This window comes from Phenylobacterium sp., assembly GCF_035944335.1.
Lineage (GTDB): Bacteria > Pseudomonadota > Alphaproteobacteria > Caulobacterales > Caulobacteraceae > Phenylobacterium.
In genome coordinates this window covers 1-42,820 of the sequence record NZ_DASZBG010000046.1, presented here as the reverse complement: position 1 = coordinate 42,820, position 42,820 = coordinate 1, and the positions used below count along the sequence as shown (strand labels likewise).

The following is a 42,820-nucleotide window of genomic DNA, read 5'->3' as shown; positions in this document are numbered from 1 at the left end:
GACCTGCTGGTGGTCGATTGCGCGAGCTTCATCGCAGGTCCCGCGGCGGCGACCGTGCTCGGCGACTTCGGCGCCCGGGTGATCAAGATCGAGCCGCCCGGCATCGGCGACGCCTACCGCAACCTCTTCCGCCTGCGCGGCACGCCCGACGACGTGGACTATTTCTGGGCGCTGGATTCCCGCAACAAGGAGAGCCTGGCGCTCGACCTGCGGCGGCCGGAGGCCCAGGCCGTGCTCAACACCCTGGTCGCCAGGGCCGACGTCTTCATCACCAACATCCCCTTCCCGGCGCGCGCCCGGCTCGGCGTCCGCGCACAAGATCTCATGCCGCTCAATCCCCGCCTGATCTACGCCTCGCTGTCGCCCTACGGCGAGCAGGGGCCGGAGCGGGACCGCACCGGCTTCGACGCCACCGCCTGGTGGGCCCGCTCGGGCATGATGGACATGGTGCGCTCCACGTCCGAGGCGGAACACGCCCTCTCCATGCCTGGCATGGGCGACCACCCGACCGCCATGGCCATGTATGGCGCGATCGTCACCGCCCTCTACCGCCGCCAGCTGACCGGCGAGGGCGGCGAGGTCACCACCTCGCTGCTGGCCAACGGCCTGTGGGCCAACGGCTGCCAGGTGCAGGCCGCGCTCTGCGGCTACGAGCTGATGAGCCGGCCCAAGCGTGGGGCGCGCGGGGCGCTCAACGAGATGTACCGCACCGCCGACGACCGCCATTTCATCATCGCCAGCACCAATCCGGCCCGCGACTGGCCGCTGCTGGCCAAGGCCATGGGCCATGCGGACTGGCTCACCGACCCGCTGTTCGCCACGCCCGAAGCGCGCCTCGCCAACGGCCCGGTCCTGGTGGCCCGCTTCGACGAGATGTTCGCGGCTCAGCCTTTCGACCACTGGGCCAAGGTGCTGTCGGACGGCGACGTCACCTTCGGGATCGTCGGCACCGTCTACGACCACCTCGCCGACGACCAGATCGAGGCCAACGGTCTGTTCCCGGAATTCGCCGACCACTGGCTGCGCACGGTCGACAGCCCCTTCCAGATCGCGGGCGAGACCAAGACGGCGCCACGCATGGCGCCGGGCATCGGCGAACACACCGCCCAACTCCTCGCCGAACTCGGCTGCTCCCCCGCCCAGATCGCCGCCCTGGCCTAGGACTGAGCGCCTCCCACTGTCATCCCGGTTTCGCCGTAGGCGAAGACCGGGACCCCCAATCGCCGGATCGGTGAGTTGGCCCACGGCCGCGCCGAGCCTCCTCCGACGCCATCGACGCTGGGGGTCGCGGTCTTTGCCCTCTCGGCCAAAACCGGGATGACAGCGGAGGGATGGGCTGGCCCCTCCGTGCGGGTCCGTGTCCGTCCGTGGTTCAAAGATTCCTTTTGACTCCCCGCCGCTCTCGTGTTCTACTTTTGTTCTCATGAGGCCCTCCACCGATATCGCGAGCGAACTGGACGAGGGGCTGAAGCGGCTCTTCGACGCCGGCCTCGAACTGGCTCTGCAGGCGCAGGCTAACGCCATGACCGCGGAGCCTGATGAGCAGGCCCGGCTCAGCCTCACCTTCCATCGCCTCTCCCGCGGCGTCCGCCAGACCGCGGCCCTGCGCATGAGGCTCGCCCGCGAGGCCGAGCGCGCGGGGCGTGAACAGACCGCCGAGGTCATCCAGCTCGACCAGCGACGGCTCGAAAAGCGCAAGGCCCACGTCAAGGCCGCCGTCGAATGCCTGATCTGGACCGAGGCCGAGAGCCCCGAAGCCGCCGACCGCCTGGAGGACGATCTCTCAGACCTCCTCGACATCGAAACCCAGGACGCCGACACCTTCGAGCAAGAACCGCTCGAGCTTCAGATCGCCCGCCTCGCCCACTGCATCGGGCTCGATCCCAAGACCGTCATCCCACCCACGCCCGTCATCCCACGGTCGGGCGGTACGCCCGATCCGGGGGACCCAAGCGGGGTCGCAAGTCCTGAACCTCGGCTTGGGTCCCCCGCATCGCCCTGCGGGCGAGCGGAGGATGACGACGGGGATGACGGATACTGGCGCTCCTCGGCCTGACGCGTCCCCCGTGACGAACGCGCCTCGTGCGCCTACATCCCGTTCCATGGCTGAAGCCTTCAACGACCTCGCCCTGCCCGACAGCAAGGCCGCGCGCTACGCGGCCGTGGCCGACGAGATCGCCGCGGTGCTCGAGGGCGAGCCCAACCTGACCGCCAGGATGGCCACCGTCGCTTCCATGCTGGCGGCGAGTTTCGACGACTATTTCTGGACCGGCTTCTACCTGGTCGATCCCGATAAATCCGACGAGCTGGTGGTCGGTCCCTACCAGGGCACGCTCGGCTGCCTGCGCATCGCCTTCGGCCGCGGGGTCTGCGGGACCGCGGCCGCCACGCGGACCACACAGGTGGTCGACGACGTCGAGGCCTTCCCCGGCCATATCGCCTGCGACAGCCGCTCGGTCTCCGAGATCGTGGTCCCGGTGTTCGATCGCACGGGCGCCCTGATCGCGGTTTTCGATGTGGACTCCACGCGCCGCGCGGCGTTCGATGCCCTCGACGCCCAGTGGCTTGAGCATATTCTCAAACAAGCGTTCGGGTGAGTTGGCTTCCGCCACGGCGCCCGACTAGATTGCCGCCCGACGCGCCCAACGGCGCCTGAGGATTCAAAGGGAGTTTGGATATGGCCGAGGCCTATATCGTCGCCGCCGCCCGCACCGCCGGCGGCCGCAAGGGCGGGCGTCTTCGCGAGTGGCATCCGGCCGATCTCGGCGCCGTCGTCCTGAACGAACTCGTCGAGCGCACCGGCATCGATCCGGCGGCCATCGAGGACGTGGTCATGGGCTGCGTCATGCAGGTGGGCGAACAGGCCACCAATATCGCCCGCGGCGCGGTGCTGGCCTCCAACCTGCCGGAAAGCGTCCCGGCCACCAGCGTCGACCGCCAGTGCGGCTCCTCGCAACAGGCCCTGCACTTCGCCGCCCAGGCGGTGATGAGCGGCACCATGGACGTGGTGATCGCCGCCGGCGTCGAGAGCATGACCCGCGTGCCCATGGGCCTCTCGGTCGCGCTGCCGGCCAAGGAGGGCTTCGGGGTGCCGATGAGCCCCAACCAGCAGAAGCGCTACCCCAACATCCAGTTCAGCCAGTTCATGGGCGCCGAGATGATGGCCACCAAGTACGGCCTGACCAAGGATCAGCTCGACGAGTACGGCTACGGCTCGCACCAGAAGGCCATTGCGGCCACGCAAGGCGGCGCCTTCAAGGACGAGATCATCCCCGTCGACGGCAAGGACGGGAAGGACGCCGAGGGCAATGTCGTGCGTCACGACAGCGACGAGGGCATCCGCTACGACTCCAGCCTCGAGGCCATGCGCGGCGTGAAGCTGCTGCGGGAGGGCGGGGCCATCACCGCGGCGACCTCCAGCCAGATCTGTGACGGCGCCTCGGGTGTGATGGTCGTCTCGGAGAAGGCGCTGAAGGAATACGGCCTGACGCCTCTGGCCCGCATCCACCACCTGACGCTGATCGGCCACGACCCGGTGATCATGCTGGAGGCCCCGCTTCCGGCCACCGAGCGCGCGCTGAAGAAGGCCGGCATGACCATCGACGACATCGATCTCTTCGAGGTCAACGAGGCGTTTGCGTCCGTGCCCGTCGCCTGGCTGCAGACCACCGGCGCGGACCCGGCCAAGCTCAACGTCAACGGCGGCGCCATCGCGCTCGGCCACCCGCTGGGCGCGTCGGGCACCAAGCTGATGACGACCCTCATCCACGCGCTCAAGAAGCGCGGCAAGAAGTACGGCCTGCAGACCATGTGCGAAGGCGGCGGCCTGGCCAACGTGACCATCGTCGAGGCGCTCTAGCTCCGGGCATGGCCGGACGCGTCTACGCCATCACCGGCGCGTTCGGTGTCCTGGGCTCGGCGGTCGCCAAGGCCGCCGCCGAGCGCGGCGCGCGCCTGGCGCTGATCGACTTCGCCAAGACGGCGCCGGCCGGCGTCCCCTCCGGCCCCGAGGTCCTGGTGCTCCCCGGCGTCGACCTCACCGACGCCAACCAGGCCAGCGCCGCCATCGACGCCGCGGCGGATCATTTCGGCGGCCTCGACGCCTTGCTCAACATCGCCGGCGGCTTCTCCTTCGAAAAGCTCGAGGGCGGCTTCGGGGAGACGTGGAAGCGGCTGTTCCTGATCAACGTGCAGACCGCCTCCAATGCGAGCCGCGCGGCCATCCCCTATCTGAAGCGCAGCGCCGCCGGCCGCATCGTCAACGTCGGCGCCAATGCGGCGCTGAAGGCCTCGCTCGGCATGGGCCCCTACGCGGCCTCCAAGGCCGGCGTCCACAGCCTGACCCAGGCGCTCGCCGAGGAGCTCAAGCCCGACGGCGTCACCGTCAACGCCGTCCTGCCCTCGATCCTCGACACGCCCACCAACCGCGCCGACATGCCCAAGGCCGACGCCTCGGCCTGGGTGAAGCCCGCCGACCTCGCCGCGGTCATGCTGTTCCTGGCCTCGGAGGAGGCCGGGGCGGTGACCGGCGCCCTGATCCCGGTGACCGGTCGGGTCTAGTTGCGGTCCGCGAACGGCTCGTCGAGGCTGGGCTGCGGTTCGGTGAACCAGGCCGCGCCGGTCTCCGTCACATGGAAGTGGTCCTCCAGGCGGATGCCGAACCGGTCGGGGATGACGATCATCGGCTCGTCCGAGAAGCACATGCCGGGCTGCAGCGGGGTCTTGTCGCCGCGCACCAGATAGGGCGCCTCGTGGATCGAAAGCCCGATGCCGTGGCCGGTGCGATGCGGCAGGCCCGGCAGCTCGTAGTCGGGCCCGAAGCCCGCCGCGGCGAGCACCGCGCGCGCGACCGCGTCGATGTCTTCACAGGCCACGCCCGGCTTCACGGCGGCGAAGGCGGCGGCCTGGGCGCGGTGCTCCACGTCCCAGACGCGGCGTTGCTCAGGGCTGGGCTCGCCGAACACATAGGTGCGGGTGATGTCGGAGTTGTAGCCCTGCACCTTGCAGCCGGTGTCGATCAGCACGATGTCGCCGGCCGCCAGCCGCTGCTCGCCGGGCAGGCCGTGCGGATAGGCGCTCGCCACGCCGAACTGCACCGCGCAGAACGACGAGCCGTCATCGGCGCCCAGCGCGCGGTGCGCCTGGTCGATGAACCGCCGCACCTCCGTGGTGGTGATCCCGTCGCTGAGGATGCGGGCGGCGCGCCGGTGGACCTCCAGGGTCATGGCCTTGGCCTGGCTCATCAGGGCGAGCTCGGCCGGCGACTTGATCATCCGGCAGCCGTCGATGACCGGCGCGCCATTGACCAGCGTCATATCCGGCGTCGCCGCGCGCAAGCCGTCGAAGGCGAAGAAGGGCAGGGCGGGGTCGATGGCCAGCGACGCCGCGCCCATCTCGCCCAGCACCTGGGCGGCCAGCGCATAGGGGCTCTCGTGCTCTTCCCAGAGCGCGATCTCGGCCTCTATGCCGAGCGAGGCCTGCAGCGAGCCCAGCTCGAAGCGCGGGCAGAGCATCACCGGCTCCCCCGTCCGCGGCAGGACCATGGCCACCAGCCGCTCGGTGGCGTTCCAGCCGACGCCGGCGAAATAGCGCAGCGACGGGCCCGCGCCCACGATCAGGGCCTCGGCGCCGATCTCGCCCATCAGCGTCCGCGCCTTGGCGGCGCGCTCCGCGCGTTCCTCCCGGCCGATGGGCGGCGCCGGGTTCGGCCACGGCGCAAGCTCCGCGAGCTCCGCCTCAGCGCTCGATCCGCCAATGCTGCGCGCCATGGACGATCTCCTCTCCCCGGCCAGCGTTGCAGGAGGCTATAGAACGGCCATGCCGGGAAGCCAGGACTTCGCCGCCGATCCGCGCAACGCGGACCTGCTCATCTATCTCAACGGCGCGCTCGTGCCGCGGGCCGAGGCCAAGGTCTCGATCTTCGACGCCGGCTTCGTGCTGGGCGACGGGGTCTGGGAGGGGCTGCGGCTGCACAGGGGGCGGCTGCTGTTCCTCGAGGCGCACCTCGACCGCCTGTACGCCGGCCTCGAGGCGATCGCGCTGGATATCGGCCTGACCCGCCAGGCGCTGACCGCCGAGATCGGCCGCCTCCTCGTCGCCAACCGCATGGAGCACGGCGCGCACCTGCGGCTGATGGTGACGCGCGGCGAGAAGGCGGCGGTCAACCAGGATCCGCGCAACTGGCTGGGCAAGCCCACCCTGGTGATCACCGCCGAGTACAAGGAGCCGTCGCCGGCCATCGCCACGCGCGGCCTGGCGCTCGCCACCTCGAACATCCGCTGCACGCCGAAGGAGATGTTCGACATGCGGCTGAACTCGCACAGCCGCCTGTCGCTGATCATCGCCCTCTTGGACGCCATCCGTGCCGGCGGCGACGAAGCGGTGATGCTGGACGCCCGCGGCTTCGTCTCCAGCTGCAACGCCACCAACCTGTTCTGGGTCAAGGACGGCGCGGTCTTCAGCTCCACCGGCGGGCACTGCTTCAATGGCGTGACGCGGGCCAATGTCATCGCGCTCTGCCGCGACAACGACGTCCCATTGACCCTGGGCGACTTCCCCATCGAGGCGCTGCGCGGCGCCGACGAGGCCTTCGTCACCGGCACCTTCGGCGGCCTGACGCCGGTGCGCGAGGTGGACGGCCACGCGCTTCCGGCCGCCCTGCCGGGCCCGGTCACCAGCCGGCTGCGAGCGCTCTACGAAGCCCTAAAGGACGCCGACGCCGCATGAGCGTCCGCATCGCCATGTGGTCGGGCCCGCGCAACATCTCGACGGCCATGATGCGATCGTTCGAGAACCGGCCCGATTGCGTGGTCGTCGACGAGCCGTTCTACGCCGCCTACCTGGCCGCGACGGGCCTCGACCATCCGATGCGCGAGGCGGTCCTGGCCTCGCAGCCCACCGACTGGCGCGCCGTCGCCGAGGCCCTGGTCACAGACCAGCCAGCCCCGGTCGTCTACCAGAAGCACATGACCCACCACATGGCGCCGGGCTTCGGGCTGGACTGGCTATCGGCCTGCCGCAGCGCCTTCCTGATCCGCGATCCGGCCGCGGTGCTGGCCTCCTATGTGAAGCGGCGCGCGGAGGTCTCGCTGGAGGACATCGGCGTCGTGCGCCAGCGCGAGCTGTTCGACCGTGAGGCGCAGCGCCTGGGCCATGCGCCGCCGGTGATCGAGGCCGCCGACGTCCTGGCGGGTCCCGAGCGCGCGTTGGCGGCGCTCTGCCGGGCGCTCGGCATATCCTTCAGCGCCGCGATGCTCGACTGGCCCGCGGGACGGCGCGCCAGCGACGGCGTCTGGGCGCCGGCCTGGTACGACGCCGTGGAACGCTCCACCGGCTTCGCCCAGCCGGAACGACCGCCCGAGCCCTTGCCGGCCGACCTGGCGCGGATCGCCGAGGCCGCCCGCCCGCATTACGAGGCGCTGGCGCGCTTCAAGCTCAGCGCTTCGGCGTGAGCGCGATCACCGTCTCGGCGTCGGCCTCCACGGCGAGGCGGCTGTAGCGCAGCGGCACGTACTGGCCGGCCGCCCACAGGGCGAAGAGGTCGCGATAGTGCGGGCTCGCCGGGTCGCCGGACTGGCCCGGCGTGTTGATGATCATCGAATTGTCCCAGGCGCCCACGTCCAGCACCATCCTGACCGAGGCGCCGGCGATCTGGGTGAAGTCCCTGGGGCTGTAGGTCGTGGCCCGCGGCGTCGAGGCCGAGCCCGGCACGGGCAGCGGGCCCACGTGCATCGCCTGCGCCGTCTCGTGATCGGCCAGGGCGCCGGCCGCGGGGAAGAAGTCCGCCTTGTGCAGCCGCCCCCAGGTCCAGGTCGTCATATCGGGACCCAGGCGCTGCGTCAGCTCCACGGTGGCGGCCTTCAGGCTGCTGAGCAGGATGAGGTCGCGCCACCGCCCAGGCTCCGGACTTTCGAGGTAGCTGATCACCGCCTCGAGGTGACCGGCGCCGACCAGCCCACGGGCCTTCTGTGGTGTGGCGACGGCAACGGCCGCCTGGCCCAGATCACGAGCCACCCAGACCTCGTAGATGGCCGCGGCGGTGCTATCGGTTCCCTCGTCTGAGTTCCACGCCTTCAGGAGCGCGAGGGCCCGCGCCACGTCCGGATCTGACGAGGCGAGGGGCTTCAATAGCCTCACCAACCGCCGTGACTGGGCGCTGACGGTGTCGGTCTGCAAGGCCATGGAGTCGGCCAGCGTCGCCTTTGGGGTCTTCGCCAGCACTTCCTCGATCCGCGTGATCCGCGACGGGTCGGTCCATTCGAAGGAGATCTTCCGCTGCTCGTTCGGATAGCCCTTGGGCAGGTTCATGGCGTTGGCGGTGGCGAAGAAGCCCTTGGTCGGGTTCTTCACCGAGGGCAGCAGGGCCTCGGGCATGAAGCCCGCCCACTCGTAGCGACCGTCGCCGGGGACCGGCATCAGCCCGTCCCAGTTGGGCCGGACCGGCGCCATCCCGGCCGCCGCCCAGCCGACCTCGCCAGCGCGGTCGGCGAACGCCAGGTTGAGCGGCGGCGCGCCCCAGGCCTCGCGACCCTTGGTGAAGTCGCCCCAGGCCTTGGCCCGCCAGAACCGCGAGCTCTGGAAATAGCCCGCGGCGCCCGGCTCGTTCCAGACGGTGCGCAGGGCGAAGGCCCGATGCTTGCCGGCGTCTTCCGCCAGCACCGGCCCATGGCGGGTGAAGTGCAGTTCGACCTGGCGCGGCGCCTCGCCCCTCACCTCTATGGTCTCGCGGACCACGGTCATGGGCTCGAAGCCGCCGTTGTAGCGATAGGCTGCGGCCCCAGAACCTTCTCGCGTCTCGTAGACGTAGAGGTCCTCCTGATCGATCGGGAAGATAGTGATGCCAAAGCCCATGTCGGCGTTGTGGCCCAGCGCCACACCCGGCAGCGCCGGCTCGCCCGCGCCTTCGATGGAGAAGCCCGGGGCCTCCATGTGCACGATGTAGCGCAGCGAGGGGACGCCCACCGGCCGATGCGGGTCGTTGGCCAGAATCGGCCGGCCGCTCGCTGTGCGCGAGGGCGCGATCACCCAGTTGTTGGAGCCCTCCGCCGACGTCTCGTCGATGCGCCGGGCGAGCTGGCCGCGCGGATCGGCGACCGCGGCGGCGCGGCCGGCCTTCAGCTGTTCGAAGCTCACCGGCTCGGTGCCCAAGATGTAGTCCTTCAAGACGTCGGCCGGCACGTCGCAGGGATCGAGGCCGGCCGGAACCACGAGCTTGTGCGGACCGGGATCCAGCTTGCGGCGCAGCTTGTCCGCCTCGACGCCTCCGGCGCAGACCACCTGGGCGCGGGCGACTTCGGAGGTGACATTGGAGACCAGCGCGTGGCTGCGGATGCGGATCACGTCCTCGGCCGCCCAGGTCTCCGGCTGGCTGGCGCTAAGCTTGAACTCGGGCGGCAGCGGCTTGGTCCCGGCCCGGACCTCGGCGACATAGGCGTTGACGCCCGCGGCGAAGGCCTCGACCTCGTCCTTGGCGCCCGGCGCATAGGCGGCCCACTCGCGGGCCATATCGCCGCGATAGAGCAACAGGCGCGCGGCCCGGTCCTGGGCCACATAGGTCGGGCCGAAGCTGGCCGAGAGGCGTCCAAGCCCGCGCTTGCGCCACAGGTCGATCTGCCAGAGACGATCGCGGCCGGCGTTGTAGCCCTGCAGGAAGAAGGCGTCGCGGACGCTGGCGGCATAGATGTGCGGCACGCCCCAGCGGTCGATGACGATCTGGGCCGGCGCGGCGAGCCCGGCCACCGGCCAGCTTTCATGCCGCACCGCCGCCGAGGCGGGCTGTGCGGCCGCCGCACCGGCCAGCACCGCCGCCCAGCCCACCGCCCCAAGGATTGTCCGCCGCATCCGCCGTCCCTCACGCCTGCGCGGAGTTTGACAGCGGATCGCGCCCGCCGTCCACGGCGGGGCTTGCCCTTCCGCATGGTCGCCGCCTTAGACTGGGCGCCTCAAGACAGGGGACCTTCTCATGATCGGTTACGTCACCCTCGGGTCGAACGACCCGGAACGCGCCAAGACCTTCTACGACCAGGTGCTCGCCCCGCTGGGCGGCCGGCGGGTGTTCGCCAACGACCGGCTGCAGTTCTGGTCCAGCGCGAATGGCGGGCTGTTCGCGGTCGGCCAGCCCTACGACGGCGAAGCCGCCAGCGTCGGCAACGGCTCGATGTTCGGCCTGCCGGCTCCGTCGCACGAGGTGGTCGGCCAGGTGCATGCCGCGGCGCTCGCGGCCGGCGGGACCTGCGAGGGTGAGCCGGGCGCGCGGACCGACACCTTCTACGGGGCCTATTTCCGCGACCTCGACGGCAACAAGATCTGCGTCTTCAAGCTGGGCTGAGCCGATGATCGGCTACACCACGCTCGGCGTGAACGACCTCGAGCGGGCGCGGGCGTTCTACGATGCGGTGCTGGCCCCGCTCGGCGGCCGCCGCACCCTGACCTATGAGCGCTCGCAGTATTACGGCTCGCGCGGGGGCGCGATGCTCGGCCTCACCTTGCCGTTCGACCGCGCCGTGGCGACGCCCGGCAATGGGACCATGGTCGCCCTGGCGGCCGCCTCGCACGAGGAGATCGACCGGACCCACGCCGTGGCCCTGGCCAACGGCGCGACCTGCGAAGGCCCGCCCGGCGACCGCGGCGACGGCTTCTACGGCGCCTATTTCCGCGACCTCGACGGCAACAAGCTCTGCGTCTTCAAGATCGAACGATGAGCGAGGTCGAACTGCGCAAGCCGGACCTCGTGATACTCCCGGCCTACAAGGCTGCGCTGGAACGCGGCTGGTCGCCGGACAATGTCCGGGGCCTGGCCGCCGCCGAGGAGGAACTGGCGAAGATCGCGCAGGACCCGGCGGCTTTCGTGGCGGCCATGGATGACCCCCACGCCAAGGGCGGCGACGTCGTCCTGCCCGACGGCGACAAGGTCCCGCGCCTGCCAGGCTACCGCCGCTGGATATGGGACGGTGAGTTCTGCGGCTCGATCGGCTTCCGTTGGAAGCCGGGTACGTCCGAGCTCCCCGGCTATGTTCTGGGCCACATCGGCTACGCGGTCGTGCCGTGGAAGGAGGGCCGCGGCTGCGCGACGGGGGCGCTGCGTCTTTTGCTCCTCGACGCCCGGGCGCGCGGCCTCGAATGGGTGGAGCTCACCACCACACCCGACAACATCCCTTCGCAACGGGTGATCCAGTCGAACGGCGGGGTCCAGGTCGGGCGCTTCGAGAAGAGCCCGCACTACGGCGGCGGTCCGGCGCTCCGCTGGCGCATCGCGCTCACTTAGCCGGCGCCACGCGCCAGATGATCCCGCCCACGTCGTCGGCGACCAGGAGCGCGCCGTCCTTGGCCACCGCCACGCCGACCGGGCGGCCTTGCACCAGGCCCTTGTCGTTCAGGAAGCCGGAGAGGAAGACCTGCGCCGGCATCTGCGGCTTGCCATTGGCGAAGGGCACGAAGACCACGCGGTAGCCGTTCAGCGGCTTGCGGTTCCAGGAGCCGTGCTGCCCCACGAAGGCGCCGCCCCGGTACTGCGCCGGGAAGCTGGCGCCCTGGTAGAACACCAGGCCGAGCGAGGCGGTGTGCGGCCCGAGCGCATAGTCTGGCGGGATCGCCTTGGCGACCAGGTCGGGCCGCTGCGGCTGGGCCCGGTCGTCCACGTGCTGGCCGTAGTAGCTGTAGGGCCAGCCGTAGAAGCCGCCGTCCTTGACGCTGGTCATGTAGTCGGGCGGCAGGTCCGCGCCGATCTCGTCGCGCTCGTTGACCGCGGTCCACAGCGCCCCGGTCACCGGCTCGAAGTCCATGCCCACCGGATTGCGCAGGCCAGTGGCGAAGCTGCGCACCTTGCCCGAGGCGATGTCGTACTCCCAGATCGCCGCGCGACCCTGTTCGGCCGCCATGCCGTTGTCGCCGACGTTCGAATTGGAGCCGATGGAGGCATAGAGCTTGGTCCCGTCGCGGCTCGCCACGACGTTCTTGGTCCAGTGGTGGTTGATCGGACCGCCCGGCAGGTCGAAGACCTTCTCGCCCGGCCCCTGAACCGTGGTCGCGCCGGCGGCGTAGGGGTATTTCACCACGCCGTTATCGTTGGCGACATAGAGGGTATTGCCGACCAGGGTCATGCCGAACGGGCGGGTCAGGCCCTGGGCGAACAGGGTCTTGGTCTCGGCCACGCCGTCGCCGTTCGCATCGCGCAGCAGGTAGATCTTGTTGGGGCTGGCCGGCGAGGCGCCCACCCGCTTCATCATGATCTTGGCGGCGAAGGCCTCGAAGCCCTTCATGGTGTGGTCGGCCGCGCTCGGCTGCGAGGCGCTCTCGGAGACCAGCACGTCGCCGTTCGGCAGGACGTAGAGCCAGCGCGGATGGTCGAGGCCCTCGGCCATGCGGGTCACGGTGAAGCCCGCGGGCGCCTTGGGCGCCGCGCCGGCCGGCCAGCCCACCGCCTTGGGCGTATCGAACATCGGCAGCAGGAAAGGCTTGGTGAGCGCCGGCAGCTGCGGATTGGGCCCGAAGCCGACCAGGGGATCGGAGGAGCCCTTGGGCTGGCCGCAGCCGGCGAGCGCCAGAGCCGCGGCGGCGGCGAGGAGGGGAGCGCGCATTGGGGGATCTCCGTGGTCGGGCGGGGCCGGACCATAACCCCGCTTTGCGCCAGGCCAAACCTGACGTCGCGGCGCCGTTGCCAAACCCCGGCGGACGCGGTTGGCTGCCGGTAAGGGAGCGAAACCATGGACCTGACGCTGACGCCGGAGATGGCCGCGTTCCGCGACGAGGTGCGGGCGTTCCTGGCGGCGCACGCGGACGACTATGCGGCCGGCGCCCCGAAGGACGTGAAGGCCTGGCAGAAGCTGCTGATCGAGCACGGCTATGCCGCCCGCACGATCCCGCGCGAATACGGCGGCTATGGCGCCGAGCCGGACATTCTCAAGGGCCGGATCATCGCCGAGGAATTCATCCGCGCCGGCGCGCCGCGCGGCATCGCCAACCAGGGCGTCTCCATGCTGGTCCCGACCCTGCTGGAGGTGGGCTCCGAGGACCAGAAGCGCCAATGGATCGGCCCGACCCTGCGGGGCGAGGTGATCTGGTGCCAGGGCTACTCCGAGCCGGGCGCGGGCTCGGACCTCGCCAGCCTGCAGACCAAGGCCGTCGAGGACGGCGACGATTTCCTGATCTCCGGGTCGAAGATCTGGACGAGCACGGCCCACGTGGCCGACATGATCTTCTGCCTGGTGCGCACCGAGCCTGAGGCCGCCAAGCACGAGGGCATCAGCTACGTCCTGTTCTCGATGAAGACGCCGGGCATCGAGGTTCGGCCGCTGAAGACCATGACCGGCCAGGCGGAGTTCAACGAGGTGTTCTTCACCGACGTCCGCGTGCCCAAAGCCAATGTGGTCGGCGGCCGGGGGCGGGGCTGGTTCGTGGCCAACACCACGCTCAAGCACGAGCGCGGCATGCTGGGCGATCCGAACGCCACGGAGGCGCGGCTCAACTCGCTGGTCGAGGTGATGAAGACCGAGACCGTCGGGGGCGAGCGGATCATCGACAATCCGCTCTTCCGCGATCGGCTGATGGCCCTGCAGGCCCGGGTGTTCGCCATGAAGTTCAACGGGCTGCGGCTGCTCACCGCCGCCCAGACCGGGGAGGGCGCGGGGCTGGCCGGCCTGATCGTCAAGCTGCAGGGCTGCGAGCTCAACCACCAGATCGCGGCGCTGGCGATCGACGCGCTGGGCGAACTCGGCATCCTCTACCACGAGGGCCAGCACCTGCGGGCCAAGGGCAATTGGCAGCGCAGCTATATGTTCGACCTCGGCCTGATCATCGGCGGCGGCACGGCGCAGATCCAGAAGAACATCATTGCCGAACGCGGCCTTGGCCTGCCGCGCGAACCCAGCCCGGCGAAGGCTTGAGGCCATGCGGTTCGCCCTCTCCGAAGACCAGCGGATGCTGCAGGACAGCCTCGCCAAGGCGCTGGTCGACGTCAGCCCGCTCGACCGCGTGCGGCGCTTTGCGGCTGACCCCGCCGACACCGCCGCCGACGTCTGGCAGGCGCTGGCCGAGTTCGGACTGCCGGGCATTGTCGTGCCGGAAGCCTACGGCGGTCTCGGCCTCTCGATGCTGGAGGCCGCCCTGGCGTCCGAGGCGCTGGGCGCGGCGGTGGCGCCCGTGGCCTTCCTCGGCTCGGTGCTGGCGCCGCTCGCCCTGGTGCGCGCGGGGTCGGAGGCCCAGCGGGCCGAGTGGCTGCCGAAGCTCGCCTCGGGCGAGGTGCTGGCCGCGGCCGCCATAGGCGAGCCGATCGCCGGCGCGCGCGACGGCGCGGGGCTGGTCGCCAAGGCCGGCAAGCTCACCGGCCGGGCGCTGTTCGTACCTGGCGGCCTGGCGGCGGGTCTGATCGTGGCCGCCGACGCCAAGGGCGGGCTGCACCTGGTGCGCGGCGACGCGCCCGGCCTCACCCGCGCCGTCATGCCGACCATCGACGACACGCGACGCCTGGCCGAGCTGACCTTCGCCGACACCCCGGCCGAGCCGTTGACCTCCAACGACGCGCTCGCCGCCCTGCGCGACGCCGGCTGGGTGATCCTAGCGGCCGACACCCTGGGCGCCTCGCAGGCCATGCTCGACAAGGCGGTCGCCTACGCCAAGGAGCGGCGACAGTTCGGCCGGGTGATCGGCTCGTTCCAGGCGGTGAAGCACCTGTGCGCCGAGATGGCGGCCGAGCTCGAGCCGGCCCGCGCGCTGGTCTGGTATGCCGCCTACGCCTTCGACCACGCGCCGGAGGAGGCCTCGCTGGTCGCCGCCCACGCCAAGGCGCACTTGAGCGAGATCGGCCGTTTCATCGCCCGCACCTCGACCGAGGTGCACGGCGGCATGGGCATCACGGATCTGCTGGGCCTGCACTTCTGGTTCAAGCGCATCGGCCAGAACCGCCAGCTGTTGGGCGGCCCGGAAAAGGTCCGCGAGATCGCCGCGCGCGTGCAGGGGTTGATCGGGGCCTAGGCGTGGACCGGGGGGACCCGCTGGGCCCAGGGCCGGGCCGCCTCCAGCTCATAGGCGAGCTCGAACAGCAGGCGCTCCTGGCCGGCGCGGGCTGAGATCATGGTCCCGACGGGCAGGCCGGCTTCGGTCCAGTAGAGCGGCACGCTCATGGACGGGGCGCCGGCGATGTTGTGCAGCGGGGTGTAGCCCACATACTCCCTGAGCCGCGCCACCAGGGTGTCGAAGGGCACGCTCGGTCCGACCTCGCCCAGCAGGGGCGGGGGCGTCGAGAGCACCGGGGAGAGCACCACGTCGAACTGGTGGGCCGGGAACCAGGTGTCGTAGGCCAGCGCGTCGGCCTGCAGGCGCTGCAGGGTCGGCGGCAGGGTCTCCGGCGGCGTCTTGCGGAACATCTCGACCATGCCGAGGCTGAAGGGCTCCATCAGGGTCTCGTCGGCCGGCCTGCCGGCGAGGCGCGCGACCTCCGCGGCGTCCTGGGCCGCGCCGTTGGCCCACAGCAGCAGGAAGTCGTCGATGAACTGGGCGCCGTCGTCGGGCCAGTGGGCCTGTTCGATGTGGTGGCCCAGACTCTCGAGCAGCTTGGCGGCGCTCTCCGTCGCCGCGGCCACCTCGGGCGAGGGCGCGTGGCCGAGGCCGTTCTCGATGAGATAGCCGATGCGCAGCCGTCGCTTCGCCGGGCCGGTGACCAGCCCGACCGGTGGGTAGGCCGCGCCGGGGGCCGCGTCCTCGGTGAGCGCGAACAGGGCCGCGGAGTCGCGCACGCTGCGCGACACGACGTGGCGCACGCTGATGTTGGTGATGCGGGTCTCGAACCGCGTGCCGATCATCCGCCCGCGCGAGGGCTTCAGCCCGAATAGGCCGCAGCTGGAGGCCGGGATGCGGATCGAGCCTCCGCCGTCGCTGGCCTGGGCGACCGGCACGATCCCAGCAGCCACCGCCGCGGCCGACCCGCCGGACGAGCCGCCGGACGAGCGCCCCAGGTCCCAGGGATTGTGCGTCGCCCCGGTGGCCAGGGGCTCGGTGGTCGGCAGGTAGCCGAACTCCGGCGTCGCCGACTTGCCGAGGACGACCAGGCCCGCGCGGTCGAAGGCCGAGATGTAGGCGTCCTGGCTGGCGGCCGGGCCTCGCAGCTCGCCCGATCGCGACCCCGACCGGGTCGGCAGGCCGGCATAGTCGTAGAGGTCCTTGATCAGGAACGGCACGCCGCCGAACGGCCCGGCCGGCGCGCCGGTCCGGGACAGGCTCTGGGCCTTGGCCAGCGCCCGGTCGAAGTCGGAATTGACCATGAAGTTGAGCGCCGGCTGCAGGGCCTCTGCGCGGGCGATCGCGGCGCCGACGGCTTCAGCCGCACTCAGCTCGCCGCGCTTGATCATGGCGGCGGTCTCCGTGGCGTCCGGCCAGGGCGAGGCGGGCGCGGCGGCAGGCGGCTTCGGCGCGGCGTGCGCGGCCCCGGCGGCGGCGAGCGCCAGCGGTGCGGCGGCGACACCGCGGCGGGTGATGTTCAGCATGGACCCCCTCAAGACCCCGACTCTCGGCGCCAGCTTGGCGCTCTATCGCCATACAGCGCAATGCGTTCGGCGGATGCCGGGCAGGGCGTCGGAGGGTTCAGCCGCGGGCGGCGTGCTCGGGTTTCCCCTTGCGCTTGGTGTGGGCCATCTTCTCCAGCTCCTTCTCGCTCATCGAGGAGGCCATGGATTTCGAAGCGCCCTTGAGCTTCGACTTGGGCGTGTCGCCGCGCTTGGCGGAAAGGGCCGCGCCGGCGGCTTTCTGCTGGGCCTTGGACTTGGCGGGCATCGGATATCTCCCGGTTGATGCGCCGACCAACTCGCGAAGCCGCGGCCCGGTTCACGCCGCCCGTTGTCAGGTCTCCGCGCCGGTGATGGGATGGGCGCCGGCAATGGGGGCGAGCATGGGATCGAGCGGTGTGGGACGGCGCGGCCTGCTGACGGCGGCGGGGATGAGCGGCCTGTTGTCGGCGGCGCCCGGGACAGCGCTCGCCAAACAGGGCGGCAGCGCGGGCGCCTCGCGGCTCGCCACCCCGCCCGAAGCCATCGTCGAAACCCGCTCGGGCAAGGTGCGCGGCGCGGTGCGCGACGGCGTGTTCACCTGGAAGGGCATCCCCTATGGGCGCGACGCCGGTGGCGCGGCGCGTTTCCTGCCGCCGCAGCCGGCGGCGGGCTGGACCGGCGTGCGATCGGCGCTGTCCTACGGCCCGGTGTGCCCGCAGGTGGAGCGGACGGGGTGGAAGAGCGACGAGACCGCCTTCATCTACGACTGGGACGACGGCTTCGCGGGTGAGGACTGCCTGCGCCTGAACGTCTGGTCGGGCGGCGTGACCGGCCCGGCGCGGCCGGTGATGGTCTGGATCCACGGCGGCGGCTACGAGGCGGGCTCCTCGCAGGAGCTGCCGGCCTATGACGGGGCGCGGCTGGCGCGGCGCGGCGTGGTGTTCGTCTCGGTGAACCACCGGCTCGGACCCTTCGGCTTCCTCGACCTCTCCGGCCTCGGCGATCCCCGCTACGCCGCCTCGGGCAATGCCGGCATGCTCGATCTCGTCGCGGCGCTGCAGTGGGTGCGGGACAACATCGCGGCCTTCGGCGGCGATCCGGGCAACGTCACCATCTTCGGCCAGTCGGGCGGCGGGGCTAAGGTCTCCAACCTGATGGGCATGCCCCTCGCCAAGGGGCTGTTCCATAAGGCGATCGTGGAGAGCGGCTCGCTGCTGAAGATCGCAACGCCGGAGCGCTCGCGTCGCATGTCGGCCGCGCTCTTGAGGCGCCTCGACCTGGGACCGGGCGATCTTTCAAAGCTTTCGGACGTCTCGGCCGCGGCGCTGATCCGAGCGGGCGAGGCGGCCAAGCTCGACATGCCCAAGCCGCCGGCCGGCGAGATCAATCTGTTATGGGGCCCGACGGTCGACGGCCAGGCGATCCCGGTGCAGCCCTGGGGGACCGAGGCGCCGGCGCAGTCGGCGCAGGTGCCGCTGCTGGTCGGCTCCAACCTCAACGAATATTCGCCGAGCCTCGGCAATCCGGCGCTCGAGGACCTGACCGAGGATCGCGCCAAGGCGATGGCCAAGTCGATCGGCGGCGCCTCCGACGACGCCTGGGCCGCGATGCGCAGGGTCCATCCGGACCTCAAGCCCGTGGAGGTGCTCTCACGCCTGGTCTCCAACCAGTTCCGCTATCCCTGCTACCAGCAGGCGCGGACCAAGGGCCGGCAGGCGGGCGCGGGGACCTGGCTCTACCGGTTCGACTATAACCCCGCGACCGTACTCGACGGGCGGGTGCGGGCCTTCCATTGCGCCGAGATGGCCTATGCCCTCGACAACGTGGACCGCTGCCTGAACGCCACCGGCGGGACGGCGGAAGCCCGAACCCTGGCCGCGAAGATGTCGGGCGCCTGGCTCGCCTTCGCCCACACCGGCAATCCGAACCATGCGGGCCTGCCGCACTGGCCGGCCGTCACGGAGGCGCCGGAAACGCCGAACATGGCCTTCGACAAGGTCTGCCGGGTGGAGATGCTGCCGGCGCCGTAGACCTTGGCGGCTAGGGCGCCGGCGCCGCCGGTTTGTCGGTCAGATAGACCTGCCGCCAGAATGAGAAGCTGTTGAAGTCTCCGTGCTTCAGCGGATGACAGATCACCGGCGGGTCCTCGCCGGCCGCGGAGGTGGGGTCGCACTCGGCGTTGAACATCCGCTGCTCTTCCGGGCTGGAATTCTTCAGGTTGTTCTGAGCCGGAAAGACCCGGAAGGTCATGCGCTCCAGCAGGCCGTCGCGCCAGGTTGGCAGCGTCGCCTCGACGTTCTTCCATTTGCCGAGGGTGCGGTCGTCGCCGCTTTTCGGCAGGTTGAACATCTCGTCGATCCATTCGAGCAGGCTGCCCTGCGGCAGGGCGCCATAACCCTCGCGCTCCCGCGACTCGTTCAGCGGATGCAGGCTGAGGCTGTAGAAGGCGAGCCGTGTGCGCGAGGGATCGGAATCGATCGCCAGCGTGATCATCCGCTTGAAGTCGCGCACCGTATCGGCGGCGGCCATGTAGACGATCTTCGACCATGGGAAGCCGGGATAGCGCGAGATCAGCTCGTCGCCGACGATCGCCCCCATGGAATGGCCGTAGTACTCGATGGTCACCGGAACCTGGACCTCGCCGAGGCCATCGACCTTGACGGTGATCATGGCGAGCGTCGGATCGTCGTCGTCGACATGGGCGAGGTAGGGCGTCAGGTCGTTGAAGAACAGGGTGAAGCCGCCGTGCGGGCAGGTGAGCGGCTCGTCGATACGCTGCAGGTCCGATCCGTCGTGGCAGCTCTTCTCCCCGTTGTTCGGGTCGGCGGGATTGACCGGGGTGCTTTCGTTGTCGAAGGCGATGCGCGTCCTTCGCACCATGTTGTCCCAGGCCTGGGCGCCGACTTGCGAGACGGTGGCGGTGGCGGCCACCCGCGGCAGGAAGAAGATCGAGTAGAGGAAGGTTTCCTTCGCCCGCCGGTTGTTGAATCCGCCGTTCAGCAGCGCCTTCTCATAGTTGCCCGGCCGGGCCTGGACGATGGGTCGGAACTCCGGGAAGACGATGTTGGAACAGACGTGTCCACGATGGTGGCCGGCGTCGAAATAGCCGCAGTCCTGCAGGACGTCCTCGTAGTTCAGGTAGTAGAGGTCGAAGTCCTTATCGAGGACGCTTTCCTTGTAGCGGATGACCTGCTGGAGGTAGTTCTCAGGCGCGGTGGCGATGCTGGACCCGATGTCGGAGATAAGCCGCGTGGGGATCGAGATCCATTGGTTGAAGCCGCTGTTCGGATCGACCGAGCCGCGGCGCACGCAGCACAGCCGATCCCCATAGGAGACCAGGAAGTCGCTGTTCCAGATCAGGAACAGCGGCACGTAGCCGTCGCGTATCATCACCGGCGCCAGGCCCTCGGCGCCGAACACGGCCTTCTCCTGCGAGACCAGGCCGCCGTGGGCATAGATGAGGACCTTCACCGGCGTCTTGCGCAGGGCCGCCTCGAGGTCTTCCCTGGACGCTCCCGGCCGCGCGCCCGCCGCCTCGGCGATCAGCTCCCGCGCCTTGGTCTCGACGCGCCGCTTCAGGTTTTCGACGGCCGCCGTGCGGATCGCGGCCTGTTGCGCCGCGGTGATGGTCGGCGGACTGAGACGCGCATCAGGGATCAGCCGCCTGCCTTTGAGCCGGTAGATGTCCCGCACCTGGCCGTTGTCGCGCACCGCGATCGACATGCCGGAAATGTCGCAACGCCGCCCGTCGTAGATGTCGGCGATGTTCGGGATCGCGATGATCTTATCCGCTGACGGCGGCGCTTGCGGGGTGGACGGCCTGGCCTCGCCCGCGTCGCACTGGCGGAGTGGCCCATCGTCCTTGGGGTATCCGGCGGCCGCGACGGGGGGCGCGTGAATCCCCAGCAGAACGACCGCGGCGACGGCGGCGGCCAAGTGACGTTGGCGCATCGGAAACCTCGTTCGGGTTGGCAAGGCGAAACGGAACGAACGCAGGCACAACTGACCGAACTCTCCCCAGCCGGGAGGATGGATCAGTCAGCTCTTATAGGTTGATTCTGGCCTGTCGTCAGACGCCGGGCGGCGCTTGAGCCAGGTCGAGCTTTCGGGGCGACGCTGGACGGCTTAGATGCTGGCCCACCGATCCCTGGGGGACATCCATGAAGACCCGCGCCGCTGTCGCGTTCGCCGCCAAGACGCCGCTGGAGCTCGTCGAGCTCGACCTCGAGGGGCCGCGCGCCGGCGAGGTGCTGGTGGAGATCAAGGCGACGGGGATCTGCCACACCGACGCCTACACCCTGGACGGCCTCGACTCGGAGGGCCTCTTCCCCTCGATCCTCGGCCACGAGGGCGCCGGCGTGGTGGTCGAGGTGGGGCCGGGCGTGACCAGCGTGAAGCCCGGCGACCACGTGATCCCGCTCTACACGCCGGAGTGCCGGCAGTGCAAAAGCTGCCTCTCGCGCAAGACCAACCTGTGCACCGCGATCCGCGCCACTCAGGGCAAGGGGCTGATGCCCGACGGCACGAGCCGGTTCTCCTACAAGGGCGCGACGATCTTCCACTACATGGGCTGTTCGACCTTCTCGAACTACACGGTCTTGCCCGAGATCGCGGTGGCGAAGATCCGGTCCGACGCCCCCTTCGACAAGGCCTGCTACATCGGCTGCGGGGTGACCACGGGCGTGGGCGCGGTGGTCAATACGGCCGGCGTCGAGGCCGGGGCCAACGTCATCGTCTTCGGCCTGGGCGGCATCGGGCTGAACGTGGTGCAGGGCGCCAAGCTGGTCGGCGCGGCGATAATCATAGGCGTCGACATCAATCCGGCGCGGGAGGACTGGGGCCGCCGGTTCGGCATGACCCACTTCGTCAATCCGAAGGCGATCGAGGGCGACCTGGTGCAGCACCTGACCGCGCTCACCGACGGCGGGGCGGACTACACCTTCGACTGCACCGGCAACACCGCGGTCATGCGCCAGGCGCTGGAGGCCTGCCACCGCGGCTGGGGTGAGAGCATCATCATCGGCGTGGCCGAGGCCGGCAAGGAGATCGCCACCCGGCCGTTCCAGCTGGTCACCGGGCGGGTCTGGAAGGGTACGGCGTTCGGCGGCGCGCGCGGCCGCACCGACGTGCCGAAGATCGTCGACTGGTACATGGAGGGCGCGATCGAGATCGACCCGATGATCACCCACACCCTGCCGCTCGAGCGGATCAACGACGCCTTCGACCTGATGCGCTCGGGCGAGAGCATCCGCAGCGTGGTGGTCTACTAGCCGAGCGCCGTGACCAGCCGCCGCCCGGCCTCGTCGCGGGCGCAGGCGAGGTCGGCGCCCAGCGGATCGTGCGCGATCATCTGCGCGACGAGGGTCGGGTCCTCCACCGCCGCCACGAACCGCTCGCCGGCCGGCGTGCGGCCGATCACGACGCCGGTGGGCGCCTCGCGGCCATAGTCGATGGTGTAGGTCTCGACGGCGCCGGTGAGAGCGTCGTCCGGCGCTCTGGGCGGGGTCGGCCAGGCGTCGATTTCGGCCTGCAGGGCGGTGCTGTCGAAGCCGCGCCAGTTGCTGGCCTTAGTCGAATAGACGCCCACCGAATATTTCGAGAGGAAGCCGCCGTTGGCGCCGACGAAGCCATAGGCGCCGGGCTGGGCCCGCAAGCTGCGCGCCATGCTGGCGATGGCGTGCATGGAGTAGTTGTTGCCGGCCCCGCCGAAGAACGGCAGGCCGCCGGTGACGGTGAGCGGGCGGGGATCGTCCGGCGCGACGCCGAGCTCATCCCGGACATCGGACACCGCGACGGGGAAGCAGGAGTAGAGGTCGAAGAGGGCGACCTCGGCGGCGGCGATCCCGGCCAACTCCAGCGCGCGCCGCCCGGCCACGCCCGCGGCCGGATAGGCGGCGAGGTCGGCGCGATCGAGCGGCATCCGCTCGGCGACATCGCCGCCGCCGTGCAGATAGACCCAGCGGTCCTGGGGTACGCCGAACGCCTTGGCCTGGGCGACCGAGGCGATCAGCACCGCCGCGCCCTGGTTCGCCTGGTCGCGGGCCACCATGCGGCGGGGATAAGGATCGGCGACCAGCCGGTTGCGCGCGGTGACGGTGGCCAGCTCCTCGGCCGAGAACAGCTCGCGGCTCATGGCGTGCGGATTGCGGTGCGCGACCTCGGTGAAGGGGGCGAACAGCCGGCCCATTTCGAGGGCGTATGCGGCGCGGCCCAGGCCCCGCCTGGCGCGGCGGGCGTTCTCGTAGAGCGCGTAGATCTGGATCGGGGTGCGGGCGCCGTGGGCCGCCAGCTCCGGCTCCGAGAGCCGCGGTCCGAAGCCGCGGTCCTCCAGCTCGCCGCCGACGCTTTCGGCCCAGTCGCGGGTCTCGCCGCGGGTGAGCAGGTGGCGGACCGTTGAGATCGCCTCCGAGCCGCAGATCATGGCCAGGCCGGGTTCGCCACGGCCGATGGCGTTGGCCAGCTCGTTGATCAGATGCTGCGGGCCCTGGCCGCCCACCGGCTCCAGGACGGCCCGGGCCGGATCGGCGCCGATACGCCGGGCCACCGCGCGCGGGAAGTTGTCCGCGCGGCCGAACGGCGGGACGGCGCGCGGTCCGGAGACCTCGAACTGCCGGATCGCGGCGATCAACTCGATGGCCGCCGCCAGGCCCGCCCGCCCGCCGGCGTCCTCGAGGGCTGCCTTCGCCGCCCGCGCCGCCAGCTCCACCGGCGACAGGGCCTGATAGTCCGCCGCGTCGATCCGCTCCGACGCCTCGCCAACCCCGATGATGACCGGCGTATTGTCCGTCACGCTGAACTCCTCGAACCTCTGCGAGCCGCAGGGACCCTAGTGCCCTGACGCAGCGGCGGCCTAGCCCGCGATTTTGCGTATCGCGCCGTCTCGCCGACCTCGTCGGGGTGACGCAACCTCCGCCTCACCGCCTCTCCGTGGCCCCGATGACGGAGTGGAAGTTACGTGAGTTCGTGAGCCCGAATAGCGCACTCGCCTTCGCGGAGATTTCGGGTCGCGCTTTTCCGGATGATCTGGACCCTCCGAGGCTCTCAAGGACGATTTCGCCGCGGAGCGGTCCGCTGCCTTTGGGTAGCGATCCTTGACGGCCTCGGAGGAGTCAGCCTCGTTCTCACGCGCGCCGCCGGTTTCGATCCCGGTGCGCGCGCTCGCGACCTAGGCGCGCGGCGGGGCTGTGGAGTGACGGACCTTGAGCTGCGTCGGCAGCGTGACGGTCTCCACCTGGTCGTCGCCGCTCAGCCGGCGGTGCAGCAGCTGCATGGCGGTGCGCCCCATGTCGTCCGAGGGTTGGCTGACGGTGGTCAGGGACGGGCTCGTGAAGGCCGCGAACTCGATATCGTCGAAGCCCGCGACGGAGATGTCTCCCGGCACGCTCAGGCCAAGCGCGTTCAGGCGCTGGATCGCTCCGATGGCCATTTCGTCGTTGAAGCAGAACAGCGCCGTCGGCCGCGGCGAGATGTTGAGAACCTCGTCCACCGCGTCGCCCCCCGACTTCATGGTGAACTCGCCGGCCACCACCAGGCGCTCGTCGAACTGGATTCCCGCGGCGCGCAGCTGCAGGCGGTAGCCGAACATCCGGTCCCGCGAGTGGGGGCTTTCCTCCGGACCGGTCAAGACCGCAATGCGCCTGTGACCCAGCGACAGCAGGTGTTCGGTCATCAACCGCGAGGCGCCGACGTCGTCGACGCCGACGGTGGAGCAGGGCGCCACGTCCAGGCAGGCGCAGGCGTTGACCACGGCGGCCTCGGGATTCGCCTTGAGGATCAGATCGAACACCCGCGCATGCAGGCGCGAGCTCAACACGATCACCCCGTCGACCTGGCGGGCGGCCAGGAGGCCGATGTACTGGGCCTCCACCTCCTCGTCGTTCTGGGTGTCGCCGAGCAGCACGGAATAGCCGAGCTCGCGGGCAACCTTCTCGATGCCCCGGATGGACCGCGACAGCACCGGATTGGCGATATTGGTGACCAGCACGATAATCAGGCGCGACTGTTGCGAGCGCAGACTGCGGGCCAGCAGGTTGGGGCTGTAGCCAAGCTCGGCGGCCACGCGCACGACGCGCTCGCGCGTCGCCTTGGCCACCCGCTCGGGCACGGTCAGGGCGCGCGAAACCGTCGCCACCGACACCCCCGCCGCCACAGAGACGTCCCGGATGCTCACCATGCCAACCGCATTAGTCCAGCTTCACCCGCGCGCATAGGCTGGCGCGCCCGGTCTGCGTTCAATCAAAGGCCCAGGCGAGGCCCGCCGCGGCCGTCCAGGAGAATGTGTCGCCCCCGAGCCCTTCTCCGCTCAAGGGGTCGTAATATTCGCAAAAGCCGTTCCGCTGGATGAGCCGGCGCGTGTCGGCGCGCAGTCGGCGGGCGAGTTCGCCGCAGCCATGTCGCGCCAGGCCGTCGCCCAGCATCCAGTTGACGATCGCCCACACCGGTCCGCGCCAGTAGCGGCGCTGATCGAACTCGGGGCTGTCCGGCGCCATGGTGGGCGCTCCGAACGCGCAGAGATCGACCCACCTCTGCAGCTCGTCGGCGAGGCGCTGCGCGCGGCCCGGGTCGTCCAGGCCGCCCCACAGCGGCAGGAAGGACGCGTGGGAGGCGATCTTCAAGCTTTGCCCGCTCACCAGGTCGAGGGAATAGTAGGCGCCGGCCTCCTCGTCCCACAGCCGCTCGAGGCCCTTGCGCCGCCGCGCCGCCCGCTCGGAGAGCCGCTGTTGCTCGGCGGGCGTCCCGAACCGTTCCGCCAGGGCCAGCAGGTCGCGCTCGTCGCGTTGCAAGATCGCGTTCAGGCCCACGTCGGCGACCTTGAACGGCGTCTGCGCCCACATGCGCGCGTCGTCCCAGCCCAGGCCGCGGTAGAGTTCGACCAGGTAGATGTAGCGCTCGTACTCCCACTGGCGGGGCCGCATGGCGGCGTCCACCAGGGCGACGTCGCGCCGATGGAAGACGGTCGTGGTCGCCGGAGTGGCTTCCAGCGGGCGGTCCCAGACCGGCGAATTGTCGGCCCCCGATTCCCATGGATGCAGCACGCCCACGAGGCCGCTCGCCTCCGGGTCCCGTGCGCGATCCCACCAGTCGTGCAGGGCGAGGATCTTGGGATAGAGCGCCGCCGCGCGGGCCCGCGAGGCCCTGTCGTCACCGGCGCGGGCGAGGATGAAGCGAGCGGCGGTGGCGGTGATCGGCGGCTGGCTGATGCCGGAGGTCCGTGGCACGTGGTCGGCGCCCCAGACGTCGGGCCCGGGATAGTAGCTGTCCACCACCTGGTGGAACACGATGTGCGGCAGGAACCCGTTGGTCCATTGGCCCGTGTAGAGGCTGTCCAGCTCATCCCAGGCGCGCTGGACGTCGAAGGTCGCGACGCCCATGGCGCAGAACGCCGAGTCCCAGTTCCACTGGAATGGATAGAGGTTGTCGGTGGGCACGGTGTAGCCGCCGCGATTGTTGGTTCGCAGGATCTGGATGGCGCGGCCCCGCAAGGCGGCGAGATCCGCGTCCTCCGTCGCTTCGTCCACCCGCATTGGCGGCCAGCTCCCCCGCAACCTTTGGTGCAATCGGTTACATGTCACAGACTGGCCGAGGCAGCAAGTTGGCCAAAAAACGCCGAAATCCGGGGGATTGCGTCCATCTCGATTCCAAAATATGTAATCGTTTACCGTCACCGATCGTCGGATAGTACGATCTGGAGAGCGGATGAAACGCGCTGCATAGGCGCGAGGGGAGGACTGGGATGGGCAAGTCTAAGCTCTTCATGGGCGTCGCTACGGTGGCGCTGGCTATTGCGGCGGTGGGGGCGGGATCCGCCGCGGCCCAGACGGCCCCGGCGAAGCCGGCTGGAGCGACCGTCGAAGAACTCATCGTCACCGGGACCAGCACCGCGCGCACCGCGCTCTCCACCCCGATGGTGGCCACCCGGGTCGACAACGAGCGCCTGGAACTGCTGCAGTCGAGCAGCGCAGCCGACATCCTGACCACGGTGCCGATGCTCAAGGCGGAGGGCGGCGGCGGCGAAGTGGCGGCCAACATCTTCGTCGCGGGCCTGCCCTCCGGCGGCCAGTACCAATTCACGCCCTATGAGTTCAATGGCATCCCAGCGATCGGAAGCATCGGCCTGAACTCATCGGCGCCCGACGTCTACTACCGGACCGATCTGGGGGTGGATCACCTGGAGTTCGTGCATGGCGGGGTGTCCAACCTGTTCGGCGGCGGCTCGGTGGGTGGCCTGATCAACTTCATCGACCGCACCGGGACGGACACGACGCGGGGCGAGGCGAAGCTCGAACTGGGCGAGATCGGACGGGTGCGCGGCGACTTCGCCGCCGCCGGTCCGCTCAACAAGGATGCGGGGCTCTACTACGCGCTCTCCGGCTACTATCGCTATGACGAGGGCCCCCTGAAGTCGGGCATGCCGAGCGACGGCTACCAGATCCGCGGCAACATCAAGAAGGAGTTCGACGGGGGTTATTTGACCGTCTTCGGTCAATACATCGACGACAGGGTGCAGTTCTTCGCCGACTACCCGCTGACCGGCGACACGCACAAGCGGCCGAATGGCAACGACGGCAAGCCGATTTTCACCACCATGACCTCGGCGCTTGAGGACATCTCCTATCTGACGCCGAACGGCGTCTACCACACGGCGGTGGGTGACGGCGCCGCCTCCAAGGGAGGCCAGGTCGGTTTCGAGTTCCGCAAGGACTTCGGCGACGGCTGGGGCGCCAGCGCCCGCGGCAACGTCGGCCACTACGAGACCTCGTTCGCCCTCTTCGCTGGCGGCGACAACGTCCAGAACCTGCCGACCACCCAGGCCGCCTTCCTGACCGCCTATGGCTACAACCCCGCGCTCAACACGGCGGTCTTCACCTACGCCAACAGCGGCAGGGCCGTGCCCGCGACCAATCTGCTCTGGGCCGATCGGGTCATCGACCGTTTCCGGCCGCTGACCACCGCTTCGGGCGAGGTGAACCTGACCAAGGAGCTGCAGGCCGGCGCCTGGGATCACCACTTCACCCTGGGCGCCTTCGCCGCGCGCACGGCGGCTTCGGACGTCAACTACGGCTACTCTTTCCTGGGTGATTTCGCGAATGCGCCGCAGCTGATCAATGCGGTCGTGACCAACAATGCGACGGGGGCGCAGACCATCGTCTCGCGCAACGGCCTGCTGGACGCCGGGTTGCAGTACACGAACAACTACGCCGAGGCGAAACGCTACGCCTTCTACGCCGCCGACCAGACGTCGATCGGACGGTGGGAGCTGGACCTCGGCGGACGCGTGGAGACCCTGGACGGCCATGTGCGCCGCGAGGGTTCCAAGCTCTTCACCGCCGACACCACGCCGAACCTGTCGCCGCTGATCGCCAATGTGTTGGGGGGTAACGGGACCTTCCTGGACGGCACGGTCAGCACCACCGGCTGGGCGCTGGCCGGCAGCGCGCTTTATCACGTCTCCGACAACCTCAGCGTTTTCGCGAATGCCTCCCGCGGCTTCTTCATGCCGCAGCTCAACAGCGTGCAGATCAACGCCGCCGGGGTTCAGACCTATCGGCCCGAGATCATCAAGCAGGTGGAGGGCGGCTTCAAATACGCCAGCGGACCGCTGTCGGGTTCGCTCGCGGTGTTCTACTCGACCCTCACCAACCGGCAAAACGTCCAGCTGCTGAACGGGCCGCCCGGCGGCGGGATCGTCGAGGTGGTCAACCAGGTCGCCACCCGCACCTACGGCTTCGAAGGTGACGTCCGCTATCGGATCCTTGATGGCCTCACCTTCGAGGGCAACGTCACTTACGACCACGACCGCTACACCAAGTACACGCCGGTGGCGGCCTGCACGGCCTGCACGGGCCACGAGTTGGTGCGCCAGCCACCCTGGATGGCCAACGCCGGGTTCTATTACAACAGCGACGTCATCGACGCGGCCTTCTACGACACCTACACGGGGCGGACCTTCTCGTCGGACCTCAACAACATCGAGCTGCCGGCCTTCAACGTATTCCGGATCGAGGCGGGCTACACGATGACGGTGCGGGGCGGCGACAAGCTGCGCGCCGGCGTCAGCGTCTATAACCTCTTCGACAGCCAGGCCGTCACGGAGGGGTCGCCGCGCCTCGGCACCCTGCAGAACGCGGGCCAGGCCTTCTTCGTCGGACGGACCGTCCTGCCGCGTCGGGTGACCGTCCAGCTCTCCTACAAGTTCTAGACCGGCGCTCGCGCCGAGCCTCCCCGCCCCGGAGCCGCGCGTGCATTCGAAGGAGAGAATTGAGCCAGCGGCGTCCGGTCCGGGCCGCTGGCTATTTTTTGGCTGCGGCTTCCTCGACGTCGTCCAGCGCCTGAGCCCGCAGGCGCATCCCGGTCGGGCTGTCGCCGAGGAAGCGGCGGACCAGCTTGTTGAAGTACTGCGGGTCGTCGACCCCCACCCGCCTGGCCACCGTGCCGACCGGCAGGTTCGTGGCCTCCAGGAGGAAACGAGCGTGCGCCATGCGCCGCTGCAGGGTGTAGCGCGGGACGGTCATCCCGAACCGGCGACGAAACGCCTGGGACACGAAGTGCTGCGATCGGCCAACGTCGCGCGCCAACCGGCCGGCGGTGAGCGGCTCGGCGAACCGGGCGTCCACCAGGGCCGCGACGCGATCGGCCACCGTGTCGGCCGGATCCCGGCGGTCGGCGGCGCGGTCCACGCACCAGAGCAGCAGGTCCTGGAAGGCGACGGAGGCGGCGGCCCGCGCCACGGGATCGCCCGCCCGCGCCTGGCGCCCGGCGATGGCGGCGAGACGTTCGGCGGCGTAGCCCGCGCCGGCCCCCAGGCGCAGGTGCAGCGGTACGGCGATCTGCTGGCCTTGCGCTTCCACGGGATGGAAATGGACGCACCAGTGGCGACCAGGCTGCGGCAGGTCATAGGCGCTGCGGAGTCCGGCCGGGGTCACCGTCAGGTCTCCGGGCGCCAGCTCAAGCTCGAGATCGCCGAGCTGCATGCGTCCGGCATAGGCGTGCAGGTGAAGGGCGTGGGTCTGACCCAGGTAGCGGGTGGCGAAGTCGCGGTCGGCCAACGGGAATTGACCGGCGAGCTTCAGCCGCGGCGGCGTCGTGGCGGGCCAGGCGAGGGTGGGATCCATCTGCGAATTTCTACCACGGCAGGTGATGGTGTCCAATTGTCATCAGGCAAGACCGGCCTAGGCTCGAGACCGAACCGGCCCACGCCCGTGCGGAGACAAGACCCATGACCCTGACGGTCCAACAGAAAGATTTCTACCAGCAGAACGGCTATTTGCATGTGCCGGGCCTGCTGACGCCGCAGGAGGCCGCCGCCTATCGGGCGGAGTGCCACGCGCTCGCGGCGCGGATCGGCGAGAACGACGCCACCTGGGCGAGCGTCAAGGGAGCAGAGGCGCAACTGACCCACTGCCACGACGTGCAGTTCCGCTCGGCGGCCTTCACCCGGCTGCTGGTGGACGATCGGCTGACCGACGTCTGTCGCGCGATCATCGGGCCCAACGTGCAGCTGCACCACACCAAGATGTTCATCAAGCCGCCGGCGAAGGGCTCCCCCTTTCCGATGCACCAGGACTATCCGTACTTCCCCCACGAACGGCACTCGATGATCGCCGCGATTCTCCACTTCGACGACGCGCCGGAGGAGAAGGGTTGCCTACGGGTGGTCCCGGGAAGCCACAAGCTCGGGCCGCTGCCGGCGGAGGGGGAGGACCACCACCTGCCGGCCTATCCGCTGGCCGACGGAACCCCGGTCCCGGCCAAGGCCGGCGATGCGATCTTCATGTCCTATCTCCTGGTGCACGGCTCGGGCCCAAACCGATCCGAGACGCCGAGGACCACCATCCTGGTGCAGCTGCGTGACCCTGAGGACCGGCCGCTGCGCGAGGGTCACGGCTCACGCGGGCAGGGCATGATGCTGGCCGGCGTCGACCCGCGGCGCGAGGCCTTCGAGTTCGCCTGGGAGCGCAAGTCCGCCTGATGGTGCTCGCCGCGGCCCTTATGGCGCAGGCCCTCGCCGCCGCGGCGGCGAACGACTGCGCGACGCTCACGGGTCGGGAACTGGCAGGGGGGAGCCGGGTGGTCTCGGCCGAACGCATCGCGGTGACGGGGACCGCTGCCGTCTGCCGGACGGTGCTGGAATCCAGCGCCGGTCGCGGGTCGCGGATCGAGACCGAGCTCTGGCTGCCGCTCACGGGCTGGAGCGGACGCTTCGTGCAGCTGGGCACGGGCGGCTTTGCCGGAACCATTCCCACCGAGGGCTTGGCGGCCGAGGTGCGTCGCGGCAATGCCGTGGCGGTGACGGATGCGGGCCACCGCGGGCGGGACGGGTTCGACGCCGCCTGGGCCAGAGGCCATCCCGAGGCCGTCCTCGACTATGGCTTCCGGGCGGTCCCCATCGCGGCGGCGGCCGCCAAGGCGGCGACCGCGGCCTTCTATGGAGCCGCACCCCGCCACAGCTATTTCGTCGGCTGCTCGAACGGCGGACGCCAGGCGCTGATGGCGGCCCAAAGGAATCCCGAAACGTGGGACGGCGTCCTGGCCGGATCGCCCGCCTTGCGCTGGAGCGAGCAGCTCAGTCGGTTCGGGGAAATCCAGCGCGCTCTGCGGGGCGCGCCGGCGGCGATGATCCCGCGGGACAAGCTGCCGGCGATCCAGGCCGCGGCCCGGTCGGGCGCGCTGCGGGCCGACCGGCTCGGTCTCAACAGGGCGCAGGCGCAGGCTGTGCGCCTGATCCTGCGCGACTTCGACGCCCGCTGGGCCGCGGCCCCCGGCGGCTGGGATCAATGGATCGTCAACCCCGATCGCAATGCCCCGTCGCAGTTGACTTTCGCCGAGCAGTTCTTCGGCGCCATGGTCGACGACCGGCCGGATTGGCGCGTCGAGGACCTGACCGAGCGGGACCTGGAGCATGCCCGAAGGCTTGCCCCGGTGCTGGACGCCACAAATCCGGACCTCAGCGCCTTCCGCCGCCGGGGCGGCAAGCTGATCATCTACGCGGGCGCGGCGGACCCGGTGATCTCGCCAAAGACGGTCATCGGCTATTTCGAGAGCCTGCCGGTGCGGGACAATGTGCGGCTGTTCGTCATCCCGGGCATGCTTCATTGCCAGGGTGGCCCGGAGCCAAACGCCTTTGGGCAGGCGCCGGTGGCGCCGGCCCTCGCCGAGGATCCCGACCACGATGTACGACGGGCCCTCGAGGCCTGGGTGGAGCATGGCCGCGCGCCGGAACATCTGGTCACGGCGAAATACACGCGCGACGATCCGCGCCAGGGCGTGGCGGCGACACAGGTCGTGCGGGCCTATCGCGCCGGCGGACCGGAGGGGGAACGACGATGACGGCGACCACCGCGCCGCACGGCCGACTGGCCCTCGGGTCGGCCTATCCGTGGCTGGCCTTGGGCCTGCTCTGGTGCTGCGCCCTGCTGAATTCCGCGGACCGCTCCATACTGGTCGCGGTGATGCCGCAGATCCGCGACGAGTTCCACTTGAGTCCGACGCTGCTCGCCCTGATCACCTCGGTGTTCTTCTGGGTCTATGCGGTGGCGGCCTTCATCACCAGCCGCCTGGGCGACCGCGCCCGCCGCTCTCGGGTGATCATGTGGGGGCTGGCCTTCTGGAGCATCGCGACCGGACTGGTCTCCCTCTCCGCCGGCTTCGCCATGCTGATCGGGCTGCGGGCCATGGTGGCGGTGGGCGAGGCGACCTACTACCCCAGCGCCACGGCGCTGATCAGCGACTGGCACCCGAACCGCACGCGCGGCCGGGCGCTGTCGCTTCACCAGACCGGCGTCTTCGCAGGCGCCGGCCTCGGCTCTCTGGCGGCGGGTCTGATCGCCGACCGGATGGGCTGGCGCGCGCCGTTCCTGATCTTCGCCGTCGCCGGCGGGGTGATGGCGCTGGTGCTGATGCGCCTGCTGAAGGACGCGCCCGCGCACGAAGCCCAGGCCGCGGCGGCGCCCGCGGCGGGATCGGGCCCGCTCTCGACCGTGCTCGCCACCCGCTCGGCCCTGGCGCTGTGCGCGGTCTTCTTCCTGGGCAATGCGGCGTCGAACGGCGTGACCGTCTGGGCGCCGACCTTCGTGCACGACAAGCTGCACATCAACCTGGCGCAGTCGGCGTTGTGGGGCTCGGCCACCATCAACATCGCCGGGTTCGTGTTCGTGCCCCTGGGCGGCATGCTGGCGGACGCGCTGTCGATCCGCAGCAAGATCGGGCGGTTCTACACCCTGGCCATTGGCCTGGGCTTGGCGGGCCTCCTGCTGCTGCCCCTGCTGGCCGCCAACTCGGCGCTGATGGTCGGGCTGGTGCTGCTCGCCTCCAGCGCCGGCAAGGGGCTGTTCGACGGCTGCATCTACGCGGCCATGCACGACGTGGTGCCGGCCCGGGCGCGGGCCACGGCGGTCGGGCTGATGACCATGACCGGCTTCGTGGGCGCGGGCCTGGCCCCGCTGTTCGTCGCCCAGATGGGGCAGTTGTTCGGCATGGCCGCGGCCATGACCTCGGTGGCGGGCCTCTATTTCGGTGCGGTGCTGATCCTGCTGGCCTGCCGCGACATGACCCGCAACGCCATCCTCGACCACGAGCCGGAGCCCGCCGCCGCATGACGCCCTCCGCCCTGATGCTCACCGCGCCGCGGGTGCTCGCCTTCGAATCCCTGGAGACGATGCCGCTGGATCCGGACCAGGTGCGCGTGCGGACCCTCTATTCCGGGATCAGCGCGGGCACCGAGCTGTCGCAGTACCGCGGCACCAACCCCTTCATGAGCCGGCGATTCGACGAGACCTCGCGGCTCTTCGTGCGCGATGACGGGCCCAGTTGGGCCTATCCAGTCCGCAATCTCGGCTACGAGGAGGTGGGCGAGATTGTCGAGGTTGGAGCCGATGTCGAGGACCTGGCGCCCGGCGACCGGGTCTTCGGGACGTGGGGCCACAGGACCCACCACGTGATCTCCTCCGCCTACGCACGCGAGCGGCGGATGCCGGACGGCGCCGACCCGCGCATCGGGGTCTTCTCCCATATCGGCGCGGTGGCCCTGAACGGAGTGCACGACGCACAGCTGCGGATCGGCGACCTGGTGGTCGTGTTCGGGCTCGGCGTGCCCGGCCAGATCGTGGCGCAGGCGGCGCGCGCGTCCGGCGCGACGGTGATCGGCGTGGATCCGGATGCGCATCGCCGCGCGGTGGCCGTGGCCCACGGAGCGGCGGACGCCCTCGATCCGACGACGGTGGCGGTGGCGGAGGCTATCAAGGCGCGCACCGGCGGCCGCGGCGCCGACGCCTGCATAGAGGTCTCGGGCGTCCCTTCGGCGCTGGCGGAGGCGATCCGTACGGTGGCCTATTCGTCACGCGTGGTGGCCATGGGCTTCTTCCAGGGCGAGGTCGCAGGCCTGCGGTTGGGCGAGGAGTTCCACCACAACCGGGTGCAGCTGATCTGCTCGCAAATCTCCGGCGTGGCGCCGGAGGCCAGCTACCGCTGGACCAAGCCGCGGCTGTGGCAGACCGCGATCCGGCTGCAGCACGAGGGCGTTCTGTCCCTGACGCCGCTGATCACCCATGTGACGAGGTTCGACGCCGCGCCGGATCTGTTCCGGCGCCTGGACGAAGGCGAGCCGGGTCTGTTGCAGGCGGTTCTGGGGTTCGACGCATGAGCCGGCTGCGGCTCGCCTTGCTGGGATGCGGCGGGATCGGTGCGCGCCACCTGACCGCCGCCGCCCGATTGCCCGAGACCTTCGAGATCGTCGGCTGCTGCGGTCGCGACCCGGACCGCACGGCCGCCTTCGCGGCGGTCCATGGCGGCGCGGCGTACACGAATTTCGACGGGCTTCTGGACGCGGCCCGGCCGGACGTGCTGATCGTCGCAACGCCCCCCTATGCGCGCACCGGCGAGGCCGAGTGCGCCGCGGCCCGGGGCGTCCACCTCCTGATCGAGAAGCCGATCGCACTGGATCTCGACACCGCGCAGCGCATGATCACGGCGGTGGACGCGGCAGGCGTGAAGGCCGCCAACGGCTTCATGTACCGGTTCGGCGATGCGGTCGGCCGCTGGCGTGACATGGCGGCGGCCGGCGAGACGGGCCCGGTAGGGCTGTTCGCCGGCAGCTATCACTGCAACGCCCTGCACGCACGCTGGTGGCGCGTGCGCGAGCGGTCGGGCGGCCAGATTCTGGAACAGGTGATCCACCTCATCGATCTGGTGAGGGTGTTCATGGGTGAGCCCGACAGCGTCTATGCGCGCGCCGCCAACCTCTTCCACGGCGCGACCCCGGATTATGACGTGGAGGATGTGTCCGCCGTCGTGTTCGGCTGGGACGACGGACGCCTGGCGACGCTGAACGCCAGCAATGCCGCGATTCCCGGCCAGTGGTTGAAGGCCTGGCAGGTGGTCGCCGAACGCGGGACCGGCCGCTTCGAGGACTGGAACACCGCGATCCTGACGCGGACCGCGCCGGAGGTGGTCGAGGAGCGCGTGGCCGGAACGACCGACCCGTTCGTGGCCCAGCTCGCCGATCTGGCCGAGGCGATCCGCGCCGATCGCGCCCCCCGGATCCCGCTGGCCGAGGGCGCGGCGACCCTGCGCCTGGCGCTGGCGGCGCGGGCCGCCGCCGATGCGCGGCGCGAGATCAGGCTGGACCATGCGGTTTGATCCCCGGACGGCCGCCTTTTCTGGCGGCGGCGTCACGCTCACCCGGCTGGAACCGCTGATCGACGGCGCGCCGGCCCAGGTCGCGTCGCGGCAGATCGGGCGCGAGGAGGTCACCTGGCTGCTGGCCGGCCGCGACGCCGGAGCGCGGATGAGCCTGCAGGTGACGCCCGACGGCGAGGACCTGTGGCTCGGGCTGACGCTCAGCGGCCTGTCGCCGGATCGCAGCGTCGACAGCCTGGGCCTGCGTTTCGGCGCCGTTCACGGCGTTGAGCGCTACCTGCGCAACGGCTACCAGAGCTGGGACGGCAGCTATTTCACCGCCCCCGGCGAGCCGGCGGCCGACGACAATCCGGCGCGCGCGCCGACCGTGGGCTTCGCCTTCACCGTCCTGCTGCCGCATGAGGCCGATGGCGCGGTGGTGTTGGGCTTCCAGCGGCACGACCGTTTCCAGAGCCGCTTCGGCTATGGCGCCGATCCGGCGCAATTCCAGCTCGACGTCGAAACCCTCTGGGACCGCGTGCCGCACGGTGGCCGCCTGGCGGCCGAGCCGCTGGCGCTGTTCGCCCGAGATGGTGTGGAGCCGGCGCTGGCCGACTGGTCCCGCCTCGTCGCCCAGGCCGCCGAGCCCCGGCCGCGCCGGCTCGAGCGGCGCATCACCGGCTGGTGCTCCTGGTACAATCTCTATGCCGCCATCGACGAGCCGACGATCCTGGAGCACTTGGCCGCGGCCGCGGCCTTCCGCGACGCCCACCAGGTCCCCCTGGAGGTCTTCCAGATCGACGACGGCTTCACCCCGGAGATGGGCGACTGGCTGGAGGTGAAGCCGCAATTCCCGCGCGGCATCGCGCCGATACTGGCGGAGGTCGCGGCCGCCGGCTTCACGCCCGGCCTGTGGATCGCCCCCTTCATGGTCGGCAATCGCAGCCGGCTGTTCCGCGAACATCCGGACTGGGTGGTCCGCGAGCGCGCGACCGGCGAACCCCTCGTCCACATGACGTTCCACGGCGAGTTCCGCTGGCACAAGCGCAGCGAGGAATACTACCCGCTGGATGTCACCCATCCCGACGCCGAAGCCTATATTCGCCGCGTGTTCCGCACCTGGCGGGCCTGGGGCTGCAGCTACTTCAAGACCGATTTCATGCTGCTGGGCTCGGAGTACGGCCCAGACCGCGCCGTCTGGCACGAAACGGGGCTTTCGCGGATCGCCATCTGGCGACGGATGGCGGCCTTGATCCGCGAGGAGATCGAGGAGGCGATCTGGCTCGGTTGCGGCTGTCCTCTGTGGGCCTCGGTGGGCTTGGTGGACGCCATTCGCATTGGCCGCGACGTCGGGGTGACTTGGCGCGGCGACTATTCCGCTGAAAGCCTGCTGCGCGACCAGGTCACCCGCAACCACGGCGGAGGCGTCCTGTGGCAGGCCGATCCCGACTGCATCTTGCTGCGCGAACGCTTCCATGAGCTGAGCGACGAACAGGTCCGTTCGCTCGCCCTCTTCGCCGGCCTCGCGGGCGGGGTTTTGATGACCAGCGACAAACTCGACGAATTGGCCCCGGAGCGCGCAGCCCTGTTCGCCGCCCTGTTGCGCGAACCGAACCTCGCCTGCCGGTTCCCGGAAATCGGCCGAGTCCCTGGGGACGGCGTACTGGTCCAGGAAGCGGTCCGACCTGACGGCGGCCGCGCGATCAACCTGTTCAACACCCGCGCCGCCTCGGCGCGGCGCGGGGATCAGGTCCTGCCCCCCTACGCGTCACGATTGATCTGCGCCCCGGACGACCCGCTCGCCCCCTTCGCGGCCACAGCCGCCACGATGTCACGGTCGACCAACCGGACCAGATGACCGGAATCGTCCTCGACGCAGCGCCCGGTCGGCCAGCACCTCGCTGTCCTTTCAGTCTCCCTCCGCAGGGGCCCACAACCAGCGTGGGCCCTTCCCCCTGCCGAGGCTTTTCGGACCGACATCAATGTCCGCGATTGGCGCATAGCCGACCTGGAGCAGGGGGCCCTCGCGGTCGGGAGCTGTCGTTGGCTAGCGCCGCGCGGGGCGGGAGCTTCGGAATGCGGTGGATGCGCCCGAAGTCGTGCTGCTCAGGCCGAAGCCCGCGCCTTGGCTGGGCCATGCACAGTGACCAGGTCCTCGTGCTCTGCGGTGCGAGTGGCCCGCGCCACGTTCAGCCGGGTGTAGATCAGCGGGGCAGACTCACGCAGACGCCTGGGAAGCTCTTCCCTGACCCGCGACAGATCCAATGCGTCGCCCACGCCCAAGATCTCCATCCGATTTCCATCGAACCGGACACAGGCATAGTTGCCGGCGGTTGGCGGGTGCGATGCGCCCTCGGGCCACAGACGGAAACGGTAAGTTGCGCCCGAGGCGCCGGGAAGGTCGATGATGATGTTCATGGAAACCCGATGCTCACGATCTTCGACATAGAACCGTTGCCAACCTCCGTCGACGGTTCACGGATCAGAACGCGCCGTTAGGGACTTCCTGTCGCATGGCCCGCCGCTTCGAGCACTTCCTCCGCCACTTTCCCGTGCGCGCCCCCGGACCGACGCTTGGGCGAGTGTTCAACGTTACGCAGGAGAGCTGGAAGTTGACGGACGATCCGGCAAAGGCGCGGCCGCGCCGGCTTGTCCTGACCACCAACCATACGGCCTCGGAGGCCGCCGATTTCGCGCGCTTCACCGCCGAGAGCTTCGAGGAGTACGGCTTCCACAAGCCCTCCGGCGCTTGGTGGGCCTCGGACGGAACAGACTTCCATCGCTTTGCGGTCCACGCCGGCCGCCGCGGCCCGTCCGCCGCAGTCCTCATCACAACCGGCGTCGCGGGCTTGGCTCTGGCTGCTTTCCATCTCACCCGGAACAGGCCGCGAAGAGCAACCAAGGCGCCCTGAGGCCCAGCTTACGTCTGGCCCACTCGGCGCGGGCAGGAGACCGCCGAGCGGTCGTCCTTCTGTCCCGAGGCCGGGCGCCGACCTCCTTCATGATTTGAACTCGCCAAAGGTCAGACTTCTGTTTGCGGATCGTCGCCATTTTTCGGGTGCAAGACGGGTGCAGTGGAATGGAAAAGGTGGCGAAAACGGGAAAAGAACGTCGTAGGAAAGCGCATCCGCTCTCCGCCCAACCCGCTGAAAGATATCTATTAAGTGATTGAAAAGAAGGGCAAATTACTTGCCGTTGCCCCCATGATGGATTGGACGGACCGGCATTGCCGGGTCCTGCACCGGACGCTGAGCGGCCGGGCGACGCTCTATACCGAGATGCTGACGACCGGCGCGGTGCTGCATGGCGACCGGGCGCGGCTGCTGGCCTTCGATCGATCGGAGCATCCCGTGGCCCTGCAACTCGGCGGCTCCGAGCCGGCGGATTTGGCGCAGGCCGCGCGCATCGGCGAGGCGGAGGGCTATGACGAGATCAACCTCAACGTCGGCTGTCCATCGGACCGCGTGCAGTCGGGGCGCTTCGGCGCCTGCCTGATGCGCGAGCCGGAGCTGGTCGCGCAGGGCATGGCGGCGATCGGCGCGGCGGTGAAAATCCCGGCCACGGTGAAGTGCCGGATCGGCGTCGACGATCAGGCGCCGGAGGAGAGCCTGTTCAGGCTGGTGGACCTCTGCGCCGAGGCGGGCGTGCGCCACTTCGTGGTCCATGCGCGCAAGGCCCTTCTGCAGGGGCTGTCGCCGAAGGAGAACCGCGACGTGCCGCCCCTGGACTATCCGCTGGTCTGGCGGCTGAAGCGCGAGCGGCCGGAGCTGACCATCGTCATCAACGGCGGGATCGGCTCATTGGATGAAGCCGAGGCGCACCTGAAGCATGTCGACGGCGTGATGCTGGGCCGCGCCGCCTATCACACCCCGGCGATCCTGGGCGAGGTGGACGCGCGGCTGTTCGGCGAGGGCGAGGCGGTCGGCCCCTTCGAGGCGGTGCGGCGCTATCGGGACTATGTGGCCCGCGAGCTCGCCAAGGGGACCCACCTGGCCGCCATGACGCGGCACATGCTGGGCCTTTTCCATGGCGCGCCGGGGGCCAGGACGTGGCGGCGGATCCTCACGGTCGAGGGCGTCAAGCCGGGCGCTGGGTTCGAGGTGATCGATGCGGCCCTGGCGGCCGTGTCAGGGTTCGAGGACGAGCGCGCCGCGCGTCGCCTCGAAGCGGGAGAGGCGGCCTAGGTAGGTCATCCCCAAAAGCGAGGTGTCGAGGCCCTTCTCGATGACCAGGGCGTCGACGTTGTCGAGACGGGCGCCGGCGACGGTGATGCTGGCCAGGTGCACCGAGGCCGCGCGAATCTGGCCGCCGGCGGTGACCACCTTGTAGCCATAGTGCAGCTCGGCCGGATCGATGCCCAGCCGGGCGGCGTCGTCGGGCGTCAGGGCCACGGCCGTGGCGCCGGTGTCGACCAGGAAGCGCACGGTGCGGCCGTTGACCTCGCCGTCGGCCCAGAAGTGGCCGTCGCTGGATTTCAGAATGGCCTTGGAGGCCCGCGGCCCCTTGGGCGCCTCGAAGGCCGCCGCGAACGGGGCCTCGGCGCGGGCGGCGCGCAACTCCATGGGCTTGGGCGACATCAGGACGACCGCGCCGGCCGCGCCGACCGCGGAGGCGGCCGCGATCACCGCGACGCTCGCCAGTTTCAGAATGCTGGACACCGAAACCTATCCTGCCAGCGGCCGCCTGCGGCCCGACGTGGAGGCGGAGGTTAAGCCCGTGGGGTTGTTAACCTATGAACGCCGCGAAAATGGGCTCAGCGGACCATGCCGAGCTTCTCGGGACGGATGCGGCCGCGGCGGCCGGGCAGCTCGGCCATCAGCGCCGCGCGCTCGGCGTCGGAGAAACGCGCCCAGGCCGCCACTTCCTGCAAGGTGCGATAGCAGCCGAGGCAAAGGCCGCTCTCCCCGTCGACGATGCAGACCTGCACGCAGGGCGTCTTGATCGGCGCGGGCGGCTTGGCGGGCTCGGTCATGGCTGCGGCGGAGCGTAGGTCACGCCGGCCTGCGCCGCCAGCCGCTCGGGGCCTATCGCCGGGCGACATCGAACATTACAAGATGTTTATTGTAACAAGTAACAACTTCGTATCACCAAAGATGAAACATAGATTATAAATTCACATTGCTGCGAATTCATTTGATGGTTGTTCAATAGTCACTCAGGTTTCGCCTGCGGGTTGTTCGTAGGGAGATTTGAAATGAAAGTCGCCATCATCGCCTTCGCCGCCCTGGGTCTCGCCGCCGCGGGGTCCGCCGCCGCCGCCACGCGGATGAGCGACGTGGACTATCTCAGGGCCAACCGCTGCAGGGGTATCGCCGCCGGCATGGGCGCCGACACGGCCAGCCTCGACGCCCTCATCAAGGCCCAAGGGGGCGCCCGTATCGATGTCATTCTGCGCCACGGCGAGGAGGAGGCGAGCCGCGCCAAGCGCCAGACCGCCGACGCCAACATGAAGGAGCGCCTCTCGGCCGAACTGGCCTCGGGCTGCGCCGCCTACATGGGTGGCGGCAGTGGCGGCAAGGCGGTCGCCAGCCAGTAGTCCAGCTCTCTCTCAGAGCCCTGGCCTTCTGGCCAAGCGCGCCGCGCCCTTCACCCCGGCCGGCGCGCTTTTTCTTGTCTCGCGCTCCTGGAACCCAGCGGCGCCGTAGGCTTTCCTGTCCCGCCGCGACCATCCGAGGCATATCTGGGCGAGGCATATTGGGGCGAAATGAGCGTCTTCAGACCCGGCGACACCTGCTGGCGCACCGCGCATGCCTCGCGCGCCGCCTTCCTGATCGACAACGAAGCCTTCTTCACCGCCGCGTTCGAGGCGATCCAGAAGGCGCGCCGTTCGATCCTGCTGCTAGGCTGGGGGTTCGATCCGCGCACCCGGATGTTTCCCGACGGCTATGACGGGCCCGACGATCCCGACGAGGTCGGCCGCGTGCTGCTGGAACTGGCCTGCGCCCGGCCCGAACTCGACATCAGGCTGCTGATCTGGAAGTCGGCGCTGCCGATCAGCGCCAGCCAGGAATTCTTCCCGCACAAGGCGCGCGCCTTCTTCAGGAACACCCCGGTCCGTTTCGTGCTCGACGACGCCGTGCCGTTCGGCGCCTGCCACCACCAGAAGGTGCTGGTGATCGACGACCGCCTGGCGTTCTGCGGCGGCGGGGACATCTCGGTCGACCGCTGGGACAGCCCGGCCCACCTCGACGACGACCGCCGCCGGCTGATGCCCAGGCAGGAGGAGCACGCGCCGCGCCACGAGGTGATGATGATGGTGGACGGCCCCGCGGCGAAGGCGCTGGCCGACCTCGCCCGCGAGCGCTGGCGCCGGGCCACCGACGAGACCCCGGCCGAACCGCAGGACGCCGGCGGCGATCCCTGGCCGGACCATGTGCCGGCGCACATGACCGACGTCGAGGTCGCCATCGAGCGCACCGAGCCCGCCTGGAAGGGCCGGCCGATGGTCGAGGAGATCCGCCGGCTCAACCTCGCCTGTATCGCCGAGGCGCGGGAGACCATCTATCTGGAGAATCAGTACTTCACCTCGCCGACGATCACCGAAGCCCTTGCGGCGCGGCTGGCCGAGCCCGACGGACCGGAGGTCATCCTGGTCTCGACCGCCAAGGCGCCGAGCTGGTTCGACCAGCTGACCATGGACCGGGCGCGGGCGACGATGATCTGGCGGCTGCGCGCCGCTGACGTGTTCGGCCGCTTCCGCGCCTTTTGCCCGGTGACCTCGGGCCGCGAGACCATCATCGTGCATTCCAAGGTGACGGTGATCGACGACCGCATCGCCCGCGTCGGATCGGCCAACCTCAACAACCGTTCCGGCGGCTTCGACACCGAGTGCGAGCTTGGCCTGCACTGCGACGGCGAGGCGGAACGGCGGGCGATCAGCGCCTTCCGCGATCGGCTGGTCGGCCACTTCATGGGGGTGACCGGCGACGCGGTCGCCAAGGCCAAGATCGAGTTCGGCAGCCTGGCCGGGGCCATCGACGCCCTGAACCGCGAGGGCCGACTCGCGCCGATCGCGCCGCCGAAGATGAGCGCCGTGGGCGAATTCATCGCCGCCTACCACATGGGCGACCCGGCCGACGTCAGCGATTCCTGGCGCCTCGGCCGCCGCCGCGAGCGCCTGATCCGCGAAGCCCGCGAGGTCGCCGAGGCGAGGCGCGCCCGCTAGCCGGTCAAGGCGCGCGGCCGGACGCAAGAGCGGTTCGTAGGCTTCTGCCGGCCGTCGCTCAGGCCAGTTCGAAATCCATCACCAGCGGCAGGTGGTCCGAGGCGATGCGGGTCAAGGGATCGAAGGGGGCGAAGACGTCGGTGACGCGGACCTCCGGGCTGACGAACAGGTGGTCGATCCGCAGCACCGGCAGCGGCGAGGGAAAGGTCGTGGTGGGCGTGCGCCGCTTGGCGAGCTTGCGCGCCGCGGCGAGCTTGGCCGTGAGCGTGCGATAGACCAGCGAGGCGCCGGTGGCGTTGAAGTCGCCGAGCAGGATCTGCGGGCCCTGGCACAGCGGATGTCCTAGCCAGGCGGGCCCCGCCAGCCAGGCCGCCTGGATCTGCTGCTCGCGCGGCACCAGGCCCAGGTGGGTGTTGATGATCTGCACGGGCTTGTCGTCGATCTCCACCTCGACCCACAAGGCGCCGCGCGGCTCCAGCGCCCGCAGACGGTCGTAGCCGGGCAGGGGACCCACCTGCACCAGGCGCTCCGGATAACAGGTGAGGATGGCGTCGCCATAGCGCTCCTC

The 42,820-nt window shown here is 69.9% G+C and carries 39 protein-coding genes; 25 read left to right on the top strand and 14 right to left on the bottom strand.

Annotation, left to right across the window (positions count from 1 at the left end; translation table 11 throughout):
• The 5 genes from VGT80_RS08895 to VGT80_RS08875 all read left to right on the top strand — a co-directional run.
• On the top strand, nucleotides 1–1,161 hold a 1,161-nt coding region (locus VGT80_RS08895), incomplete at its 5' end, for a CoA transferase (protein ID WP_327454921.1).
• A 262-nt stretch (nucleotides 1,162–1,423) separates the two neighbouring features.
• A complete protein-coding gene (locus tag VGT80_RS08890; RefSeq protein ID WP_327454919.1) occupies nucleotides 1,424–2,056 on the top strand; it encodes a hypothetical protein in 633 nt (210 codons plus the stop codon).
• A gap of 46 nt (nucleotides 2,057–2,102) precedes the next feature.
• The gene (locus VGT80_RS08885; protein ID WP_327454917.1) at nucleotides 2,103–2,597 is read left to right on the top strand and encodes a GAF domain-containing protein; all 495 of its coding nucleotides are present in this window, start codon (nucleotides 2,103–2,105) and stop codon (nucleotides 2,595–2,597) included.
• 80 nt (nucleotides 2,598–2,677) lie between these two features.
• Nucleotides 2,678–3,859 (top strand): acetyl-CoA C-acetyltransferase, encoded by a 1,182-nt coding sequence (locus VGT80_RS08880; RefSeq protein ID WP_327454915.1) that lies wholly within the window; start codon nucleotides 2,678–2,680, stop codon nucleotides 3,857–3,859.
• 8 nt (nucleotides 3,860–3,867) lie between these two features.
• On the top strand, nucleotides 3,868–4,560 hold the full coding sequence (locus VGT80_RS08875) for an SDR family NAD(P)-dependent oxidoreductase (protein ID WP_327454914.1): 693 nt from the start codon (nucleotides 3,868–3,870) through the stop codon (nucleotides 4,558–4,560).
• On the opposite strand, the gene VGT80_RS08870 is transcribed toward VGT80_RS08875, so the two are convergent.
• Entirely contained in the window at nucleotides 4,557–5,768 is a 1,212-nt protein-coding gene (locus tag VGT80_RS08870) for a Xaa-Pro peptidase family protein (protein WP_327454912.1), read from the bottom strand. The genes VGT80_RS08875 and VGT80_RS08870 overlap by 4 nt on opposite strands.
• A 49-nt stretch (nucleotides 5,769–5,817) precedes the next feature.
• Here VGT80_RS08870 and VGT80_RS08865 point away from each other — a divergent pair, with 49 nt between their 5' ends.
• Together VGT80_RS08865 and VGT80_RS08860 are read left to right on the top strand one after the other, a co-directional pair.
• Nucleotides 5,818–6,726 (top strand): aminotransferase class IV, encoded by a 909-nt coding sequence (locus VGT80_RS08865; RefSeq protein WP_327454910.1) that lies wholly within the window; start codon nucleotides 5,818–5,820, stop codon nucleotides 6,724–6,726.
• Nucleotides 6,723–7,451: a hypothetical protein gene (locus tag VGT80_RS08860; RefSeq protein WP_327454908.1), complete on the top strand. Its 729-nt coding sequence runs from the start codon at nucleotides 6,723–6,725 to the stop codon at nucleotides 7,449–7,451. The genes VGT80_RS08865 and VGT80_RS08860 overlap by 4 nt, the downstream gene beginning before the upstream one ends.
• Here VGT80_RS08860 and VGT80_RS08855 read toward each other — a convergent pair.
• Nucleotides 7,435–9,840, bottom strand: a complete 2,406-nt coding sequence (locus VGT80_RS08855; protein ID WP_327454906.1) for a penicillin acylase family protein — start codon at nucleotides 9,838–9,840, stop codon at nucleotides 7,435–7,437. The genes VGT80_RS08860 and VGT80_RS08855 overlap by 17 nt on opposite strands.
• 121 nt (nucleotides 9,841–9,961) lie before the next feature.
• On the opposite strand from VGT80_RS08855, the gene VGT80_RS08850 reads away from it, so the two are divergent.
• Genes VGT80_RS08850 through VGT80_RS08840 form a run of 3 tightly spaced genes read left to right on the top strand, consistent with a single transcriptional unit; the run spans nucleotide 9,962 to nucleotide 11,263 of the window.
• Nucleotides 9,962–10,327, top strand: a complete 366-nt coding sequence (locus VGT80_RS08850; protein WP_327454904.1) for a VOC family protein — start codon at nucleotides 9,962–9,964, stop codon at nucleotides 10,325–10,327.
• Between the two features lie 4 nt (nucleotides 10,328–10,331).
• On the top strand, nucleotides 10,332–10,700 hold the full coding sequence (locus VGT80_RS08845; RefSeq protein ID WP_327454902.1) for a VOC family protein: 369 nt from the start codon (nucleotides 10,332–10,334) through the stop codon (nucleotides 10,698–10,700).
• Nucleotides 10,697–11,263: a GNAT family N-acetyltransferase gene (locus VGT80_RS08840; protein WP_327454900.1), complete on the top strand. Its 567-nt coding sequence runs from the start codon at nucleotides 10,697–10,699 to the stop codon at nucleotides 11,261–11,263. The genes VGT80_RS08845 and VGT80_RS08840 overlap by 4 nt, the downstream gene beginning before the upstream one ends.
• Here VGT80_RS08840 and VGT80_RS08835 read toward each other — a convergent pair.
• Nucleotides 11,256–12,575 (bottom strand): sorbosone dehydrogenase family protein, encoded by a 1,320-nt coding sequence (locus tag VGT80_RS08835; protein WP_327454898.1) that lies wholly within the window; start codon nucleotides 12,573–12,575, stop codon nucleotides 11,256–11,258. The two genes, VGT80_RS08840 and VGT80_RS08835, sit on opposite strands and share 8 nt — an antisense overlap.
• Nucleotides 12,576–12,701: 126 nt before the next feature.
• On the opposite strand from VGT80_RS08835, the gene VGT80_RS08830 reads away from it, so the two are divergent.
• Nucleotides 12,702–13,880 carry an acyl-CoA dehydrogenase family protein gene (locus VGT80_RS08830; protein WP_327454897.1) on the top strand — a complete coding sequence of 393 codons (1,179 nt, stop codon included), beginning with the start codon at nucleotides 12,702–12,704 and terminating at the stop codon, nucleotides 13,878–13,880.
• A gap of 4 nt (nucleotides 13,881–13,884) precedes the next feature.
• Complete coding sequence (locus VGT80_RS08825) at nucleotides 13,885–14,967, top strand: acyl-CoA dehydrogenase family protein (RefSeq protein WP_327454895.1); 1,083 nt, start codon at nucleotides 13,885–13,887, stop codon at nucleotides 14,965–14,967.
• On the opposite strand, the gene VGT80_RS08820 is transcribed toward VGT80_RS08825, so the two are convergent.
• Together VGT80_RS08820 and VGT80_RS08815 are read right to left on the bottom strand one after the other, a co-directional pair.
• Nucleotides 14,964–16,475 (bottom strand): amidase, encoded by a 1,512-nt coding sequence (locus tag VGT80_RS08820; protein ID WP_327454893.1) that lies wholly within the window; start codon nucleotides 16,473–16,475, stop codon nucleotides 14,964–14,966. The two genes, VGT80_RS08825 and VGT80_RS08820, sit on opposite strands and share 4 nt — an antisense overlap.
• Before the next feature lie 97 nt (nucleotides 16,476–16,572).
• Nucleotides 16,573–16,761 (bottom strand): DUF3008 family protein, encoded by a 189-nt coding sequence (locus tag VGT80_RS08815; protein WP_327454891.1) that lies wholly within the window; start codon nucleotides 16,759–16,761, stop codon nucleotides 16,573–16,575.
• Nucleotides 16,762–16,876: 115 nt separating this feature from the next.
• Between VGT80_RS08815 and VGT80_RS08810 the strand changes: the two genes are divergently transcribed.
• Entirely contained in the window at nucleotides 16,877–18,505 is a 1,629-nt protein-coding gene (locus VGT80_RS08810; RefSeq protein WP_327454889.1) for a carboxylesterase/lipase family protein, read from the top strand.
• Nucleotides 18,506–18,515: 10 nt separating this feature from the next.
• On the opposite strand, the gene VGT80_RS08805 is transcribed toward VGT80_RS08810, so the two are convergent.
• On the bottom strand, nucleotides 18,516–20,426 hold the full coding sequence (locus VGT80_RS08805) for a hypothetical protein (protein WP_327454887.1): 1,911 nt from the start codon (nucleotides 20,424–20,426) through the stop codon (nucleotides 18,516–18,518).
• Between the two features lie 209 nt (nucleotides 20,427–20,635).
• On the opposite strand from VGT80_RS08805, the gene VGT80_RS08800 reads away from it, so the two are divergent.
• Nucleotides 20,636–21,745: an S-(hydroxymethyl)glutathione dehydrogenase/class III alcohol dehydrogenase gene (locus tag VGT80_RS08800; protein ID WP_327454885.1), complete on the top strand. Its 1,110-nt coding sequence runs from the start codon at nucleotides 20,636–20,638 to the stop codon at nucleotides 21,743–21,745.
• Here VGT80_RS08800 and VGT80_RS08795 read toward each other — a convergent pair.
• The 3 genes from VGT80_RS08795 to VGT80_RS08785 all read right to left on the bottom strand — a co-directional run bounded on the left by VGT80_RS08795 (nucleotide 21,742) and on the right by VGT80_RS08785 (nucleotide 25,999).
• A complete protein-coding gene (locus VGT80_RS08795) occupies nucleotides 21,742–23,265 on the bottom strand; it encodes an acetyl-CoA acetyltransferase (RefSeq protein WP_327454884.1) in 1,524 nt (507 codons plus the stop codon). The two genes, VGT80_RS08800 and VGT80_RS08795, sit on opposite strands and share 4 nt — an antisense overlap.
• A 375-nt stretch (nucleotides 23,266–23,640) precedes the next feature.
• A complete protein-coding gene (locus VGT80_RS08790; protein ID WP_327454882.1) occupies nucleotides 23,641–24,648 on the bottom strand; it encodes a LacI family DNA-binding transcriptional regulator in 1,008 nt (335 codons plus the stop codon).
• A gap of 58 nt (nucleotides 24,649–24,706) precedes the next feature.
• On the bottom strand, nucleotides 24,707–25,999 hold the full coding sequence (locus VGT80_RS08785) for an amylo-alpha-1,6-glucosidase (RefSeq protein WP_327454880.1): 1,293 nt from the start codon (nucleotides 25,997–25,999) through the stop codon (nucleotides 24,707–24,709).
• Nucleotides 26,000–26,208: 209 nt separating this feature from the next.
• Here VGT80_RS08785 and VGT80_RS08780 point away from each other — a divergent pair, with 209 nt between their 5' ends.
• On the top strand, nucleotides 26,209–28,674 hold the full coding sequence (locus VGT80_RS08780; protein ID WP_327454878.1) for a TonB-dependent receptor: 2,466 nt from the start codon (nucleotides 26,209–26,211) through the stop codon (nucleotides 28,672–28,674).
• Between the two features lie 91 nt (nucleotides 28,675–28,765).
• On the opposite strand, the gene VGT80_RS08775 is transcribed toward VGT80_RS08780, so the two are convergent.
• Nucleotides 28,766–29,587 (bottom strand): AraC family transcriptional regulator, encoded by an 822-nt coding sequence (locus tag VGT80_RS08775; RefSeq protein WP_327454877.1) that lies wholly within the window; start codon nucleotides 29,585–29,587, stop codon nucleotides 28,766–28,768.
• Between the two features lie 104 nt (nucleotides 29,588–29,691).
• Between VGT80_RS08775 and VGT80_RS08770 the strand changes: the two genes are divergently transcribed.
• Genes VGT80_RS08770 through VGT80_RS08745 form a run of 6 tightly spaced genes read left to right on the top strand, consistent with a single transcriptional unit; the run spans nucleotide 29,692 to nucleotide 36,945 of the window.
• Entirely contained in the window at nucleotides 29,692–30,444 is a 753-nt protein-coding gene (locus tag VGT80_RS08770; protein ID WP_327454875.1) for a phytanoyl-CoA dioxygenase family protein, read from the top strand.
• The gene (locus tag VGT80_RS08765; protein ID WP_327454873.1) at nucleotides 30,444–31,802 is read left to right on the top strand and encodes a tannase/feruloyl esterase family alpha/beta hydrolase; all 1,359 of its coding nucleotides are present in this window, start codon (nucleotides 30,444–30,446) and stop codon (nucleotides 31,800–31,802) included. Before VGT80_RS08770 ends, VGT80_RS08765 begins: the two co-directional genes overlap by 1 nt.
• Nucleotides 31,799–33,070 carry an MFS transporter gene (locus tag VGT80_RS08760; protein WP_327454871.1) on the top strand — a complete coding sequence of 424 codons (1,272 nt, stop codon included), beginning with the start codon at nucleotides 31,799–31,801 and terminating at the stop codon, nucleotides 33,068–33,070. The genes VGT80_RS08765 and VGT80_RS08760 overlap by 4 nt, the downstream gene beginning before the upstream one ends.
• Nucleotides 33,067–34,113 (top strand): zinc-binding dehydrogenase, encoded by a 1,047-nt coding sequence (locus VGT80_RS08755; protein ID WP_327454869.1) that lies wholly within the window; start codon nucleotides 33,067–33,069, stop codon nucleotides 34,111–34,113. Before VGT80_RS08760 ends, VGT80_RS08755 begins: the two co-directional genes overlap by 4 nt.
• Nucleotides 34,110–35,108, top strand: a complete 999-nt coding sequence (locus VGT80_RS08750) for a Gfo/Idh/MocA family oxidoreductase (RefSeq protein WP_327454867.1) — start codon at nucleotides 34,110–34,112, stop codon at nucleotides 35,106–35,108. The genes VGT80_RS08755 and VGT80_RS08750 overlap by 4 nt, the downstream gene beginning before the upstream one ends.
• The gene (locus tag VGT80_RS08745) at nucleotides 35,098–36,945 is read left to right on the top strand and encodes a glycoside hydrolase family 36 protein (RefSeq protein WP_327454865.1); all 1,848 of its coding nucleotides are present in this window, start codon (nucleotides 35,098–35,100) and stop codon (nucleotides 36,943–36,945) included. Before VGT80_RS08750 ends, VGT80_RS08745 begins: the two co-directional genes overlap by 11 nt.
• A 248-nt stretch (nucleotides 36,946–37,193) precedes the next feature.
• Here VGT80_RS08745 and VGT80_RS08740 read toward each other — a convergent pair whose 3' ends face one another.
• A complete protein-coding gene (locus VGT80_RS08740; RefSeq protein WP_327454863.1) occupies nucleotides 37,194–37,505 on the bottom strand; it encodes a hypothetical protein in 312 nt (103 codons plus the stop codon).
• Between the two features lie 95 nt (nucleotides 37,506–37,600).
• Here VGT80_RS08740 and VGT80_RS08735 point away from each other — a divergent pair, with 95 nt between their 5' ends.
• Both VGT80_RS08735 and dusA read left to right on the top strand, forming a co-directional pair.
• A complete protein-coding gene (locus tag VGT80_RS08735; RefSeq protein WP_327454861.1) occupies nucleotides 37,601–37,999 on the top strand; it encodes a hypothetical protein in 399 nt (132 codons plus the stop codon).
• Between the two features lie 252 nt (nucleotides 38,000–38,251).
• Nucleotides 38,252–39,271, top strand: a complete 1,020-nt coding sequence (dusA, locus tag VGT80_RS08730; RefSeq protein WP_327454860.1) for a tRNA dihydrouridine(20/20a) synthase DusA — start codon at nucleotides 38,252–38,254, stop codon at nucleotides 39,269–39,271.
• Here the strand turns inward: dusA and VGT80_RS08725 are convergent.
• On the bottom strand, nucleotides 39,215–39,745 hold the full coding sequence (locus VGT80_RS08725; protein ID WP_327454858.1) for a TIGR02281 family clan AA aspartic protease: 531 nt from the start codon (nucleotides 39,743–39,745) through the stop codon (nucleotides 39,215–39,217). The genes dusA and VGT80_RS08725 overlap by 57 nt on opposite strands.
• A 95-nt stretch (nucleotides 39,746–39,840) precedes the next feature.
• A complete protein-coding gene (locus tag VGT80_RS08720) occupies nucleotides 39,841–40,059 on the bottom strand; it encodes a DUF1289 domain-containing protein (protein WP_327454856.1) in 219 nt (72 codons plus the stop codon).
• A 222-nt stretch (nucleotides 40,060–40,281) separates the two neighbouring features.
• Between VGT80_RS08720 and VGT80_RS08715 the strand changes: the two genes are divergently transcribed.
• Both VGT80_RS08715 and VGT80_RS08710 read left to right on the top strand, forming a co-directional pair.
• On the top strand, nucleotides 40,282–40,623 hold the full coding sequence (locus VGT80_RS08715; RefSeq protein WP_327454854.1) for a hypothetical protein: 342 nt from the start codon (nucleotides 40,282–40,284) through the stop codon (nucleotides 40,621–40,623).
• Nucleotides 40,624–40,791: 168 nt separating this feature from the next.
• Nucleotides 40,792–42,252 (top strand): phospholipase D-like domain-containing protein, encoded by a 1,461-nt coding sequence (locus VGT80_RS08710; protein ID WP_327454852.1) that lies wholly within the window; start codon nucleotides 40,792–40,794, stop codon nucleotides 42,250–42,252.
• A 58-nt stretch (nucleotides 42,253–42,310) separates the two neighbouring features.
• On the opposite strand, the gene VGT80_RS08705 is transcribed toward VGT80_RS08710, so the two are convergent.
• On the bottom strand, nucleotides 42,311–42,820 hold a 510-nt coding region (locus VGT80_RS08705), incomplete at its 5' end, for an endonuclease/exonuclease/phosphatase family protein (protein ID WP_327454850.1).

Coding starts and splice junctions, on each gene's coding strand:
- VGT80_RS08890 (WP_327454919.1), top strand. CDS start 1,424: ATGAGGCCCTCCACCGATATCGCGAGCGAACTGGACGAGGGGCTGAAG.
- VGT80_RS08885 (WP_327454917.1), top strand. CDS start 2,103: ATGGCTGAAGCCTTCAACGACCTCGCCCTGCCCGACAGCAAGGCCGCG.
- VGT80_RS08880 (WP_327454915.1), top strand. CDS start 2,678: ATGGCCGAGGCCTATATCGTCGCCGCCGCCCGCACCGCCGGCGGCCGC.
- VGT80_RS08875 (WP_327454914.1), top strand. CDS start 3,868: ATGGCCGGACGCGTCTACGCCATCACCGGCGCGTTCGGTGTCCTGGGC.
- VGT80_RS08870 (WP_327454912.1), bottom strand. CDS start 5,768: ATGGCGCGCAGCATTGGCGGATCGAGCGCTGAGGCGGAGCTCGCGGAG.
- VGT80_RS08865 (WP_327454910.1), top strand. CDS start 5,818: ATGCCGGGAAGCCAGGACTTCGCCGCCGATCCGCGCAACGCGGACCTG.
- VGT80_RS08860 (WP_327454908.1), top strand. CDS start 6,723: ATGAGCGTCCGCATCGCCATGTGGTCGGGCCCGCGCAACATCTCGACG.
- VGT80_RS08855 (WP_327454906.1), bottom strand. CDS start 9,840: ATGCGGCGGACAATCCTTGGGGCGGTGGGCTGGGCGGCGGTGCTGGCC.
- VGT80_RS08850 (WP_327454904.1), top strand. CDS start 9,962: ATGATCGGTTACGTCACCCTCGGGTCGAACGACCCGGAACGCGCCAAG.
- VGT80_RS08845 (WP_327454902.1), top strand. CDS start 10,332: ATGATCGGCTACACCACGCTCGGCGTGAACGACCTCGAGCGGGCGCGG.
- VGT80_RS08840 (WP_327454900.1), top strand. CDS start 10,697: ATGAGCGAGGTCGAACTGCGCAAGCCGGACCTCGTGATACTCCCGGCC.
- VGT80_RS08835 (WP_327454898.1), bottom strand. CDS start 12,575: ATGCGCGCTCCCCTCCTCGCCGCCGCCGCGGCTCTGGCGCTCGCCGGC.
- VGT80_RS08830 (WP_327454897.1), top strand. CDS start 12,702: ATGGACCTGACGCTGACGCCGGAGATGGCCGCGTTCCGCGACGAGGTG.
- VGT80_RS08825 (WP_327454895.1), top strand. CDS start 13,885: ATGCGGTTCGCCCTCTCCGAAGACCAGCGGATGCTGCAGGACAGCCTC.
- VGT80_RS08820 (WP_327454893.1), bottom strand. CDS start 16,475: ATGCTGAACATCACCCGCCGCGGTGTCGCCGCCGCACCGCTGGCGCTC.
- VGT80_RS08815 (WP_327454891.1), bottom strand. CDS start 16,761: ATGCCCGCCAAGTCCAAGGCCCAGCAGAAAGCCGCCGGCGCGGCCCTT.
- VGT80_RS08810 (WP_327454889.1), top strand. CDS start 16,877: ATGGGATCGAGCGGTGTGGGACGGCGCGGCCTGCTGACGGCGGCGGGG.
- VGT80_RS08805 (WP_327454887.1), bottom strand. CDS start 20,426: ATGCGCCAACGTCACTTGGCCGCCGCCGTCGCCGCGGTCGTTCTGCTG.
- VGT80_RS08800 (WP_327454885.1), top strand. CDS start 20,636: ATGAAGACCCGCGCCGCTGTCGCGTTCGCCGCCAAGACGCCGCTGGAG.
- VGT80_RS08790 (WP_327454882.1), bottom strand. CDS start 24,648: ATGGTGAGCATCCGGGACGTCTCTGTGGCGGCGGGGGTGTCGGTGGCG.
- VGT80_RS08785 (WP_327454880.1), bottom strand. CDS start 25,999: ATGCGGGTGGACGAAGCGACGGAGGACGCGGATCTCGCCGCCTTGCGG.
- VGT80_RS08780 (WP_327454878.1), top strand. CDS start 26,209: ATGGGCAAGTCTAAGCTCTTCATGGGCGTCGCTACGGTGGCGCTGGCT.
- VGT80_RS08775 (WP_327454877.1), bottom strand. CDS start 29,587: ATGGATCCCACCCTCGCCTGGCCCGCCACGACGCCGCCGCGGCTGAAG.
- VGT80_RS08770 (WP_327454875.1), top strand. CDS start 29,692: ATGACCCTGACGGTCCAACAGAAAGATTTCTACCAGCAGAACGGCTAT.
- VGT80_RS08765 (WP_327454873.1), top strand. CDS start 30,444: ATGGTGCTCGCCGCGGCCCTTATGGCGCAGGCCCTCGCCGCCGCGGCG.
- VGT80_RS08760 (WP_327454871.1), top strand. CDS start 31,799: ATGACGGCGACCACCGCGCCGCACGGCCGACTGGCCCTCGGGTCGGCC.
- VGT80_RS08755 (WP_327454869.1), top strand. CDS start 33,067: ATGACGCCCTCCGCCCTGATGCTCACCGCGCCGCGGGTGCTCGCCTTC.
- VGT80_RS08750 (WP_327454867.1), top strand. CDS start 34,110: ATGAGCCGGCTGCGGCTCGCCTTGCTGGGATGCGGCGGGATCGGTGCG.
- VGT80_RS08745 (WP_327454865.1), top strand. CDS start 35,098: ATGCGGTTTGATCCCCGGACGGCCGCCTTTTCTGGCGGCGGCGTCACG.
- VGT80_RS08740 (WP_327454863.1), bottom strand. CDS start 37,505: ATGAACATCATCATCGACCTTCCCGGCGCCTCGGGCGCAACTTACCGT.
- VGT80_RS08735 (WP_327454861.1), top strand. CDS start 37,601: ATGGCCCGCCGCTTCGAGCACTTCCTCCGCCACTTTCCCGTGCGCGCC.
- VGT80_RS08720 (WP_327454856.1), bottom strand. CDS start 40,059: ATGACCGAGCCCGCCAAGCCGCCCGCGCCGATCAAGACGCCCTGCGTG.
- VGT80_RS08715 (WP_327454854.1), top strand. CDS start 40,282: ATGAAAGTCGCCATCATCGCCTTCGCCGCCCTGGGTCTCGCCGCCGCG.
- VGT80_RS08710 (WP_327454852.1), top strand. CDS start 40,792: ATGAGCGTCTTCAGACCCGGCGACACCTGCTGGCGCACCGCGCATGCC.